This is a genomic window from Pseudomonas sp. RIT409, assembly GCF_003052515.2.
Classification (GTDB): Bacteria; Pseudomonadota; Gammaproteobacteria; order Pseudomonadales; family Pseudomonadaceae; genus Aquipseudomonas.
In genome coordinates this window covers 1-55337 of record NZ_QARE02000002.1, presented here as the reverse complement: position 1 = coordinate 55337, position 55337 = coordinate 1, and the positions used below count along the sequence as shown (strand labels likewise).

The following is a 55337-nucleotide window of genomic DNA, read 5'->3' as shown; positions in this document are numbered from 1 at the left end:
CCAATTCTTTCTGGAAGGCCGGATCGTTCTTCGCCGCTTCGTATTCGCGGTTCAGGTCGAGAATCAACGGCATCAGGGTTTCAGCGACGTAGCGGCCGCCGAAGGCACCGAACATACCCCGGTCGTCCGGGCCAGTGCGGTATTGGGTCTGAGTCTGGGACATGAGAACCTCCAGGTGACGAATGCATTGAGCCGTTAGGCAGTGCGCACACTTTAACCAGCGTCATGGCCGGTGAAAACCGATAAGATTGCCGCAACCTGTCAGAAAAACTCACAGATCATATGAGCCGGGAACTGCCACCTCTCAACGCCCTGCGCGCCTTCGAAGCCGCCGCTCGCTTGAACAGCGTTAGCCTGGCGGCTGAGCACCTGCACGTTACGCATGGGGCTGTCAGCCGTCAGATCAAGGTCCTTGAAGAGCATCTTGGGGTCAGCCTGTTCAGCAAGGAGGGGCGTGGCTTGAAACTCACAGATGCGGGTCTCAAGTTGCGCGAAGTCAGTGGCGAGGCGTTTGACCGGCTGCGCAGCGTCTGCAACGAACTGAGCCACGGCGGCGCCGATGCGCCATTCGTACTGGGGTGTTCTGGGAGCCTGCTGGCGCGCTGGTTCATTCCGAGACTGGGCCGTTTGAACGCGGACTTGCCTGATCTGCGCTTGCACCTGTCCGCGGGTGAAGGTGATCTGGATCCTCGTCGCCCCGGTCTGGATGCCCTGCTTATTTTTGCCGAACCTCCCTGGCCGGCGGACATGCAGGTTTACGAGTTGGCCCGTGAGCGGATAGGCCCGGTACTGAGCCCGCGCTTCGCGAGCTTCGAAGCGCTTCGACACGCACCGGCCGATGCTCTGCTGAGCGAGCCGTTGTTGCGGACACTTTCCCGGCCACAGGCTTGGCCCAGCTGGGCGAGGCATTGGCATATCGACCCTGACGCGCTCACCTACGGTCAGAGTTTCGAGCATTTGTATTATCTGTTGGAGGCGGCCGTTTCGGGCCTTGGGATTGCCATCGCACCGGAGCCGCTGGTGGCGGACGATGTGAAAGCAGGACGCCTCGCTGCGCCATGGGGTTTCAGCGAAACCCCGGCGCAACTGGCGTTATGGGTGCCCAAGCGGGTGGCTGACGGGCGGGCTCGACAGCTGGCCGACTGGCTCAGACGGGAGTTGGCCCGGCCAGGCCAGGCCTGATCAATTGCTGCGCTTGCACAGCAGGTAGGCGGCCAGCAAACCGATCGCGCCCACGGCCACACCGGCGGTGGTCCAAGGGTGCTCCTGAGCGTAGTCCCGGGTGGCAACGCTGGCTTCGCGGGTCTTGACCTTGGCGTCCTCGTAGACATCGCTCAACAGGCTACGCGAATGGCTCAGCGCGCTTTCAGCGTTGGCTTTGAGGGTCTTCAAGGTTTTGCGCGACTCGTCCGAAGCGTCCGATTTCAGGCTTTCCAACGACTTGAGCAAGCTTTCGATTTCAGCTTCCATACTTTGCAACGACGCTTTACGGGATGACGTGAATGCCATGATTGACTCTCCTGCGGTGATGGGTGGCGTGTGATGATTCCGACTACAGGGTTTTCAGAAAGTGCAGTGCGGTTTCGGTGGCGCGTTTTTTCTGAACTTTCCGGCCGCTTCGCCCGCCAGACAGAGACAGCGATTTTTCACTGCTACGCTGCAATCGAGACCACTTGAGGAGTTCTGCCATGTCTGATCACCACACGTACAAGATTCTTGAACTGGTCGGCTCATCGACCACTAGCACCGACGATGCAATTCAGAATGCCATCGCCCAGGCTGCCAAAAGCGTGAAGTTTCTGGAATGGTTCGAAGTGCTGGAGACCCGCGGTCACATCCAGGACGGCAAGGTGGCGCACTTTCAAGTGACCCTCAAAGTGGGTTTCCGCATCGACAACAGCTAATGAACTTTCAAACTGGCTGAATGCCATAATTTGCGCTACACAGACCGTGTCGCTTTTGAGAGCGGCGGGTCTCCTGTATCGGGCCGCCTCCTCAGGCGGCCCTTTTTGCGTCCGAGACGCCTGACCAGGGAGTGTGACCGATGAAGAAGATTCTTTTGGCGGTAGGATTATTGAGCATGGCAGGCACCACCTTTGCGGCGGGCAAGTCGTGCGATGACGTGAAAGCGGATATCGACGCGAAGATCAAGGCGAAGGGCGTTGCGTCCTACACCCTTGAGGCCGTCGACAAAGGCAATGCAGCAGATGGCAAGGTCGTCGGCACTTGCGAAGGCGGTAGTAAGGAAATCGTCTACAAGCGCGGCTGATTGGCCCATCGGAGCCTCTGAAAAACCGACGCCATCCGTGTCGGTTTCTCACGTGCCCTCCCCCCGTCACCCGACCTCATTCGGCTAGCTGTTTACCCGGGTCTTCAGCGTTTCGTCGACGTCGATGATCGTCCCAATACTTCCTCACCAGAGAGGCCCGGCAGAACGCTGAGCGTCCATCGTCGGCAATCCGGGGCCTGGGTACGATCATTCGACTGCCCTATTCACCGAAAAAGCATCCTGACCGTGGGGAGAGGGTTTTGAACCTCAGCCTCGTGCGACCTGCGCCAGAATCTCGTATGAGCGCAAGCGGTCCGCGTGCTCGTACATGTCACAGGTGAAGATCAGTTCATCGGCGTTGGTCTGTTCCAACAGGACGTCGAGTTTGGCGCGGATCTTTTCAGGGCCCCCTACCATGGCCAACCCCAGGAAATCCATCACCGCTTCGCGTTCGTGAGGCAACCACAAGCCATTCATGGTTTCGACGGGAGGCCGCTGCATCAGGCTCTGTCCGCGCATCAGGTTGAGAATGCGCTGATACACAGACGTCACCAGGTACTCGGCCTGCTCATCGGTATCGGCCGCTGCAAGCGGTACACCCAGCATCACGTAAGGCTTGTCGAGCACGGCCGAAGGCTGGAAGTGATTGCGGTAGACGCGGATGGCCTCATGCATGTAACGAGGGGCAAAGTGCGAGGCGAAGGCATACGGCAAGCCCCGTTGCCCCGCGAGCTGTGCGCTGAACAGGCTGGAGCCCAATAACCAGATCGGCACGTTGGTGCCGGTGCCGGGGACGGCGATGACCCGCTGATGAGGCTGGCGCGGCCCGAGGTAGCTCATCAGTTCCGCCACGTCGTCCGGGAAGTCGTCTGCGCTGCCGGAACGCTCACGGCGCAGGGCGCGGGCGGTCATTTGATCCGAACCAGGGGCTCGGCCCAAGCCCAGATCGATACGATCGGGGTACAAGCTTGCCAGGGTGCCGAATTGTTCAGCGATCACCAGTGGCGCGTGGTTAGGAAGCATCACACCGCCGGAACCCACGCGGATGGTCGATGTGCCACCGGCGAGATAGGCCAGCAGCGTGGATGTCGCCGAGCTGGCGATGCCATCCATGTTGTGATGCTCGGCCACCCAGAAGCGGGTGTAACCCCATTTCTCGACGTGTTGCGCCAGGTCCAGCGAGTTGCGCAGCGAGGCCGCCGGGCCTTTGTCTTCGCGCACGGGCACGAGATCGAGGGTAGAAATTTTCACATCAGTCAGGCGTTTCATAGGCTGTGGTGAATCCTCTTGGGAGGCTGAGTCGGGCGCCGAACTAAAAGCGGCGCGAGAACGAAGCCAGCGTTAAGCCTAAATATTTGCGTTAAGGCACTAGGATACGTCCGGATTCTGAGGTTGCAATGGGGTGATGGAAATTTCCTACTAATTTGGTCGGATTTATTCTTGGCCAGGCGAGATAAAGCACAGTTGTCACAACCTTTGAACTAAGAGCCGCCTACACTCCTCAGACTTTTGGTCAATGTGCGAGCCGTTCGCACTTATCACATGAGGAGACACCATGAGCATCGTCAAGAAAGCATCCGCCCATTGGGAAGGTGATCTGAAGTCCGGCATCGGTAGCATCTCCACGGAAACCGGCGTGTTGCGCGAAGCCCCTTACGGTTTCAAGGCGCGTTTCGAAGGCGGCAAAGGCACCAACCCTGAGGAGTTGATCGGCGCGGCCCACGCCGGCTGTTTTTCGATGGCCCTGTCGATGATCCTCGGTAACGCCAACCTCAAGGCCGACAGCATCGACACCCAGGCTGAAGTCACGTTGGATCAGGTCGATGGCGGCTTCGCGATCACCGCTGTGCATCTGATTCTCAAGGCGAAGGTTCCGGGAGCCACTCAGGAACAATTCGATGAATTGACCAAAGCGGCCAAAGAAGGCTGCCCTGTGTCCAAGGTGCTGAATGCCAAGATCACTTTGGACGCTACGCTCCTGAGCTGATCGGGCCGAACGCTTGCCCCCTAATGACCCGCTCGTGCGGGTCATTTGCGTTGCAGAACCCGGCGTGGGTCGCGCGGTCAGATCAAGGTCCCATGCACATCGCGCGGCGTCGAAGGAGTCAAGCATGAAACGCATCGCCATCACCCTGTTTCTCAGCGCACTGACCACCAGCGTGTTCGCCGCTCCCAAGCCTTGCGAAGAGCTCAAGGCCGAGATCGAAGCCAAAGTTCAGGCACAGAACGTCAGCTCGTACACGCTTGAGATCGTCAGCAATGAAGAGGTCCACGATCAGAACATGGTTGTGGGCTCGTGCGACAACGGCACGAGAAAAATCATTTACCAGAAAAACGATCGGTAGACGTTCTGCCAGACGAACATGCGCGGTTGGCCCGGCGATAGCGCTAGGGAATGCAGTAGATTTCCCCTTCATTCGCGAGCACCTTGCGCTGCTCGTCCCGCAGTTGCGCATCGATACTGTTAGCGATGTGGCGGACATCCAGACGGTACCGATGGCCGGCTTCGAAGTGGTCGTAGTCGATCGTGACGTAGCAGGTCAGCTCGTTGTAGATATCCATCGATAACCCCAACCCTCCTGGTGCGTACTCATAGTCGTAGCGCACCTCCAGCGTGTGTTTGCCGGGTGTCACCTGAAAATATCGACCGTCTTCCGTGCGTCTGCCATCAAGCTTATCGGCCATCAACGTCTTGCCTGTGTAGGTATGCAAGTCCACCCAGGCTTGTTGCGGGTCGACGGCAGGCAGCGGCCCCGCGCATCCGGCCAGCAGGCTCAAGGCTATGATCGACAGGGGCAAACGCATGACGGACTCCGCATTCAGGCAGTTGGACGAGGGTGGTTGCGTCAGAGGTCGGGTGTGCGGCATAACGCAGGCTTTATACCCTTCCTGTATTTCGACGTTAAGGCGCGCATGAATCGTTCGATGACCTTGTGGTTCCGGCGCGGCTTGCCGCTGCTGGCGATGTTACTCCTCGGCGGCTGCTCCAGTCTTTCCTATTACAGCCAATTGGCCCAAGGACAGCTTGCGTTGTTGCGCGCGCGCGAGCCGGTCACTCGAGTGGTCAACGACCCCCAGCGTGACCCGACGCTGCGTGCCCGCTTGCATACCGCACAGCAGGCCCGCGATTTTGCCAGCCAGCACCTGCACCTGCCGGATAACCAGAGCTATCGCCTGTATGCGGATATCCATCGGCCTTACGTGGTGTGGAACGTCTTCGCCACCGGCGAGTTTTCGCTCGAGCCCGTAACGCACTGTTTCCCCATCGCCGGTTGTGTCGCTTATCGCGGTTACTACGACCAGAACGCTGCGCGGGGAGAAGCGGCGTTGCAGAAGCTCGAAGGCAAGGACGTCTATGTCAGTGGCGTGGAGGCGTATTCGACACTGGGATGGTTCGACGATCCGATCATGAGCTCAATGATGACGTGGGGCGACGAACGCTTGGCAACGCTGATATTCCATGAACTGGCGCACCAACGGGTCTACGTCAAGGATGACAGCGAGTTCAATGAGTCCTACGCCACTTTCGTCGAAGAGGAGGGCACCCGGCAGTGGCGTGCTGCGCGGGGATTGCCGCCCGAGACGGCGTCTTCCGAGACCCGGCGGCGGGATCAGTTGACGCAGTTGGTGCTCGACACACGCGAGCGCCTGAAACGCCTCTACGCCGAACCCTTGAGTCCCGTCGTCATGCGCCAGCGCAAGGTGGCTGAGTTCGAACGTCTGCGGGCTCGGTATCGCGATTTACGCGATGGCCAATGGGGCGGCGACAAACGATTCGATGCCTGGGTGTACGCACCGATGAATAACGCCAGGTTGTTGCCTATCGGTTTGTACGACCAATGGACCCCCGCCTTCGCCGCGCTCTTCAGGCAGGTGCACGGCGATTGGTCTGCATTTTTTACCGCAGTGGAGCAACTGGGTGAGCTGCCTGCCGATAGGCGAAAGGCGGCGTTGGAGCGGTTGATGAAACCTGCTGGCTAACCCAATCTGTAGGAGCGCGCTTGGTCTAGGCCGCATTCGGACGATGGCGTAGTGTCTGTCACTGCAGATGCCTGAGACAGATCGCCATCGTCCGAATGCGGCGCCAGACCAAGCGCGCTCCTGCTCGTAGCATCTTCAGCGCTTCAAGAACGCCTGATGCAGTGCACTCAACGAGGCGAAATGGTAGGTCGGCGCTTCGGCTAGCAGTTCTTCTCGGCTGCCAAATCCGTACCCTACCGCCACGACGTCCAGCCCGTTGCGCTTGCCGCCGATCAGGTCATGCTTGCGATCACCGATCATCAGCGTTTGCTTCGGATCCAGCGCTTCCTCATCCAGCAGATGTCGGATCAGCTCGACTTTATCGGTGCGCGTGCCGTCCAGTTCGCTGCCGTAGATCACCTTGAAATGACGCGCGGAGTCGAAATGGCGGGCGATTTCGTGAGCGAAGACCCATGGCTTGGACGTCGCGATGAACAGCGTGCGTTCTTGATCTGACAACAGGTCGAGCAGCTCGAAGACGCCATCGAACACCCGATTTTCATACAGCCCGGTCACCTTGAAGCGTTCGCGGTAGAAACCCACGGCTTCCCACGCCTTGGCCTCGTCGAAACCGTAGGCGTGCATGAATTGCTCGAGCAGTGGCGGACCGATGAAGTGCTCCAGCCGGGCAATGTCCGGTTCCGCGATGCCCAGCTTGCTCAAGGCGTATTGGATCGACCGGGTAATGCCTTCGCGAGGGTCAGTCAGGGTGCCGTCCAGGTCGAACAGAATATTCTGGTAATGCATGGTATCTCTCAACAGCGTGAGGAGCGTTCAGCCGCAGCACGCTCCACGGAATGTTTTACCGAAACAGCGCGTGGCGCTTCAGCACGGCTGGTCGAAACCTTCGGCCAGGTGCTGGTCCTTGAGCTTGACGTAGTTGGTTGCGCTGTAGGGGAAGAACGCCAGTTCTTTCTCGGTGAGCGGGCGAACCTGCTTCACCGGCCGCCCCACATACAGAAAACCGCGCTCCAGCCGCTTGCCGGGCGGCACCAGGCTGCCCGCGCCGATGATCACCTCGTCCTCCACCACCGCGCCATCCATGAGGGTGCTCCCCATGCCGATCAGGATACGGTTGCCGATGGTGCAGCCATGCAACATGACCTTATGACCGATGGTCACTTCATTGCCGATGATTAGCGGGAATCCATCTGGGTTGAACGGTCCGGCATGGGTGATGTGCAGCACACTGCCGTCCTGAACGCTGGTGCGCGCACCGATGCGGATGCGGTGCATGTCGCCGCGAATGACCGTGAGCGGCCAGACTGAGCTGTCGGCACCGATTTCAACGTCACCGATGACAACCGCCGAATGATCGACGAAGGCCCGCTCCCCAAGGGTTGGCGTGTGATTCTGGAACGTGCGAATGGCCACAATAGGCTCCCTCTTTGGCACTGATAGCTCGGCTATCCCTGTTAGATAGCTGCGGTGAGCGTCGATTGTAATTAAGATGCTCGGGTGTTTCTCCCAGCCAAGGTGCCAAACCGTGAGCGCGAACAACCCTCTTTTGCAATCGTACGACCTGCCACCTTTCTCGGCGATCCGCGCCGAGCACGTAAAACCCGCCATTGACCAGATTCTCGCCGACAACCGCGCTGCGATTGCCGACATTCTTGCCCAACAAGGTTCGCAGCCCACCTGGGCCGGCCTGGTGCTGGCGATGGACGAATTGAACGACCGCCTGGGTGCCGCGTGGAGCCCCGTCAGCCACCTGAACGCCGTTTGCAACAGCGCCGAGCTGCGCGACGCCTATGAGTCCTGCTTGCCTGCATTGAGCGCTTACTCGACGGAAATGGGTCAGAACCGCGAACTCTTCCAGGCTTTCGAGGCTCTGGCCAACAGCCCCGAAGCGGCCCATTTCGACGTCGCGCAGAAAACCATTCTGGAGCACTCCCTGCGAGATTTTCGCCTGTCGGGCATCGACCTGCCGCCGGAGCAGCAAAAGCGTTATGCCGAAGTGCAGAGCAAGCTGTCGGAGCTGGGAAGCCAATTCTCTAACCAGTTGCTCGACGCCACCCAAGCCTGGACCAAACACGTCACCGACGAAGCGGCGCTGGCGGGTCTGACGGATTCGGCCAAGGCGCAGATGGCCGCTGCAGCCAAGGCCAAAGACCTCGATGGCTACCTGATCACCCTGGAGTTTCCGAGTTACTACGCGGTAATGACCTACGCCCAAGACCGCGCCCTGCGCGAAGAAGTCTATGCCGCGTACTGCACCCGCGCGTCGGATCAAGGCCCGAATGCGGGTAAGAACGATAACGGTCCGGTCATGGAACAGATCCTGGATCTGCGTCAGGAACTGGCAAAATTGTTGGGGTTTGCCAGCTTCTCCGAGCTGAGCCTGGCGACCAAAATGGCCGAATCCAGCGATCAGGTGCTGAGCTTCCTGCGCGATCTGGCCAAGCGCAGCAAGCCGTTTGCCGCTCAAGACCTGCAACAGCTCAAGGCGTATGCTGCTGAGCAAGGCTGCCCGGATCTTCAAAGTTGGGACAGCGGGTTCTATGGCGAAAAATTGCGCGAGCAGCGCTACAGCGTTTCTCAGGAAGCCCTGCGCGCCTACTTCCCGATCGACAAGGTGTTGAGCGGCCTGTTCGCCATCGTGCAAAAACTGTATGGCATCGAAATCGCCGAGCTGAAAGGCTTCGACACATGGCACCCGGACGTTCGCCTGTTCGAAATCAAGGACAACGGCCAGCACGTTGGCCGCTTCTTCTTCGACCTGTATGCACGCGCCAACAAACGTGGCGGTGCGTGGATGGACGGCGCCCGTGATCGTCGTCGCACCTTGGACGGCGCCTTGCAGAGCCCGGTGGCCAACCTGGTGTGCAACTTCACTCCTGCGGTGGCCGGCAAGCCTGCGCTGCTGACTCACGATGAAGTGACCACGCTGTTCCACGAATTCGGTCATGGCCTGCATCATTTGCTGACGAGCGTCGAGCACGCGGGTGCATCGGGCATCAATGGCGTGGCGTGGGATGCGGTCGAGCTGCCTAGCCAATTCATGGAAAACTGGTGCTGGGAACCGGAAGGCGTGGCGTTGATCTCGGGCCATTACGAAACGGGCGAGCCACTTCCTCAGGACCTGCTGGAAAAAATGCTCGCGGCGAAAAACTTCCAGTCGGGGCTGATGATGGTCCGCCAATTGGAATTCTCGCTGTTCGATTTCGAGCTGCACGCCACCCACGGCGATGGCCGCAGTACCCTTCAGGTGCTGGAAGACGTGCGTGATGAGGTATCGGTCATGCGGCCTCCGGCGTACAACCGTTTCCCCAACAGCTTCGCGCACATTTTCGCTGGCGGTTATGCGGCGGGGTACTACAGCTATAAGTGGGCGGAAGTGCTCTCGGCTGATGCGTTTTCGAGATTCGAGGAGGACGGCGTGCTCAATCCCGAGACTGGCCGCGCGTTCCGCGAGGCGATCCTGGCCCGTGGCGGATCGCAGGCACCCATGGTGCTGTTCGTCGACTTCCGCGGACGGGAGCCTTCGATTGACGCACTCTTGCGCCATTCCGGCCTGAGTGAGGACGCGGCAGCATGACCGATACACCGCAGGTGATTACCAAGAAACGCTTCATCGCTGGGGCGGTATGCCCGGCGTGCAGCGAGCCTGACAAGCTGATGATGTGGAGCGAAGACGACGTTCCGCACCGCGAGTGCGTGCATTGCGGGTATTCGGACACGCTCAACGCACAAGGCCAGTCGATCCCCAAGGAGCTGGGGACTCGGGTCAATCAGGAGAAAACCAAACCGGCGAATCTCAAGGTACAAGGGGTGCAGTTCTTCCCCAATCCGAAACTGAAGAAGCCGGTTGATCCGAACTGACCGGCTCTTTCAACTCGCCTCACTCACCTTGAGTGAAACCGGGCAAGGGTTCGTATGTTTCGATCCCTTGCCCGGGCACGGTGGCTTATTTAGCACCACTGATATAACCAAAGGAAATCTTTCCATCGACGCCTTTCTTGTGGTTTGTCACTTGCACATCGGCGTCCTGATAAGAATGGTTGAAGCTGCTTATGATGACAGGCGATGTAATGTCGCGCCGGACAGTGACCACTGTCCTTCCTTCTTTAAAACTCCCCTCGGGATGGCCGGTCAATGAGAATTCGGCGCCCTTTTTAGCTTTGAGAATCTTCGCTGAGCGTATTTCGTCATTGGAGCAGCCGTAGCTGTTGCTTTTCATTTTTATGGTGTAAGCACGATCAAAGGGGATAGTACAGTCCAGGTTTTGGCTGGCATTGTTGCCTTCATACAGCGCAATGCTGGCGTCTGAAAAGTCTAACGGCGTTTGCGTGACTTCAATGCGTGAGACTTTTCCGTTCAACCCATTATTACGAACATACGTTGCCTTGTAGGCATCCGTCGTCCAGTTTTGCTCAAACGAGCCCACTACCACGTGTTCATGAAGACCAATATCACGCGTGACATCAATGATCATGTGATCATCTTCGCGGCTGCCACTGCGACTGTCGAAGAGAGAGAGGCGTGTACCTTTGGCGATCCCCGACAGGGACAGTGATCTGGCTTCATCATTTTCGCAACCGGCAGTCGGCAGTTCGAGGGTTCGCTGGGCGCGCGGAATGACACAGACGGCGTCCTGCCTGGGGTCCGCGTTGTTACCTTCCCACAGATAAATGCCGCCTTGGCTTAGCGCCTTGGTGTAGGCCGAGGTGTCTCCGTTTCGGTAGTTATCGATGGCGATGAAGTTTGGAGTTTTTCCGCAGTTATTAACGCGACGGGTGAGATAAGTCAGGTTGTTGTCATACGCAGCGGAATCGGAAATAGTTTTTGTCGCAGTATGAAACTGATTCATCAGAAACAGACGGCTCCAGGATTTTCCCGTGTTTGCATTGACGCGAGATTCCGTGACCGGAGTGTCATCGTAGCGACTTGGGCACGACCAGTTATGTGCCGCTTCAATGTTTGAGGCGGCTGCACCCAGCGTGGACCAGTGATTTTGCGCGACCCAGTCCTTGTCAAACAATACGGTCACGGTCTTGCCGTTGACCGCGTAGTCGCCAGCCAGCGTTCGCTTGTTGGTAAAAAGCATGAGCCGGTTGTTTTGCGCCACGATCTGGCTCATGAGTGGCCAGTTGTCGGTCTTGAAATTTTTAGGGTTGAAGGTCAGTTCCGCGACTTCAGGCACCGAGTTGAACAGCGTCTGCAGATGAGAGCGTTCAACGTAAGATTCCAGGAAAATCGAAATCACTTCGTTGCGGTTCTGCTTCAAAAAGGGAATGAACTCATTCGCCAACTGATTCCTGAAGGAGCCGTAACAGAATGACGCCGTATGGCAAATCCGGATCTGCTCTTCTTCCCGGTAATTGGAATTGTGATAAAGATCGAGCATGAAGCTGCGCACGCCACCCCGCATCTGCTGTGGGAGTCCTTGCATGTTCTGATTGATCTTTTCGTAAGAATTGTGGGTGTTGACCCAGGAGTATTCGTGGAAAGGCTTGTCTGGGTGGGCAAACGGATTGTTTGCCATTGCACTGCTGCCAGCCGTAATAGCGGCAACGGCAATGAGCATTTTTGCGTAATGCATTGCGAATTCCCTTTCGATTTACAGCGCGTCCTGCGCTTTGGATGAGTGTCTGATTCAGACGCCCATACTCTTAACCCAGCACTACGCGCTTTGAAATCGATAAGGCTTTGCAAATTATGAGACACAGACAGATCCGAGCACGTTCGGATCTGTCTGGCGGCTATGGCAATCAGTCCTTCGCCACTTCCATCTCAAGCCCCACGCCCAACTGACGCGACAGGCTTGGCCAGCGCTTCCAGGCGGCTTCGGTGTCCGGGCTGGCCAGCTTTTCCCGGTAGGCCTCAACCGATTCCAGTGAAAAGCTGTCTTCGTTGAGCATCTGATCGATGGCGTGGTGCACCACCTCGTCGAGCTGATTCGCAAACGCTTCGCCGATCAGCTGATGAGCGATGACGCTGGCGACGGTGGTGTTCACCGGAATCAGCGGTTGGGCGAAATGCACGATGTACAGGTCATTCACTTCCTCGACCAGGCGATGCGCCAGGTAGGCTTCGTCCAGCAGGCTGTCGAGCCCTTCATGGCCGTCCATGATGGCCGGGGGGGCGCTGAAGAATTGTTCGGCGATTTTCAGAACCGGCTTGATCTGGCCCTCGATGCCAGCCTGCAGCGCCACGTCATGGGCTGCGTCCAACAGGTCCGGAACCTGTTCGATATAGGCGAGGACGAAGCGCGCCAATACGCCTGGCGCGTCGACATCAGGTACATGGATGGCTGGGTGCAGATGGGGAAGTTGTAACTCGAGTTGGCGCAGAAGCTGGCCAGTCTGGGTCTCGTGTTGCCGTGCTTGGATGATCTGCTCGCGCAATGCGGCGGTCTTCATGAAGGCTCCATGGGTAAATAACAGCGAAGATTATACGGAAGTCATACGTTAGCTGGCTTATTAACGGCACTGAGACGTAATTGTCATAACAGATTCAGGGTTATGTGCGTCTGCTATTAAAAAGCCACTTTATGCCCAGTCAGGCCGTTTTTTTTCGCTAAGCGCCCAAGGTATCGCTGGCTTACAACGGTCTTCCACCCCGGCGCGCCCTCTTGGGGTGTCTATACTCGGTTCTGTGATGAGCTCGCTTGATAGCGTTGGAACGTGAAGCAGGCCTGGCCCCGGTCCTTTGGATTCTTGTGTTGACCGCTCCCTCGCCCGCACAGGCAAACGTCAAACCTTGTGCTCGGCAACGTTTGCGCCTGACAGGATTTCTGGTCAACAAGAAGAACTGAGGGAACCGCAATGATGCGACATCCACACGTCTGGATGGCGCCCCTGCTGTGGTCGGTATTCAGTCCGGTGCACGCTGCCTGGACCACGAATATGGCGCCTGGAGCGACCGAGGTCAGTCATAAAGTCTTCAACCTGCACATGACCATCTTCTGGATCTGTGTCGTGATCGGCGTCATCGTTTTCGGCGCGATGTTCTGGTCGATGATCATCCACCGCCGCTCCACCGGTCAGGTCGCCGCCAGGTTCCACGAAAGCACGCCGGTCGAAATTCTCTGGACGCTGGTACCGTTGCTTATCCTCGTTGTCATGGCAATTCCTGCGACCAAAACACTCATTGAGATGTATGACAGCAGCGAGTCGGGGCTGGACATCCAGATCACCGGCTACCAGTGGAAATGGAATTACAAGTACCTGGGCCAGGACGTCGAATTCTTCAGCAACCTGGCCACGCCACAAGACCAGATCCACAACAAGGACCCCAAAAGCGAGCATTACCTATTGGAGGTCGACCAGCCGCTGGTGGTCCCGGTGGGCGTCAAGATTCGCTTTCTGGTGACCTCGGCCGATGTCATCCACTCCTGGTGGGTGCCCGCCTTTGCGGTGAAGCGGGATGCCATTCCCGGGTTCGTCAACGAGGCCTGGACCCGTATCGAGAAGCCCGGCATTTATCGCGGGCAATGCGCGGAGCTGTGCGGAAAAGATCACGGTTTCATGCCCATTGTGGTCGATGCCAGGCCCCAAGCCGATTACGACACCTGGTTGGCCGAGCGCAAACAGGAGGTCGCCAAACTCAAGGAATTGACCAGCAAAGACTGGACCCTCGAAGCGTTGGTCGCGCAGGGCGACAAGGTCTACCACACCACCTGCGTGGCCTGTCATCAGGCTGAAGGTCAGGGTTTGCCACCCATGTTCCCAGCGCTCAAAGGCTCGAAGACAGTTATGGGTTCGCGAGAAGAGCACCTCAACACGGTGTTCAACGGGCGGCCGGGCACGGCCATGGCGGCGTTCGGCAAACAACTGTCAGAAGTCGACATCGCCGCCGTCGTCACCTATGAGCGCAACGCGTGGGGCAACGACAAGGGCGACATGGTCACACCCAAGGATGTGCTGGCGCTCAAACAGGCGGTGGCCAAATGAACGGCCCCTTCGCTGCGAGTAGACCTATGGTTGCTTCCGTCAATGTTTCGCAGGAGACAGGACATGAGTGCAGTGATTGACGACCCAGGTCAGGCGGACCATGCCCACGGTCCTGCCAAGGGCCTCATGCGATGGCTGCTGACCACCAACCACAAGGACATCGGCACACTGTACCTCTGGTTCAGCTTCTGCATGTTCCTGCTGGGCGGCTCGTTTGCGATGGTGATCAGGGCCGAACTGTTTCAGCCGGGCCTGCAGATTGTCGAACCTGCCTTTTTTAACCAAATGACCACCATGCACGGTTTGGTCATGGTGTTCGGCGCTGTGATGCCGGCATTCGTGGGGCTGGCGAACTGGATGATCCCGTTGATGATCGGCGCGCCGGACATGGCCTTGCCGCGCATGAACAATTTCAGTTTCTGGCTGCTGCCCGCGGCCTTCCTGTTACTGGTTTCGACGCTTTTCACACCCGGTGGCGGCCCTAACTTCGGCTGGACGTTCTACGCGCCGTTGTCTACGACATACGCCCCGGAAAGCGTCACCTACTTCATTTTCGCCATACACCTGATGGGCATCAGTTCGATCATGGGTGCGATCAACGTTATCGCGACCATCCTCAACTTGCGCGCCCCTGGCATGACCCTGATGAAAATGCCGCTGTTCGTCTGGACCTGGTTGATCACCGCCTTTCTGCTGATCGCCGTCATGCCGGTGCTGGCCGGCTGCGTGACCATGATGCTGATGGACATCCACTTCCATACCAGCTTCTTCAGCGCGGCAGGCGGCGGGGATCCCGTGCTGTTCCAGCATGTTTTCTGGTTTTTCGGTCATCCCGAGGTGTACATCATGATCCTGCCGGCCTTCGGCGCGGTCAGTTCGATCATCCCCGCGTTCTCGCGCAAGCCGCTGTTCGGCTACACATCCATGGTTTACGCCACCGCAGCCATTGCGGTGCTGTCGTTCGTCGTCTGGGCGCATCACATGTTCGTGGTGGGCATCCCACTGGTGGGCGAGCTGTTCTTCATGTACGCGACAATGCTGATTGCCGTGCCCACTGGGGTGAAGGTGTTCAATTGGGTCAGTACCCTGTGGCAGGGCGAACTGACCTTCGAGACGCCGATGCTGTTCGCGGTGGCGTTCGTGATCCTGTTCACCATCGGCGGTTTTTCCGGGCTGATGCTGGCGATAGCACCTGCCGACTTTCAGTATCAGGACACCTATTTCGTCGTCGCTCATTTTCACTACGTACTGGTGCCCGGTGCGATCTTCGGCATTTTTGCGTCCGCCTATTACTGGCTGCCGAAGTGGACCGGCCACATGTACGACGAAACCTTGGGCAAGTTGCATTTCTGGCTGTCGTTCGTCGGGATGAACATGGCGTTCTTCCCCATGCATTTCGTGGGGCTGGCCGGCATGCCGCGGCGAGTACCGGACTACAACCTGCAATTCGCCGATTTCAACATGGTTTCGTCGATCGGCGCGTTCACGTTCGGAGCCACGCAGATCTTCTTTCTCTTCATCGTCATCAAAACCATACGGGGCGGGCCCCCTGCCCCAGCCAAGCCTTGGGATGGTGCCGATGGTCTGGAATGGACGGTGCCCTCGCCTGCGCCCTACCACACGTTCGTGACGCCGCCGGAGGTGAAGTAGATGGACGACGCACAGCGCGCCAATCGGCGACTGGTGACCCGCCTCCTGATGCTGGTGGTGGCTATGTTCGCTTTCGGTTTTGCCCTGGTGCCGCTGTATGACGTGATGTGCAAGGCGTTGGGTATCAACGGTAAGACCGGCGATCCCTACCGTGAGACGCAACAGGTCGACGAAAGCCGTCAGGTGCGAGTGCAATTTGTCGCGACCAATCATGCGGACATGGTGTGGGGTTTTTATCCCGTGGCGGCTGAAATCGTGGTGCATCCCGGCGCGGTCAGCGAAATGCGTTTCGTGGCCGAAAACCCCACTGATAGGGTCATGACTGCCCAGGCCGTACCGAGCATCGCGCCGAGCACGGCGGCAGCCTATTTCCACAAGACCGAATGTTTTTGTTTTACCCAGCAAAGGCTGCAACCGGGGGAGCGTATCGAAATGCCGGTGCGCTTCATCGTCGATCGAGAGCTGCCCGGCGACGTCAAGCACCTGACACTGGCCTACACGCTGTTTGATGTCACCGCGCGCTTGCCGCCGTCAGTGGGCCCCGTAGCGGCTCACGGCGGTTAGAACCGAGGAGGTTAGAGATGGCCACTCATGAACACTACTACGTGCCGGCGCAGAGCAAATGGCCGATCATTGCCACCGTCGGCATGCTGGTCACCCTTTACGGCCTGGGCAATTGGCTGGTGGGCTTGAGAGCCGGTCGCGACACCCATGGCGCCCTGATTTTCTGCGTGGGCGTACTGATGATGGCCTACATGATGTTTGGCTGGTTCGGGGCGGTCGTGCGGGAAGGCCGGGCTGGGCTGTACAGCGCTCAGCTGAATCGCTCGTTTCGCTGGGGCATGGGATGGTTCATCTTTTCGGAAGTGATGTTCTTCGTCGCATTCTTCGGGGCACTGTTCTACGTCCGTCACATCAGCTTGCCCGCCTTGGGCGGAGAAGGCACCAAGGCCGTTGCCCATATGCTCTGGCCCACGTTCCAGAACACCTGGCCGTTGCTGCAGACCCCGGACCCCACCCTGTTTCCCCCGCCAAAGGCGGTTATCGATCCCTGGCACCTACCGCTCATCAACACCGTTCTGCTGGTCAGTTCCAGCGTCACCCTGACCCTTGCCCATCATGCGTTGAAGCGTGGGCACCGGAGCGCGCTCAAAGGCTGGCTGGCGCTGACGATCCTTTTGGGCCTCGCGTTTCTCACGCTGCAGGCCTTCGAATACCACGAGGCTTATACAGAGCTGGGTCTGACCCTGGGCTCGGGCATCTATGGTGCCACGTTCTTCATACTGACCGGGTTCCACGGTGCTCACGTGACCATAGGCACGGTCATTCTGTTCGTGATGCTGATGAGGATCGTGCGGGGACATTTTGACGCCCAGCACCAATTCGGCTTTGAAGCGGCGAGTTGGTACTGGCATTTCGTGGATGTGGTGTGGGTGGGTCTGTTCGTCTTCGTCTATGTGCTGTGAGTCACCAGGGAGGGTGCCAGACCAGTTCGCCGCTGAAGTAGCCATAGGCGATCAGCGCCAGAGTGACGCTGGCGCAGATGACCCGAACGGTGAGGGCCTTGAGCAGGCGGGTGGAGGGCGAATCGTCTTTCACCAGGAAGAACAGGCCGCTGAACAGGCTGGCGACCGTCGCGAGCAGCATGAGAACGATGGCCGCTTTGAGCATCGGATGACTCCCAGGAGGGACGCTATGCACAGCAGTATAGGCCGAGCAGTCGTGCCGGACCGGGAGGCGTGATGAAGCGCTTTCGGCCCGGCATCGCACCCACGCTGGCGGTCATCGCGCTGCTGCCGGTGCTGGTGTCCTTGGGCTGCTGGCAGTTGAAACGTGGCGAGGAGAAACGCGTCATGCTGGCCGTCTACGCTGCGCGCCGCACAGCCCCCGTGCTGTCGGCGGCGCAATTGCCAGACACAGTCGACTCTGTTTATCGCCGGGTTCAAGTGCAGGGTCGTTTCGACGGCGAACATAGCCTGTTGCTCGATAACAGCACGCGCGACGGGCAGGCGGGTGTCGAGCTGATTCAGGCGTTCCACGATGAGTCGAGCGGGTTGTGGTTGGCAATCAACCGCGGCTGGCTACCGTGGGCGGACCGCCGCACGCTGCCTGCTTTCGACACGCCAACACAGACGCTGAGGCTGAATGCGTGGGTGTATGTAACCACTGGCTCGCTGTACCAGTTGCATTCCGATCCGCAGAGCGGGTCATGGCCGAAACTGGTGACCGCTCTTGAACCTGCCAGCCTCTGGCAAGACTTGAGGCGCGACGGATTTGCCCATGAGTTGCGCCTTGAACCGGGCCCTGCCGCGTATCGGACCGACTGGCCAGTGGTCGCCATGGGGCCGGAAAAGCATGTGGGGTATGCCGTGCAATGGTTCGCCATGGCCTTCGCGCTGGCGGGGCTTTATCTGTACTTGGGCTTCGGCGCGCCTGACGGGTTGAAGAAGGGGCGGAAGAACAATAAGAAGGAACGACACGATGGCAACAATGACGAGTCCGGCCGGTACGTCTGACTCACGCAACCGGAAAAACCGACGTCGCGGGCGCCTCCAACTGATGCTGGTCCTGTTGGTGGCACTGGGGCCGATGCTGCTTGCCACGGCCATGTACAGGTTGCAGTTCTGGGTTCCGGAGGGGCGCAGCTACCACGGCGAGTTGATCGGCAATGGCGAAAGCCGCAGCGAGCTAGGGGTGCAGTCCGACGAGAAGCGCTGGCAAATGCTCGTTACCGCACCTGATGAGTGCGATGCCGATTGCCAACAGTTGGTCTATCTGGCGCGGCAGGTCCAGATCGGTCTGGGTCGAGACGCATCCCGCGCCACTCATGCGTTGGCTGTCGCACAGCCGCTCGTGGCTGAGTACGACGTTTCACTGGCCCGCGAGTACCCGCAGTTGCATCGCTACGCCCTTGACTTAAAACGGTATCGACGCATGGCGCCCGGTATTGAATTGCCGCAGCTGTGGATCGTCGATCCCCATGGCAACCTCGTGCTGCGCTACGGCGCGGAGGTCGATGGCAGGGATTTACTCAACGATCTGCGGCGACTGCTGAAGCTGTCGAACATTGGCTGAAGGGAGGGCATATGAACCGGCCCGGATTTCGTCTGGCTTTGTGCGCAACGCTGTTGGCACTGCTGGTCGTGCTGCTCGGTGCCTACACGCGACTGACCCACGCCGGGCTCGGCTGCCCGGACTGGCCGGGGTGCTACGGATTTATCAGCGTCCCTTACACAGAAGCGCAGCTTGCCCACGCGGAGTTGCATTACCCGAACGCGCCGGTCGAGGCGCACAAGGGTCGCAACGAGATGTTGCATCGCTATTTCGCGGGCGGCCTGGCGCTGATGATCTTGGTCCTTGGCGCGCAAGGCTGGCATCGGCGGCTGGACGTCGGCCAGCCAGTCGGTCTGCCGCTGTTGCTGGTAGGGGTGGTCTTTGCGCAGGCGGCGTTTGGCATGTGGACGGTGACCCTCAAGTTATGGCCGCAAGTGGTCACAGCCCATCTGTTGGGTGGAATCACGACGCTCAGCCTGCTGTGCCTGCTTACCGCCCGCCTTAGTGGGCGGTTTGCCGCACCGTTACGCCGAGTTGATCCCGGGTTGCGACACTTGGCAGCGGTCGGCCTGGTCCTGGTCGCATCGCAGATCGCGCTGGGCGGTTGGGTCAGCGCCAACTACGCCGCCATGGCCTGCACTGACCTGCCCACTTGTCAGGGCCAGTGGTGGCCCGAAGCAGACTTCGCCAATGGCTTCCACCTGATGCAACACATCGGCCCCAACTATCTCGGCGGCCAGTTGGACAGCACAGCGCGCACGGCCATTCATTTGACCCACCGCATTGGGGCGCTGCTGGTCGCCGTGTCCCTTTCCTGGCTGGCGTGGCGGCTGTATCGCGCCCGACTACGGGGCCTGGCGGGCCTGCTGATGCTAACACTCGGGGTTCAACTGACATTGGGCATCAGCACTGTGGCCTTTCATTTGCCGCCGGGCCTCGCGGTGGCTCACACCGCGGGCGGCGCTGCGTTGATGGCGACCTTGACGTTCATCAATTACCGCTTGCGGCCGGCTTGGGCCACAGCCCGCAAGCAGGCGCCGAATGTCTGGCACCATGCCCATGTTTTGCTGCACCTCGGGCCGCATCGGTGAAGGTGCCGCTCAGGGCCTCGTCCCTGTCCCGGAGATTCGCTTTCGGGTGGCAGACGTGTGTTGTACCGTGGCAACCGTGCATGTCGCCACGGACACCTTCACGTACTCGATCGAGTACTTGCAGAGGTCATCGCGCTGCTTTTCGACCACCACCTGTTGCTGAACTATGACCCGTACCCAAAAAACCGTTTTTATCCTGGTCGCCGTTGTGGCGTTGATTCTCGGCCTGACCGTCAATCGTGTGCTTTCTGGCAAAGGGCCGGGCGATCAGGCGGCGCTGATCGACGCTGGGATTATCCTGCTTCCTCAAAGCCGCTCCCTGCCAGATATGAAACTGGTTGATCAGGACGGCCAGTCCGTCGCGCTGGACTCGCTGAAAGGCAAATGGACATTGCTGTTTTTCGGCTACACCTTCTGCCCGGACATCTGTCCCACCACCCTTGCCCAGTTGCGACAAATCAAGAGCGAGTTGCCCAAGGAGGCCGTGGACCAGCTGCGGGTGGTGCTGGTCAGCGTCGACCCGAATCGCGATACGCCACAGCAGCTGAAGACCTACCTGGGTTATTTCGACAAACAGTTTCAGGGGATGACGGCGCCTGTGGACGCCATCCAGAAACTGGCCAATGCGGTCAGCATCCCATTCATTCCGGCGGATACCACTCAGCCCAATTACACGGTCGACCACAGCGGCAATCTCGCTGTGCTAGGCCCGGACGGGACGCAGCGGGGGTTCATTCGCGCGCCGTTGAACAACCAGAAGCTGGTGGCGCAATTGCCGCGGCTGATGGAGAGGAAGTGACCGCGGCCGGTATGAAGCGCGCCCACACGCGTGGACGCGATCATCTGACAGGAATCAGAACGCCGGGACCACGGCGCCTTTGTACTGGGTCTCGATGAACTGTTTGGTTTCCGGGCTGTGCAGCGCGGCTACCAGTTTCTGGATTGCCGGGGCGTCCTTGTTGTCCTCGCGGGTAACCAGAATATTGGCGTAAGGCGATTCTGCGCCTTCGATGACCAATGCATCCTTGGTCGGGTCGAGTTTGGCCGCCAACGCATAGTTGGTGTTGATCAGGGCCAGGTCCACTTGGGTCAGCACCCGCGGCAGGGTCGCCGCTTCCAGTTCACGGAATTTCAGTGCTTTCGGGTTCTGCTGCACGTCGCTCGGCTTGGCCGTGATGCTGGTCGGATCCTTGAGGGTGATCAGGCCGGCTTTGACCAGCAGCAGAAATGCACGACCTTCGTTGGTTGCATCGTTGGGCAATGCCACGGTCGCACCGTCCGGGAGATCGGCCAGGTTCTTGATCTTGTCGGAGTACGCGCCAAAGGGCTCGACGTGCACCTTGGCCACGCTCACCAGATGTGTGCCCTTGCCTTTGTTGAATTCATCCAGGTAAGGCTGGTGCTGGAAGAAGTTGGCGTCCATGCGCTTCTGGTCGACCTGCACGTTCGGCTGAATGTAGTCATTGAAAACCTTCACGTTCAGCGTCACACCTTCTTTGGCCAGCGCCGGTTTCACGAACTCGAGAATCTCGGCGTGAGGCACGGCGGTGGCGGCGACGGTCAGCGTTTCATCGGCGTGGGCAGACAGCGCGGTGACGGCTGCGAAAACGGCCAACAGTTTCTTCATATCTTGCTCCTTGAAATGCGCGCCCCTTGGCGCGCATGTGCCAGCTCAAGGCTGGCCCAATTCGTTTAGCGATGTGAAAAGTGCGCGACCAGCTTGTCGCCCACGGTTTGCAGAATCTGCACCAATACCAGCAGCAGTACGACCGTCACGAACATCACATCGTTCTGGAAGCGCTGATAACCGTAGCGAATTGCCAGGTCACCAAGCCCGCCTGCCCCGACCGCACCGGCCATGGCAGTGAACGATACCAGCGCGATGGCCGTGACGGTGACGGCGGCCAGGATGCCCGGACGCGCTTCTGGCAGCAGCGCCTTGACGATGATCTGGCGCGTAGTGGCCCCCATTGCCTGAATCGCTTCGATGATCCCGCGATCCACTTCACGCAGAGCGGTTTCCACCAGGCGGGCAAAGAACGGCGTGGCACCCGCGATCAACGGGGGCAAAGTGCCGAGAATCCCCAATGAAGTGCCGGTGATGATTTCCGTCAGCGGCATCATGACGATCAGCAGAATGATGAACGGCAGGGCCCGAAGCATATTCACGATCAGGCCGATGGTCGCGTAAACCGGTTTGTTTTCCAGCAACTGGCGCGGCGACGTGAGGAACATCAACACGCCCAACGGAAGCCCCAGCAGCACAGTAAACGCCAGGGAAATGCCGAGCATGATCAATGTGTCGCCGGTAGCGACCCAGATTTCATACCAGTCGACGTTGGAAAACAGAGTAGCGAGGGTATCCATCAGCGTAGGATCTCCATGTGAACGTCCGCTGCAGTGAAACGCGCGAATGCGGCGTCCATGTCACCGCCGGTGATGGCCAGCGTCAGTTGCCCGTAGGGAGTGTCCTTGATGCGGTCGATTCGTCCGGCCAGGATGCTGTAGTCCACCCCGGTTTCCCGGGCGACGGTGCCCAGCAGTGGCGCGTAAGTCGCATCGCCTTGGAATGTCAGACGCACGATGCGCCCCTGAACATGAGCGAAGTCCGAGTTCTGTTCATTTTCGTCGACCTGCTCGTCTTCCTGCACGAAGCGGCGGGTGGTCGGGTGTTCGGGATGCAAAAACACATCGGCCACGGCCCCCTGCTCGACGATCACCCCCGCGTCCATCACGGCCACTTGGTCACAGACGCGACGAATCACGTCCATCTCATGGGTGATCAACACGATGGTCAACTTCAGCTCGCGATTGATCTCGGCCAGCAATTGCAGCACCGATGCCGTGGTCTGTGGGTCGAGAGCGCTGGTGGCCTCGTCGCACAGCAGGATTTTCGGTTTGGTCGCCAGTGCGCGAGCGATGCCGACGCGCTGCTTCTGGCCGCCGGACAGTTGCGCCGGGTACTTTTTCGCGTGGTCAGACAGGCCCACCCGCGCCAGCAACTCGGCAACGCGCTGGTCTATCTGGCCGCGGTTCATGTCCCCGGCCAGTGTCAGCGGCATGGCGACGTTGTCGGCCACGGTTTTGGACGACAGCAGATTGAAGTGCTGGAAGATCATCCCGACTTGTTGACGGAAGCCGCGCAGGCCGTTGGCGTCCAGCGCGGTGACATCCACGCCATCGACGATGATCTTGCCGCCGCTCGGGGCTTCTAGGCGGTTAATCAGACGCAGCATGGTGCTTTTGCCTGCACCCGAGTGGCCGATCAGACCGAACACCTGGCCGTTTTCGATCTGCAGACTCGTGGGGTGCAGCGCTGGAATTTCCCTGTCGGCGACCCGATAGGTTTTATGGACGTCTTGAAACTCGATCACGTAGCGAACCTTGTGGGGGCGCGTTGGTAGTTCAGCTCGCGAAAAGAGGTGCGATGCACCTGCGAGCTGCGTGGCGATGCCATTTTTGGCCGTCTGTCGCCTTGGCTGGATAAACCGGGCGCGCATTTTAGCCTGCCGGGCCGGGTTTAGGCCCAGCGTTCTTAGCATTTATTTGGCAGATCACCTGCCGAACGGTCATAACGGGAAGCGTCATACCTGTGACTCAACGTTAGACCAAAGGTTGAAAATAAAAGGAACGGCCCTTTTTCTCCTCAGTCATTAGCTAAGCACCGGGATTTGCCCTGTTTTTATCAGGGCAGTCCTGCTTATCAAGCTCGCACCGACCTTTCCCTGCGGAAGACCGAGAAAAGAGCTGCCTGAACCGAGGAGTCTTTGACTGATGGCCACGAAGAAACCCGCACCTGTAAGCAGCACCCCGAAGAGCGAACTGGCAGGGACTGACACCCTTGATCGGGGCAATACCAACACCAAGCTCGACAGCCTCGAGCCGTTTCGCTCCGACGCGACCGGCCAAGCCCTGCGCACCAACCAGGGGGTAAAAGTCTCCGACAACCAAAACACCCTGAAGGCGGGCAATCGCGGACCGTCTCTGCTCGAAGATTTCATCATGCGTGAAAAAATCACGCACTTTGACCATGAGCGCATCCCGGAGCGCATCGTGCACGCCCGCGGCACCGCGGCCCACGGCTATTTTCAGAGTTATGAAAACCACAGCGCATTGAGCAAGGCGCAATTTTTGCGCGACCCGGGCAAGAAAACCCCTGTGTTCGTTCGCTTCTCCACAGTGCAAGGGCCGCGTGGATCAGGCGACACCGTGCGTGATGTGCGGGGTTTCGCCGTGAAGTTCTACACCGATGAAGGCAACTTCGACTTGGTGGGCAACAACATGCCGGTGTTCTTCATTCAGGACGCGATCAAGTTCCCCGACTTCGTACACGCGGTAAAACCCGAGCCTCACAACGAGATCCCCACTGGGGGCTCGGCTCACGATACTTTTTGGGACTTCGTTTCGCTGGTGCCCGAATCAGCGCACATGGTGATCTGGGCGATGTCCGACCGGGCGATCCCGAAAAGCCTGCGTACCATGCAAGGCTTCGGTATCCACACTTTCCGGCTGATCAACACGGAAGGTAAATCCTCATTCGTCAAATTCCACTGGAAGCCCAAATACGGAACCTGCTCGTTGCTGTGGGACGAGGCGCAGAAGCTCGCTGGCAAGGACACCGATTACCATCGCCGCGATTTGTGGGAGTCCATCGAGTCGGGTGACTACCCTGAATGGGAATTGGGTGTGCAGATCGTCGCCGAAGAAGATGAACACAAGTTCGACTTCGACTTGCTCGACCCGACCAAGATCATTCCTGAGGAAATGGTCCCGGTGACGCCTTTGGGCAAAATGGTACTCAACCGCAACCCCGACAATTATTTCGCCGAAACCGAGCAAGTTGCGTTTTGCCCCGGCCACATTGTGCCCGGTATCGATTTCTCCAACGATCCGCTGTTGCAGGGGCGCTTGTTCTCTTACACCGACACGCAAATCAGCCGCTTGGGCGGGCCGAACTTCCATGAGATTCCGATCAACCGTCCGGTTGCGGCCAATCACAACGGCCAGCGCGACGCTCAGCATCGGATGACCATCGACAAGGGCCGTGCGTCCTATGAGCCCAATTCCATTGACGGTGGTTGGCCGAAGGAGACACCGGCCGCGCCCGAAGACGGCGGTTTCGAGAGCTATCAGGAGCGCATCGAGGCGCATAAGGTCCGCGAACGCAGCCCGTCCTTCGCCGATCACTTCTCCCAGGCCACGCTGTTCTTCAACAGCATGAGTGAGCACGAGAAGGAACACATCATCGCCGCATACAGTTTCGAACTGGGCAAGGTCGAGCGCGAGTACATCCGTGCCCGACAAGTGAACGAAATCCTGGCGAACATCGACATGACCCTGGCTTCTCGGGTTGCGGAAAACCTTGGGTTGCCTGCGCCAACCGGCCCAACCGTCAAAGCGCAAAAAACCGGCAAGCCCACCGTGGACAAGTCGCCCCTGTTGAGTCAGGCGAATCTGCTGGCTCCCGACATCGCGTCGCGCAAAGTGGCAATCGTGGTGGCGGACGGGGTAGACGACAAAGCAGTGGCTGCGATGAAGGCCGCGCTAGAAGCGGAAGCGGCCCACGCCAAGGTGTTGGGCCCGACGTCGGCGCCTGTCAAAACGGCAGGCGGGAAAACGCTGGCAGTGGACGCCTCCCTCGAGGGCCTGCCGTCGATCGCCTTCGATGCGGTGTTCATTCCAGGGGGGGCGGCGTCCATCAAGGCGCTGAGCGGTAATGGCGTCGCGCTGCATTATGTTCTCGAGGCCTACAAGCACTTGAAGGCCATTTCCTACGCAGGCGAGGCGAAAGAGCTGATCGACCTGCTGCGTCTTGAAGAAGATGCTGGCCTGCTGGCGGTGTCGGACACTCAGTCGTTCAAGGCGTTCTTCGAGGCCATCCGGCAGCACCGTGTGTGGGCGCGTGAGCCCAAGGCCAAAGCCATTCCGGCTTGATGCCTTGACTGGGGGGCAGTTCACTGCCCCTCGCCGGTTGGTCAATGGCGTCGTCAAAGGGCCATCGACCAATCGGGTGCTTGCGACGACAAGCTCACCCGTAAACGAAAAAAGGCGCTGCCTGTGAGGGCAGCGCCTTTTGCGTTCGAAGCAGGCGGTGTTCAGAGCTTTGCGGGTTTGAGGATGATCTGTGCAGGTTGCGCTTTTTCGATCCCCCGCTGAATCTGCAGCTCGAAATCGGGATTGATCTTGGCAACACGCTTGCTGAGCAAGGTGGCCAACCATGGATAGTCATCGGTGCGCGGCACTTGCACCATCACCTCGCAATTGAACGCCACAACATCTGCAGCGATGTCATTCAACTGCCGACGCAATTGCCTGGAATCCGTGATTTTCAGCGTAACGGCAGTGCTTTCAGTGGTGGGGTCGATGATCTTCGCCGTGCGTTTGGCTTCCGCTGCCCGCAATTCAGCCTCAGCCTTTTCCAGTTCGGCCTTGCGCGCATTGGCGATGGCCCCGTTGACACCGCTCGTCAGCGCGGGTGCCTTGGGCATCAGTGCACGGGCACGGCTCAGCGCCGTGGCAGCGGCATTGACGTCGCCTTTCTGCAGGACGATCTGGCTGCGAGTCAGATAGGCCTCGGCCAGTTTGCGCTGGTACTGCTCCACACGCGGGTCGTCAGGGTCTTTGGCTTGCAACGCAGCGAGCTGGTCTTCAGCGGTGGCCAGCTCGCTACTGGCAATGTTCTGGTCCAACTGCTGGTACGCATCAGGCGCCGACACTTGAGCGGGGGTTTCGACAGGTTTGCTCTGGCAGGCGCCCAACAGGACGGATAATGCAGCAAGCAGCAGATAACGGGATGGGAACGGCTTCATTCCAGCGATTCTCTATTTGCGCAAAAAACGAGCAAGTCTACACATAAAGTGGCTTGCACCGAAAACAACCGATCACGCACCGCGGCGCGGTATCGCATCATTGCACATTGCCGCCATTCAATGATTGCCGAGTATGACTCTCGTTCCAAGGCAAGGTTCTACCGCTTGGGCAAAACGAAACTGAGCAGAAACAATGCCGCAGCGCAGACCACGATGGACGGGCCCGCAGGGGTGTCCTTGAACCATGACAGCGCCAGCCCGCCGCACACGGCGACGATGCCAAGCACGCTGGCCCCCAGAGCCATCTGCTCGGGTGAGCGAGCGTGACGTTGTGCCGCAGCCGCTGGAATGATCAGCAGCGATGTAATCAGCAGAACGCCAACGATCTTCATCGCCACGGCGATCACCACGGCAATCAACAGCATCAGGGTCATGCGCAAGGCCGCCACTGGCAGGCCTTCGACCATTGCCAATTCCTCGTGCACGGTGATCGCCAGCAGCGGACGCCAAAGCGCACAGATCAGCACCAGAACTGCCGCGCTGCCGCCGAGAATCCACCCCAGATCGAGAGGGCTGATCGCCAGCAGATCGCCAAACAGATACCCCATCAAGTCGATGCGAACTTCCCGCATGAAACTCAGCACCACCAGCCCCAGGGACAACGTGCTGGGCGCCAGGATGCCCAACAGCGTGTCGGAGGCCAAGGGTTGGCGTTGTTGAAGCGTCACCAGAAGAATCGCGAGAAGCAAACAGCCGACCGTGACAGCGATGGCCGGGCTGATGTCCAGCAGGAACCCCAGCGCTACCCCCAACAGGGCGGCATGGGACAGGGTGTCGCCGAAATAGGCCATGCGCCGCCAGACCACGAACGAACCCAATGGGCCGGCAACGACGGCCAGAGAGAGGCCTGCGAGCAAGGCAAAGAGTAGAAAATCAGCCATGCTTGCAGTTGTCCCCATGGTCATGATCGTGAGTGTGGCCATGCAACGGGCCGTGTTCATGGGCTGGAGTGGCCTGGCACACCTCTCCATGCAGGTCATGGGCGTGATCGTGATGGTGGTAATAGATCGCCAGGCTGGGCGCGTTCTGGCCGAACAGCTCGACGAATGCCGGATCGTTGCTGACCTGCTCGGGATGTCCCGAACAGCAGACATGGCGATTCAGGCACACCACTTGGTCAGTGGTGCTCATCACCAAGTGCAAATCATGGGACACCATCAGCACGCCGCATTGGTGGCGGTCGCGCAGTTGAGTGATCAAGGCGTAGAGCTCCGCCTGCCCGGCTACGTCTACGCCTTGGACAGGCTCGTCGAGCACCAGCAGTTCCGGTTTGCGCAACAGCGCCCGGGCCAGCAGCACGCGTTGCATCTCGCCCCCCGAAATACCCTGGAGCGGGCTGTCGATGACCCTTTCGGCTCCGACCTCGGCCAGTGCGGCCAGGGCCATGGCCCTGTCGACTCCCGGTACGAGACGCAGGAACCGCAGGACAGAAAGGGGCAGCGTGGCGTCCACGTGCAGTTTTTGCGGCATGTAGCCCACGCGCAACCGGGGCTTGCGCCAGACGTCGCCCGCGTCCGGTTTCAGCAGGCCCAGCACCGCTTTGACGAGTGTGGTCTTGCCGGCACCGTTGGGGCCGATGAGGGTCACGATCTCGCCAGGCCTGACACTCAACTGAATGTTGTCCAGCACGTTTTGGCCGGTGCGGGTGACACTCACGCCTTTCAAGCGAATCAATGCGTCGCTCATCAGGCGGCCTTGCAGCCCGCGCACACGCCCACGACTTCGACGGTCTGAGTTTCCACGGCGAAGCCGACTTCGTTGGCGGCATTGATGATGGCCGCACTGATGGCGCCATGCTGCAACTCGATGGCTGCATGGCATTCGCGGCAGATCAAAAACTGGCCCTGATGCGCGTGAGTGGGATGGTTACAGCCGGCGAACGCGTTGAGCGAGGCAATGCGATGCACCAGGCCGTGCTCCAGCAGGAAATCCAGCGCACGATAGACGGTGGGCGGTGCAGCCCGACGGCCATCCTCTTCACTCAGCACAGCGAGTATGTCGTACGCACCCAGTGGCTTGTGGCTCTGCCAGACCAGTTCGAGGACGCGCCGCCGCAAGGCCGTCAGACGCAGGCCTTTTCCGGCGCACAGTGCATCGGCTTCAGCGAGGGCGCTGTGCACGCAATGAGAGTGATCGTGAGGGCGACTGGCCAAGGGTGTTTTAGACATGGGCGGCGACGGCTTCTGATAGAGACGTTATTATGTTACCCGTTCCTGCCCCTGTGAGTGGTCATCGTGTCCCGACTTTTTTTACTTTTTGTCGTATTCATCACCGGTTTTTCCATCCTTTCCCCCGCCCAGGCCGATGTCCGCGTATTGACCAGTATCAAGCCGCTGCAGCTGATCGCAGCTGCCGTGCAGGACGGTGTCGCCGTGCCCGAGGTGCTTCTTCCACCGGGCGCGTCGCCGCACAATTATGCATTGCGTCCTTCCGACGTACGGCGTGTCCAGGATGTCGATCTGCTGTACTGGATCGGCCCGGACATGGAGACGTTTCTGCCGCGGGTACTGACCAATCGCAGCAAGACGTCGGTTGCCGTGCAGTCGTTGCCGGGGATGCACTTGCGCACGTTCACCGCCAGCAGCTCGCACCACGACGATGACGATGAACACGATCATGACCACCGCCCCGGCAGCATTGATGCGCACCTGTGGCTATCGACGGTCAACGCCCGAGTGATCGCGGCCAGAATGGCGGCGGACCTTGGCAACATCGACCCTGCCAACGCTGCCCGTTACCAAAGCAATCTCAACGCTTTCGATGCGCGATTGGACGCGCTGGATGCCAAGATCAAGCAGCGCGTGGCGGGTATCGCAGGCAAACAGTATTTTGTGTTCCACGAGGCGTTCGATTACTTCGAGGAGGCCTACGGCATCCAGCATGCCGGTGTGTTCGCCGTGAGCCATGATGTGCAACCTGGTGCGCAGCATGTGGCCGCGATGCGCGAGCGGTTGGCTGAATACGGCAAGACCTGCGTGTTCAGCGAGCCCCCGCTGCGACCGAAGCTGGCGGATACCCTCAGTGCGGGTTTGCCGGTGAAGCTGGCTGAATTGGACGCGCTGGGTGGTTACACCCCCGCCACTGCGCAAGGGTACGAGCAATTGCTGACCCGGCTGGCAGACGACTTGGCGGGATGCCTGGAAAACCTATGACCGCGGTCGCTCTAAGCCGTGTGCCGCTCATCGGTTGCACGGGGAGTGAGCTGCCTCACTCACCGTCCTCCTGACGCGGACGTCGCCATCAAGATGGCCGTTTACAGGGCGAATGGCAGGGGAATGTGCGTTTCCTGGCGTTGCTCCAGACGTATGCGAAACTCCCCAGGGTCGTGAATCAGCACGTCCTGGCCCGCGAAGCTCTCCGCGGCGATCAGTCGCGACAACCAGAACCTGACGCAACCGACTCGCAGCATGGTTGGCCACAAGTCGGCTTCTGCTGCCGTGAAGGAACGCAAGGCGGCGTAAGCCCCCAGCAGTGCCCGTGCGCGGGGCGCATCGATGCTGCCATCCTCGAATGAGCACCAGTCGTTTACGGCGATCGCCACGTCGTAGAGCATCGGTGCGGAGCAGGCATTGTAGAAATCGATCACCCCGGTCAGATGCGTGCCTTCGAACAGCGTGTTGTCGCGGAACAGGTCCGCGTGGACGTTGGCACGGGGCAGCGCCATGATCTTTGCCTGCTGGTGGGCGATTTCCTCCACCGAGGCCTTCAGCAGCGCTGCTTCCGTTTCCCCGAGGTGAGAGACAAAGTTGCCACCTTCCTGCAGCATCCACTCCAGACCCCGATCCGTACGGCGCTCGATGGGGTTGTCGCGCGTGGCCAAATGCATGTGGGCAAGCAGTTCGCCAATCTGCGCGCAGTGCTGAGTGTTCGGCTCGGACGGATGCTTACCGGACAGGCGCGGCTGCAGCAAGGCCGGTTTGCCCTTGAGCTGGCGCAGCGCCTGGCCGTCGGTGGTCCGCAGCGCATAAGGGACAGGTAGGTCCGCCTCGTGCAGGACGTCGAGCAACTCGATGAAAAAGGGCATCTCCTGTACGGGGCCGCGCTCGACCAGGGTCAGGACGAATTCGCCTTGTTCCATGCTGATGAAGTAGTTGGTGTTTTCACTTCCGGCTGCAATGCCCTGGAAATCGCGCAGGTGGCCGAGCCCGTACGGGGCGAGAAAGGTTTCCAGCTCAGGCCGAGCCAGGGGAGTAAAAACGGACATATGAACACTGCCAGCAAAAAGTGAATGTAGGGCCTACCAGCTGAATAATACCCATTGGGGAATCAGCATGTCCGGTGGGTCCGAACGGATGAATTGACCGCTTGTGCCATCGGCGCGCACGAGATAGTACGGCTTGCCGTGTTTTGGCGTGATTTTTACCGCATAAACGAAGCCGTTGGCTTTGTACTCCTGAACGAAGGTATCGCCGTCCTTGCGAATGGTCACGTCAGGCTCAGCCGTAGGAGCTTGATCCTCCGCCGCGTGTGCAAAGAGAGGGAAAGCCAGCAACAGAGCGACCAGTAACAAGCGATTTTGCGTACGCATGATAACCTTGCTCCTTTGTCGTCAACGGTCTTCGCATTCTAGCGCCGACCCCGCCGAAAAGGTTGATCCTGCATGAGTCTCGCGCCCCTCGTCCTGGTGGACGGTTCTTCGTACCTGTACCGCGCGTTCCACGCGCTGCCGCCACTCACCACGTCAAAAGGTCTGCCGACCGGCGCGGTCAAGGGCGTGCTGAACATGCTCAAAAGTTTGCGAAAACAGTACCCGGACAGCCCGTTCGCTGTGGTGTTCGACGCCAAGGGCGGCACGTTCCGCGACGAGATGTTCGCTGAATACAAGGCTAATCGCCCGAGCATGCCCGACGACATGCGGGTACAGATCGACTACCTGCACAACTGCGTGAGAGGGCTGGGGTACCCGTTGTTGTGCGTAGACGGCGTCGAGGCCGACGACGTGATCGGCACCCTGGCGCGTAGCAGTGCGGCGGCGGACCGCCCGGTGATCATCTCGACGGGCGACAAGGACATGGCGCAACTGGTCGATGGTCACATCACGCTGGTGAACACCATGACCGGCAGCGTTCTGGACGTCGCAGGTGTCGTCGAAAAGTTTGGTGTCGGCCCCGAGTACATCATCGACTACCTCGCGCTGATGGGGGACAAGGTCGACAACATTCCCGGTGTGCCAGGGGTGGGTGAGAAGACTGCCGCCGGCCTGTTGGTCGGGATCGGCGGCGGTCTCAAAGCGCTCTACGAAAACCTCGACAAGGTCCCTTCCCTGCCGATTCGCGGCGCCAAATCGCTGCCCGCGAAACTCGAAGAGCACAAGGAAATGGCATTCCTGTCGTATCAGCTAGCAACCATCAAGGTCGACGTGCCCCTGGACATCGAGCTGGACGCCCTGCACTGCGGCGAGCCCGACCGTGAAGCCCTTCTGGCGCTCTACACCGAACTCGAGTTCAAGAGCTGGATCAATGACCTGCAACGCGAAGCGAAGCAGGAAGGTGCGCCAATCGCACCCGCACAGGAGCCTGCTCCCGTCATTGAGGCCCAATATGAACTGGTGCTTGAGCAGACGCAGTTCGACGCATGGCTGAAAAAGCTCGACGCGGCCAAGTTGTTCGCCTTCGTCGTGCAAAGCAACGGTACCGATGCTCAACGCGCACAGATCGTAGGGCTTTCCTTCGCAATCAAAACCCACGAAGCGTGTTACATCCCCCTGACCCACGCCTACATGGGGGTGCCTCAGCAACTGGACCGTGACGCAGTGCTCAAGGCCGTCAAACCCATGCTGGAAGACCCCAGCAAGGTAAAGGTCGGCCAGCACGCGAAGTTTGCCATCAATCTATTGGCCAACTGCGCGATCGATGGCGACCCGAATCAGGGCATCAGTGTCCAAGGGGTCAAGTTCGACACCATGCTTGAGTCCTATGTGCTCGATTCCACCGCCACCCGGCACGACCGCGACAGTCTGGTAGCGAAATACCTGGACCACACGCCCGTCAATTTTCAGGACATTGCGGGCAAGGGTGCCAAGCAGTTGAGCTTCGACCAGATAGCCCTGGAGCAAGCGGGCATCTATGCGGCTGAGGAAGTGGACCTGACCCTGCGTCTGCATGAAACCTTGCAGGAAAAACTGGCTCGCACCCCATCGTTGGCGCCTGTCCTCGATGAAATCGAGATGCCGCTGATGCCGGTGCTGGCGCGCATCGAGCGTCAGGGCGCTTTAGTGGATGCCAAACTGCTGGGGACCCAAAGCGTCGAACTGGGCAACAAGATGATCGAACTGGAGCGCGAGGCCTTCGCCATCGCGGGCGAAGAGTTCAACCTCGGTTCGCCAAAGCAGTTGGGCGTGATCCTTTACGAAAAGCTCGGGATGCCAATCATCAGCAAAACGGCCACTGGGCAGCCCTCCACTGCCGAAGCGGTGCTGGCCGAACTGGCCGAGCAAGAATACCCGCTGCCGAAAGTGCTCATGCAGTATCGCTCGATGAGCAAGCTGAAAAGCACTTACACCGACCGCCTGCCCGAGCAGATCAATCCTCGCACCGGCCGCATCCACACCTCATACCATCAAGCGGTGGCGGTCACAGGGCGTTTGTCCTCCAGTGACCCTAACTTGCAGAACATTCCGATTCGTACCGCCGAAGGACGCCGGATTCGCCAGGCGTTCGTCGCACCTCAGGGCTACAAGCTGCTAGCGGCGGACTATTCGCAAATCGAACTGCGGATCATGGCGCATCTGGCCAAGGACGAAGGGCTGCTTCACGCTTTCCGCCACGACCTGGACGTCCACCGCGCGACGGCGGCGGAAGTCTTTGGCGTCGAGCTGGAGAACGTCACCGGTGACATGCGGCGCAGCGCCAAGGCCATCAATTTCGGTCTGATCTACGGCATGAGCGCGTTCGGGCTGGCCAAACAGATCGGGGTGGATCGCAAGCAGTCCCAGGCCTACGTCGACCGTTACTTCGCCCGCTACCCAGGCGTGCTCGACTACATGGAACGCACCCGCACCCAGGCGGCCGAGCAAGGCTTCGTGGAAACCATTTTCGGTCGCCGCCTGTACTTGCCCGACATCAACGCCAAGAATCAGGCCCTGCGCAAAGGCGCCGAACGCATGGCGATCAACGCGCCGATGCAAGGCACGGCGGCCGACATCATCAAGCGCGCGATGGTTGCCGTGAACGGTTGGCTCGACCGTTCAGGCCTGGATGCACGCGTCATTCTGCAGGTGCACGACGAGTTGGTGTTGGAGGTGCGAGAAGATCTGGTCGAGGCGATCAGTCAGGAGATCCGTGTGCACATGAGCGGTGCGGCCAAGCTGGATGTGCCGCTGCTGGTGGAAGTGGGGGTCGGCAGCAACTGGGATGAAGCCCATTAACTGTCAATCCTGATTGATGGCGGCCAGCCCGTGAACCGCGGGCCCCGCGAAGCTGCCAACATTAAATTTCCGCCGTTTTTGAACTTCGGCGGACAAACCCCGGTCAGAGTTCGGGAATGGCTGACGCAGCCATTCATGCTCCTATGTTGTGTTAAGTGTTGGCAGATATCCGGGCCCTTCCCTGAAGGCCTGGACTTGGACCCCGAACTTCCCCTCCCCATATGAAGTCCGGGGTTTTTTTTGCCTGCAATTCAGGCCGCAGGCGCCTTATCTTCCAGTTCCATCCAGTGGGCCAGCACGGTGTACGCCTCTTCCAAGCCCTGGCGCTTGGGCGCGGAGAACAACTGGATGGTCACCTCGTCACCCCACCCTTTTCGAATTTGCGACTGCACCTTGAGCAGCGTGTTCTTCGCCGCGCCGAAGGTCAGCTTGTCAGCTTTGGTCAGCAGAATATGCATCGGCATCCCGCTGGCAATGGCCCAGTCGAGCATGAGCGTGTCGAAGTCGGTCATCGGATGGCGGATGTCCATCATCAGAATCAACCCTTTCAAACTCTCCCGGCTGCCCAGGTAGGCTTCCAGGTGCCGTTGCCAATGCTGCTTGAGCGGGATCGGCACCTTCGCGTAACCGTAACCCGGCAGGTCGACCAGACGACGCTCGTCGTCCAGGCGGAAAAAGTTCAGCAGTTGGGTGCGACCGGGTGTTTTCGAGGTGCGCGCCAGGCTGGCGTGGGTCAGGGTGTTCAGTGCGCTGGATTTGCCAGCGTTCGAGCGTCCGGCGAAAGCGACTTCGTACCCTTCGTCATCCGGGCATTGTTCGACTTTGGCGGCGCTGAGCTGGAACTTGGCCTGTTGGCACAAGCCGAGGATCGGGTTCTTGAGTTGCATGGGATATCCGGTGAGGGCGTAGCGGCAGAGGCGCTGCCACGAGTGTCGATGCCGATTGATGGCCGCAAGTATATAGCGCCAGGCATTTTGTGTGTGCTTTGTCCCCCCGGCAGGGTGACGTTCGCGCAAGTGGGGCTACCATTAGACCTATAACAAACGCTGGGGGAATGAGTAGCCCTGCTATTCATCGCTCACCCCGGCCGCACGGATGAGCCGATGAACAAATTACTGGTGAGTCTGCTGTTGACGTGGGGCGTTTCCCTGACCGCACAGGCTGCTGACATTGCTGTGGGCGACGTGGTGGCCGGTCAGGCGAAAACCGCCGTGTGCGGTGCCTGCCATGGCGCGGATGGCAACAGCATGGCCCCCAACTTCCCGAAACTGGCCGGGCAAGGCCAGCGCTATCTGCTCAAGCAACTGCACGAGATCAAGGACGGCAAGCGTGTGGTGCTGGAGATGACCGGCTTGCTCAACAACCTTAGCGATCAGGATCTTGCAGACATCGCAGCGTATTTCGCCAGCCAGCGAGGCAGCGTCGGAGCGGCGGACCCCAACCTGGTCGCCAGAGGCGAAGCATTGTTTCGCGGCGGAAAGATCGATCAAGGTATGCCCGCTTGCACGGGTTGTCATTCACCGAATGGTGCTGGGAACGCTGCCGCCGGCTTTCCTCACCTGAGCGGCCAGCATGCCGACTACGTGAAAAAGCAACTGACGGCCTTCCGGGAAGGTGAGCGCACCAACGATGGCGACACCATGGTCATGCGCACCATTGCGTCGAAGCTGAGCAACAAGGACATCGACGCGTTGGCCGCCTACATACAGGGCCTTCATTAAGTCTGGATTAAGGTGCGAGGCCCTTTTTGTCGGAAGCCGACAGTCGGAAACAACGAAATACATTTCCTTCTCAACCGGGCGAAAAGGGTCGTAAATGGCTGCTCTTTTTTGACCTCTCAGGCGTTACACTTGCGAACTCGTATCACCTCCCCCGGTCAAAACGCGGCCGTCGAGGTGACTTTTCATGCCCAGGAGTTAAGCATGCGTAATCTGATTCTCAGCGCCGCTCTGGTGATCACCAGTCTGTTCGGTCTGACCGCTCAAGCGGCGGAGCCGATCGAAGCTGGCAAGCAATATGTCCAGTTGAGCAGCGCCGTTCCTGTTTCCGAACCCGGCAAGATCGAAGTCGTCGAGATGTTCTGGTATGGCTGCCCGCACTGCTATGCCTTCGAGCCCACCATCAACCCATGGATTGAAAAGCTCCCGGCCGACGTCCATTTCATCCGCATCCCTGCCATGTTCGGCGGCCCATGGGATGCCCATGGCCAACTGTTCATCACGCTCGACACCATGGGCGTGGAAAAGAAAGTGCACAGCGCCGTCTTCGACGCCATCCAGAAAGGTGGCAAACGCCTGACCGATCCTAACGACATGGCCGATTTCGTTGCGACCCAAGGCGTGGACAAGACCAAGTTCCTCGAGACCTATAATTCGTTCGCTGTGAAGGGCAAGGTTGCCCAATACAAGGAACTGGCCAAGAAGTACGAGATCACTGGCGTTCCAACCATGATCGTCAACGGCAAATACCGTTTCGACCTGGCCAGTGCCGGTGGTCCTGAGCAGACGCTGGAAGTGGCGGATCAACTGATCGCCAAAGAACGCACCACGCTGACCAGCAAGTAAGCACTGCCGCATCATGCGCTGGGGTTCCGAACGCACCGTTGCCCGGCACACGCCGAAGGTCAACGAGCGCCATCTGAAGCAAACCGGCCTGCCCGCCGATGGCAGGCTGCGTTTGCTCAGCTTCAACATTCAGGTGGGCATCAGTACCGAGCGCTACCGGCACTACCTGACGCGCGGCTGGCAACACGTGTTCCCGCACAACGGCCGCGCGGGGAATTTGCAGAAAATCGGTGATCTTCTCGGCGACTATGACTTGGTCGCCTTGCAGGAAGTCGACGGTGGCAGCCTTCGCTCCGGCTACGTCAATCAGGTCGAACATCTGGCCCAGCTCGGGTCGTTTCCTTACTGGCACCAACAGCTCAATCGCAACCTCGGACGCTTTGCCCAGCACAGCAACGGCGTGCTGAGCCGCCTGCGGCCGTGGGATATCGAGGATCACCCCTTGCCCGGCCCTTCGGGGCGCGGTGCGATTCTCGTCCGTTTCGGCGAAGGCGAAGACGCGTTGATTGTCGTCGTCATGCACCTGGCATTGGGCGCGCGGACGCGAACGCGCCAACTCGCCTACATCCGTGAGCTCATCGCAGGCTACAAGCATCAGGTCTTGATGGGCGACATGAACACCCATGCCGCCGATTTGCTTGAAACCTCACCGCTGCGCGACTTGGGCCTGTTAGCACCCCAGATCGAAGCCACTTTTCCGAGTTGGCGCCCTCAGCGCTGCCTGGACCATATCCTCCTCAGCCCCTCCCTGACACTGGAAAAAGTGCAGGTGCTGGCTCAGCCCATTTCCGATCATCTGCCGGTTGCGGTGGAGATTCGCTTGCCTGCCTCATTGATTGGCGATTCCCTGCCGATAACAAGCACATCTCCCCGCGGACCCTCGGAATGAGCGACGAAGCCCAACGCTGGAAAGAGAAATACCTCAAAAGCATCGAGCAGCAAGACAAGCTCGAAAAGCGCTGGAATGCCCGGTTGGACCTGTTGCGACGTGGTTTGGTGCGCAGCAGCCTGGCCGCTGAGGGTGCCGACAAGGCCGTCGATCAGTGCATGAAGGAAATGCGCGAGATCGTGCGCAAGGACGATATGGACGCTGGCCTGGCGGCGTTGATTCCTCGTCTGGAGAAAGCCGTGCTCGATTCAGAGCAGCGCCGGGAGCAACGGATCGAGCAGATGGGCACCGCGCTGACGTCGCTGGTGACGCAACTCCAAGCGTTGCCGTTACCTCGCGAAGTGGCCAAACCGCTCAAGCGTTTCGCCAAGAACGTTGAAGACCGCGTCAGTCAGGCGCGTGAAATCCCCCTGTTGCTGAGCGAACTGAGCGGATTACAAGGCAAGGCGCTGGCCGAAATCGAGCACCCCGAGGCGGTCGGGCGGCCTGGCTTCTTCGAGCGCTTGTTCCGCGGGCGAGAAGAGCCCGAGCCTGGCTTGTCGTCTGAGCCGCCTGCGGCCCCCCTCGTCGCTTCGCCTGCCTCTGCTGGAGCCGCTCACCTAATCGATGTTCAAGACTCGGCACCGCAACTCGATGATCAGACAGGCTCCGCCACCAGGCGGGAACGCGCCGAAGAGGCCCCCGTCGAAGTGTCTGTCGCGGCCGCCCAGTCCGATGGGGCGGAGGGCGGAGCCTTACCAGAAGCTCACGTCGTATCGCCCGTCGACGCCGAGCCTGTCATTACAGAGGTCAAAGAACCCTCTCCCACCCTCGCCCTCAGCTCCGTTGAACAGGGGGAGCCCCCCGTTGCGCAGGCCGACCAGGTGCCCGCCTCTTTCGTGGGCGCCGAGTCCGATGACGCCCTGGCGGCGCCCAGCGTCGAGCCTGCTCCCGAAGACGATGAGCCGGCAAGGGCGAACGGCGAGCAGACGCCCTCCTCAGCGGCGGGTCAGGACGGGCAAAGCGACGAAGATGTCGTCCGGCGCGAAGATGAGCCTGACGAGGGCACGACGACTGAAACTGACGAAGAAGGCCCCTATGCGCTGCCCTCTTCTCCCGAGCCCAGTTACAGTTCGGTCGCCGCGCACATCGAACAGACGCTCCTTGGCCTGCTCGACGACCTGACGCTGCCAGAACATCACCGTCCACAAGCCGAGGCCATGCGTATCCGATTGCAGCATGGCTTGAATTGGTATGAATTGCTGCCGATTCTCGATGATCTCGCCGTGCTGATGCTGGCCATCACCGACAGCGGTCAGCATGAGTTCGAGCGTTATCTGAAGCAACTCAACGAGCGGCTGGAATCCTTTCAGGCCAATCTGCAGGCTGCCAGTGCAGACCATGCCGGCCAGCAGACCGCGTCACGGGAGCTGAATGAGCAACTGCGCGAGCATGTCGGGGATCTGCAAACCAGCGTTCAAGAAGCCGCCGATCTCGACAGCCTGAAGACCATCCTCGAGCGTCGGCTGGAAGGCCTGCTCGGCACCATGGACGAGCATCAACGGCAGCGCGATCAGCGCGAACAAGAGGTCGCCTCGCGTCTCCAGTCGCTGGCCAGTCGGGTCGCCACCATGGAGCAAGAGGCACTGGGTTTTCGGGCCCACCTCGAGGAGCAGCGACAAAAGGCGCTGATCGACACGCTGACGGCATTGCCTAATCGCGCAGCCTGGAACGAGCGGCTGGAGCAGGCGGTCGCGCAGCAGCCCAGAGACTCAAGCCTGCTGCTGGGAATTCTTGACCTCGATCACTTCAAGCGGATCAACGATGGCTATGGTCATCTGGCAGGCGACAGGGTGCTGAAAATTGTCGCCACCGAGTTGAAAAAGAAACTGCGGGGGGCGGACTTCATCGCGCGGTTCGGTGGCGAGGAGTTTGTCCTGCTGTTGCCTCACACCTCGATGGCCGATGGGCTTGCCCTGCTGGAGCGCCTGCGTCAGACCGTCGAACGGTGTCCGTTTCATTTCAAGGGCGAACCGGTCACCATCACGGTCTCGATGGGGGTCACTCCTTTCCGTCCCGGTGAGCGCAGCGACGCCGTGCTCAAGCGGGCGGACCAGGCGCTGTACCGTGCCAAGGATCTGGGTCGGAATCGCATCGAGCAGGGTTGACGACGCGCGCTGCGCAGCTGGACCCGTTTGCCTGTGCGCCCCTTGAGGGGGTGCGCACTTTTTGGGTGTTGCGCCGGCATTACGTTACACTGTTGCATTATTCGCCTCAGCGATCTGCCTTTTTATGAAGTCTTTCTGCACCCTTTGCATGGCTCTGCTGCTTGCTGCCTGTTCCAGCGGGCCGAAGCTCGACACCAGCCACCCTTCCGTCAATTTCGACAGTCGCGCGCAATTCGTCGTGGTGCATTACACCTCTGCGTCGCTTGAACGCTCGTTGGCGCTGCTGACCCATGGGGAGGTCAGTGCCCATTATCTGATCGGCGACGGTTCTGCCACGGTGTACAAGCTGGTCGATGAAAATCAGCGAGCCTGGCATGCGGGTGAAAGCGAGTGGGAAGGTCGAACCTGGCTGAACTCCAGCAGTATCGGCATCGAGATCGTCAATCCGGGCTACAAAGACACGCCCACCGGTCGACTGTGGTATCCCTACAGCGAAGCGCAGATCAAGGCGCTGATCGCGCTGCTCAAAGACATCGTCAAACGGAACAAAATCGAACCGCGCCATGTGATCGGTCACAGCGACATCGCCCCGCTGCGCAAGCTCGACCCCGGTCCGCTGTTTCCGTGGAAGCGCCTCGCCCAGGAAGGCCTGGGCGTCTGGCCGGACGAGCAACTCGTTGCCCGGCAGCAAGCTCAGATGATGGGTGTACTTCCGAGTGCGACCTGGTTCCAGCAGCAGTTGGCGTTAGCGGGCTATTCAACTCCTCAGACGGGTGAGTGGGACATCGCGACGCGCCATGTTCTGGCGGCGTTCCAGATGCATTATCGCCCGCAGAAGTTCGATGGCGAGCCCGATACCCAAAGTGCGGCTATTCTTCAGGTATTGAACCTCAGGCATTAAATTTCCCGTGGCATCGGTATTCGGCGGGCTATTTGCGCGCTTGTTGCTATACCTCATTGGTATTCACTTGGATATCGGCCGATGTTCACGGCGTCAACGCAGTTGCGCTCTATCTTTTCCCGCCCTTCGTTCCTGGCATTGCTGGCCGCGTTGTTGAGCGCTGTTGTGCTGCTGGCGGGGAGTTTCGGGCTGGCAATGCACCAGGCGCGCCAGGAGGAAAGTGCGCAAATGAACGCTCAGGGCGAGCGCTTTCTGGCCCGCCTGGAGCAATTGTTCGGGCAATTGCGAACCGGCCTCGATCAGCTTGAGGCACAACCGTTGCGCGGGTGCAGCCCGGAAATGATCGAGCTGCTGCGTCAGGTCAACTCTCGCTATCGCTTCATTTATGAAGTGGCTTACGTCGATGGTGCGCAATTCTGCTCCAGTTGGACCCGTCAAAGCATGATCGGCAAAACCCGCGCCCCGGACATTCGGGGGCCAACCTACGATTATTGGCTCAACACTTCGACCCAACCCGACGATAATCTGGCTTCGTTGATGCTCGGGCGGGGAGAGTTTCGCGTCTCGACGTCCCGTGGCCATTTGACCGACGTGGTCGACCTCCCCGCAGGAGGCAGTCTGGTAGTGGTTCTGGATCAAGGCGCCAAGGCCGTTCCCGTGCTTGGCCCTGCGCAGCTCTGGCCCCCCACCCCGGACTGGACGCCCACCTCTGCCGAGACTCTCCTCACCACGCAGGACAAGCTGATCTACCGGATGCCCACGCAGAGTCCGGAGTATCAACTGGTCCTGATCACGCCGCGCAACGGCCTTCAGCAGAAGGTAACAGGTGCCTGGTGGCTGCTCGTGCCGGCCAGTCTTCTGGTATCGCTCTGCGTCGGGATTCTGGTCTTCCAGTTGGTCCGCCAGCGACAATCCTTGGGTGGCGAGCTGCAAGGGGCTTTGCGTCGCGGCGAGTTGAAAGTGCTGTACCAGCCCATTTTCGACCTCAACACCCGGCTGTGCGTAGGTGCCGAGGCTTTGGTGCGCTGGCGACGACCTGACGGCACGCTGACCAGCCCCGACCTATTCATTCCTCTCGCCGAAAATACCGGACAGATCCGCCAGATCACTGACTTCGTGTTGCAGCAGTCGCTTGAGCAGCTCGGGCAGTTGTTGCGTGCCAACCCCCATATCTACGTCTCGGTCAATCTGGCTGCCTGCGATGTCATGGCGCCCCGCATTGGCAGGGTCACGGCAAAGCTGCTGGCGCTGCATCGAGTATCGCCGCGGCAGATCGCCTTCGAGGTGACCGAGCGAGGGTTGGTGGACGTGGTGGTCGCACGCAACCATCTCCAAGCGCTGCGCGAGCGTGGCCATCAGGTCCTGATCGACGATTTTGGTACGGGTTATTGCAGCCTCGCCTATCTGCAAACCCTGCCCGTCGACTGCCTGAAAATCGACAAAGCGTTCATTGATGCCCTGGGGCATGACGCGGCCAGCAGCGGCGTCGCACCGCACATCATTCGCATGGCCCATGCGCTGGATTTGCGGGTCATTGCCGAGGGCATCGAGTTCGAATCACAGGCGTTGCTGCTCAAGAGCGAAGGGGTGGTTTACGGTCAGGGCTGGCTATTTGCTCGGCCCCTGAGCGCTGCCAAGTTCACTGAGCTGGTGACAGGGGGACGTCGCAATGCGTCGCGCCGCGCGGATGATGTGGCGTGAGGGGATCGGCCATCCGGTACAGTCGTTTTAAGGGCCGGGTCGCTACAACGGCAGCGCCATATAGAACTGCGTTCCCTGGCCCGGACGTGAGTAGACGCCCATGCGCCCCCCGTGCAGTTGCACGATTTCCTTGCACAGAGCCAGCCCCAGGCCGGCGCCGCCTTTTTTGCGCCCTACCTGAACAAACGGCTCGAATATCCGCGCCTGCTGACCGTATGCGATGCCTTCGCCGTTGTCTTCGACGCTGATGATCAGCCGCTCGCCATGGCGCCTCGCCTGCAGTCGGATCAACCCGGACTGGGGCGTGTGACGCAGCGCATTGTCCAGCAAGTTATCCAGCACGCGCTCCAATTGCGCTTTGTCGGCCTGCAGGCGAGGGAGGGGCTCCTGCGTTTCCAGTTCCACCTGCACGTCCTGCTTTTGTGCCGAGTCCGCAAAGCGCTGGCGCGCCTCATGCAGCAGCTCACCGACATCACAGGGGGCTAGCGTGAGCTTCTGCAGACCATTCTGATAGCGGGAGAAATTCAGCAGATCGTTGATCAGTTGCATCAAGCGCTGCATTTCCTCGTTGACCGTTTTCAGCAGGTCGGTTTCGCGAGAGTCGGGGTCAAAATGCACGCGCTCCTGCAATAGACCGAACGCCATGTGCATGCCCGTGACCGGAGTGCGCAGCTCGTGTGAGGCGCGCAGAACGAACTCGCTGCGCACGCGCTCGAACGCGCGTTGCTCGGTGACATCGTGCAGCACCATCACGGCGCCGAGGATGTGGCCTTTGGTGTGGCTGACGGGTGTGAGGCTGTAGGTCAGCAGGCGGGTTTCGCCGTCGATCTCGATCGACAGGTCCTCCGGCGCCCTTTCAAGGGTTCCGCCGCGCAGCACCAGATATAACTGTTCATCCAATTCAGGACGTTGCAACGCTTCGCCCAATCCCTGCCCGAGACGTCCCTCCTCCCAACCCAGCTGTCGCTGGGCAACAGGGTTCAGGTGCTCCAGCCGCCCTTGCCGGTCAATCATCAAGAGCCCGTCGTCGATGCTGTCGAGCACCGCTTGCAGCCGTTGTTGGCCCGCCAGCAGCTCATCGACATTCGTCACCTGATGTTGGCGCAGGGCTTCTGCCATGATGCCGAAACGCCGGGTCAGCAGATTCATCTCCGCAGCCGATGAGATGGGCAGTGTCACCTCGAAATTGCCTTGACCGATCTTGTCCGCTGCCTTGGCCAGCGCCTCGATGGGCGCGCCGAACCGTCGGGCGATACCGTGAGCGGTGATGAACCCGATCACCAGCACTGCCAGCCCGACCAACCCCAGCAGTGCGGCCACCCAGAGCGCTCGCGAGCGCGACGCGCTTTCAGCCTGGCTGATGTTGGCCAACGCTTGGCGATGGGCGTCGAGCAGCCCGTTGCGCAATGTGTTGAAGGTGTTCGTGACCGCCTTGTCATCACTCATGGCATTGGCAGGGTCGCTGGACGATTTCAAGGCCTGCAGAAAGTCGGCGTAATCCTCTCGCGCCTTGTCGAAGCCGCTGTGGGTTCCAGCCTGCTGGTCATGCTCGATGCCTTGCCCAAGCAGGTCTTCGAACTGAGCCTGATAGTGGTTGAGCACCGTCAGGTCGGGTTTGTCCTTGAGCAACATGACCAGTTGGTCGCCCAGGTTCTGCCTTAATTTGAGGCCGATATCCAGCGTGATGAAGTTGTGGCGGATCAGCTCTTCCTGAGATCGGGCCATTTGCATGACGCTGACCAGACCGAGCAAAAGCCCCAGCAACGCGACAGTGATCAGCGCGGAAATGCTAAGGAACAGTCGCGTTCGCAACTTCATCGTCAACTTCATGAGTAAAGGATCACAGGTTGTACTGTTTGCGTTTGCGATACAGCGTCGAGGCATCGATCCCGAGGGTACGAGCGGCCTGATCGAGCGTATCGCTCGTGGCCAGTACCGCGCCAATGTGTGCCTTTTCCAGCTCATCCAGGCTCAGCGGGGCGCCGACGCGTGGCGCATTATTGGTCGGTTGATCGCCCATGCCCAGATGACTGATTTCCACTTTTTCCTGTGGGCAGATGATGCTCGCCCGTTCGATGACGTTACGCAGCTCGCGGATGTTGCCTGGCCATCGGTAATTGACCAGCGCTGTACGAGCTTCTTCACTGAATCCCCGCGCGGGGCGGCCGTAGTCCTTGACGAAGCGCGCCAGAAACCGGTCTGCCAGGGTGAGAATATCCTCGCCCCGTTCGCGCAGGGGCGGCAGGTGCAGCGTGATGACGTTAAGGCGATACAGCAGGTCCTCGCGGAACCGCCCTTCGCGGACCATATCTTCCAGGTTCAGGTTGGTGGCGGCCAGAATGCGGACGTCGGCCCGGCGGGTCACGGGGTCGCCGACGCGTTCGTATTCCTTGTCTTGAATGAAGCGCAGCAGCTTGGGTTGCAACGTCAGGGGGAAGTCGCCGATTTCATCGAGGAACAACGTTCCGCCATCTGCCTGGTTCACCCGGCCCAACGTACTCTCGCTGGCCCCGGTGAACGCGCCGCGACTGTGCCCGAACAACTCGCTTTCCATCAGCTCTGCAGTGAGCGATGGGCAGTTGATGGTGACGCAAGCCTTTTTCGCTCGCTTACTCCAACCATGAATGGCACGCGCCAGCTCCCCTTTACCGGTTCCGGATTCGCCAAGAATGAGGATGTTGGCGTCGGTGCTGGCCACTTGGCGTGCGGTCTCCAGAATCGCCATCATCGACGGGCTGTGGGAATCCAGGCCGTCTTTGGGTTTGCGCACCTCGCCTTCCAGCGCTTCGAGGCGAGCCGAAAGCTGGCGAACCTCCAACTGCTTGGCGGTCGCCAGGCGCAGTTGATCCGGGCTGCACGGCTTGACCAGATAATCCGCGGCCCCGGCTTGAATCGCGTCGACTGCGGTGTCCACCGCTGAATGGGCGGTGACGATCACCACACGCATCCAAGGCGCTTGAATGCGCATTTGTGCCAGCACATCCAGACCATTGTCTTCCCCCAGACGCAGATCCAGAAAACACACGTCGAACACCTGCCGCTGCAACAGCGCTTCGGCCTGGGCCGCGCTGTTGGCGGTGGCGACGCTATAGCCTTCATCTTCCAGGCAATACCGAAACGTGCGAAGGATGGCGGATTCATCATCCACGAGCAGAATACGGCCCTGATTCTCAGTGGCTGCTTCCATTTTTCCTACGCTCCTAAGTGAATTGTCTTGGTTAGTCCCGGAAAGATCGGGCAAGTTGCATGGTTCATTCTGATTGATTCGGCGTGTTGCATGGTAGCGATATGCCAAAAAAACACCTCTTGCGGCGTTGCAGGACCTTCGAGGTCGAGATGCCCGGCAGAACGTCTGGCGCAATGAAAAGTCTTCAGTAGCACTTTTGCCACTGACTGGAGATTTGTCATGTATCCGTTCAAGCGCGTCGCACTGGCCGTAACCGCCGCCGGTTTGCTGGGGCTCACCCCTCTCTTGGCGCATGCCGCGCAAAGCGATTTGCAAGCGCAGCTGACCCAGGCCCGGCAGGAGGGATCAATCTGGACGGCGTTTGCGCTGAACCGCCACCTCAGCCCGTTCAATATCGGGGTGAAAGTCGAACAAGGTACGGCCACCTTGACCGGTAAGGTCGAGAATCAAGTGGATAAGGACCTGGCTGCGCAAATTGCCGGCGACACTCAAGGTATCGACAACGTCGACAATCAACTGCAGATCGACCCGCAGGTCGCTGCCGAGCCTGGCACCAAGGCCAACATGGCTCAGCGCTTCGACGATGCCACGCTGGTCGCAACGATCAAATCGAAGCTGCTGTGGAACAGCGTGACGGAAGGGCTGAACATCGAGGTGGCCGCGGCGCAAGGCGTTGTGACGCTTAAAGGCCAGGCGAGAGATGCCGACGCCAAGCTGCTCGCGGGGAGCCTGGCCAGCAATACCGAGGGCGTGACGGACGTGAACAACCTGATCAGCGTCAGCGCGCGCGACACCCAAGCCATCAAAGAACAAAACGAGGCGCAAGCCGACAGCGTTCGCGAAGAGTTCAGCGATGCCTGGATCACCAGTAAGGTCAAAGCCAGCCTCGTTTATAGCCGCACGCTCGACGGCCTGAACATCAAAGTCGAGACAAAGGCGGGCGTAGTGCGTCTTGACGGTGTGGTCCCCAATTACGCCGAAAAAGAGTTGGCGGTGGACATCGCCCGTAATATCCGCGGCGTGAAGGGTGTGGATGCGGACACACTGCGAGTGACGGCACGCAGTGCAGGTTGAATGCGACGTCCCTGATCACGCAGACGCTCCGTTCCTCTGGGTCGTGCATTACGCACGATCCCAAACCTTCGATCGTGCACCTTGCGTGCCCGATGGTTGATGAGAAGTTTAATAACCTATTGATTTATAACGTATTTACCTGGCATTGAAATCTGGCACACAGGCTGCAATACCTCCGCTAACAAGGTCTTTATCAACGACCGACAAGATTTTCCGGAGCTGAATCAATGAACACTCAACGCCTTGCCGCCCTGCGTATCTCCCCTCTGCATATTCAGCAGAGCTTGTTCGCCAGCTTGGCGTTGCTCATCACCCTGATCATTGTTCAACAGTTCGCTCACTGGACTCAAAAGCAGGACGTCGCTCCACATTCAACGCTCTCCGTTCACAGCGCGCCATTCGCCAAGGCGAGCGCGCTCAAAGCGACAGATGTGGGATTGAGCTTCCAGTCGGTTGAAGGCACTGCGGCGTCCGTTGATCAAGCGCCGCGCCAACAGAGTTGGGTTTTCTGACCGCTGCGGCGGTGAGGGCACGACCTGCCACGAGGACCACGCCGGTCACCTCGCGGTAGTCAGAAATCAAAAACAGTAAGGAGAGTCACCATGTTGAGCTGGGCTATCACATTTCTGATCATCGCCATCATTGCAGCTGTATTGGGCTTCGGTGGTATCGCAGGCACCGCAACGGGTATCGCGAAGATTCTCTTTATCGTGTTCCTGGTGATGTTCGTCGTGTCGTTCTTCTTCGGTCGCCGCGGTCGGGGCTGACCGCATGGGTGGCAGACACTTCCATGCACTGACGCTGGCGCTGCTGACAAGCGCCAGCGCTACGGTGATGGCCGCAAATGACGGCCAGGCCAGGGTCAATGAGCTTCTCAGCTCCGACCCTGAGTATCGGCAAACGTGGTCGAGCGTTGTGAAAAAGGAAGAGCGCTTGCCCGATTGGGTGATCAATCTGTCCGGCTCATCCGACCAGATGAATGCCGTAACGGAGGATGGGGACAAGTATCTCGTCGGTCCCCTTTGCGAAACCCAGGATACCTGTATCCAGAAGCGGCTTATCGTCGCCTTCAGCCTGGATAAGTCGCACGCATACGCAATGTTGGTAGAGGTCCCGGCGGGGCTGCCTGCCGACAAGTCCCCTACACGGCATGCCGATTACCGGTTTCTCGGCAAGCCCGACGAGGGGATGCAGGGTCTTTTACGGGAACAGCTGAAGAAAGACCCGAACTGGTACTGATTCAGATGACGGGAGATCGGACCATGAAGGGTCTCCCTGAACACCGCGCAGCCCGAGGAGGGTTTGCGCGTGACCAAGGGGCCGGGACGTTCTGACCAAAGGAGTGGTTGCAGCGACCCAAGTACACAGGGAGTGTTCTCACGCGTGGGCCGGGTCAGGAAGCCGCAACGCAAGTCCATTGTCGGATCAAATCTGATCATGGGCTTGCGACGCGCAAATTGTTTTTAATTCGCTCAATTCGATTCGGGCGCTAAATGACCTTGAGTCGAGAGGCGGCCGTGCGCCGTTCAGGCGTTGACCGCTCCGGTGACCTGACCGTACATCGAGAAAAATTTCCCCATCCGCGGGAAGAATCAGGCCTCCACCCCTACCTCCTCACTCTTCGCTGAGCGAATGTTCAGTAACGCTACAGGCGACATTTTAGCCACTTCTCAGCACAAAAAGCCCCGCTGGCGGTTGCCCCGCGAGACGTCGCTTTCGCTAACTCATTGATTTTTCTAATGCCGATGCTGCATGGGTCAGTCACTTACGGCATTAGACGTCGGTCCAGTGGATGGGAATAGTTGCGCCCTTTTTCCGCCTGCTGAGCGCATGGACGCTCTTTGCAGAGACCTTCTGGACAGGGCGGGGTGTCCGCAGTGCGCAGAGCTTCGTGCAAGCCACTGTGGCGTCATGAACTGTCCATGCCAACCGCAACAAAGGTAATGACATGAAGAAGGCAAAACTGAGCCTGGCCTGGCAGATTCTGATCGGTCTGGTGCTGGGCATTCTCCTAGGCGCCCTGCTCAACCATTTCAGCGCCGACAAGGCCTGGTGGATCAGCAATATCCTTCAACCTGCCGGGGATATCTTCATCCGTCTGATCAAAATGATCGTCATCCCGATCGTCATCTCCTCGCTCGTGGTGGGTATTGCGGGGGTGGGCGATGCAAAAAAGCTGGGCCGCATCGGCCTCAAGACGATCATTTACTTCGAAGTGGTCACCACCCTGGCCATCGTGGTCGGATTGGTGCTGGCCAATCTCTTTCATCCCGGCACTGGCATCGACATGAGCACGCTGGGCACTGTGGATATCTCCCAGTACGAGAAAACCACGGCGGAAGTGCAGCATGATCATGCGTTCATTGCGACGATTCTGAATCTGATCCCGTCCAATATTTTCGCCGCCATCAGCCGCGGCGACATGCTGCCGATCATTTTCTTCTCGGTGTTTTTCGGCCTCGGGCTGTCCAGCCTGAACGCTGAGGTTCGCGAGCCATTGGTCAAAGTGTTCCAAGGCGTTTCCGAGACGATGTTCAAGGTCACACACATGATCATGAACTACGCCCCCATCGGCGTATTCGCGCTGATCGCCGTGACGGTTGCCAACTTCGGCTTCGCTTCGCTGCTGCCTTTGGCGAAACTGGTCATTCTGGTTTACGTGGCCATCGCCTTTTTTGCATTCGTGGTGCTGGGGCTGGTCGCCCGCCTGTTCGGTTTCTCGGTGGTCAAGCTCATGCGTATCTTCAAGGATGAGCTGGTGCTGGCGTATTCCACGGCGAGTTCCGAAACGGTACTGCCGCGTGTGATCGAGAAGATGGAAGCCTATGGCGCTCCCAAAGCCATCAGCAGCTTCGTGGTGCCGACAGGCTATTCATTCAATCTCGACGGATCGACCCTCTACCAGAGCATTGCTGCGCTGTTCATCGCTCAGCTATACGGTATCGATCTGTCGATCGGCCAGCAGTTGATGCTGGTCTTGACCCTGATGGTCACCTCCAAGGGCATTGCTGGCGTACCGGGTGTCTCATTCGTCGTGCTGCTGGCGACCCTGGGCAGTGTAGGCATTCCATTGGAAGGCCTGGCGTTCATTGCCGGTGTCGACCGCATCATGGACATGGCGCGCACCGCACTCAACGTGATCGGCAACGCCCTGGCAGTGCTGGTGATCGCCCGTTGGGAAGGCATGTATGACGACGCCAAGGGCCAGCGCTACTGGAACTCCCTGCCCCATTGGCGCAGCAAGGAGGCCTCGCCGACGCGTCAGTCGGTCGTCGAGTGACCCGTCTCGCTTGAAGTCAGACCCCGGCGTGTCCGGGGTTTGTTGTTTCGTCCTGCGCCGCTATCATCCCCGCATCGTGTGAGGGGGTGTACTGATGCTCAATGGCCTGTGGCTTGGCTTTTTCGTGGTCGCGGCAGTTTCCGCGCTGGCGCAGTGGCTGGTGGGCGGCAATGCCGGGGTGTTTGCTGCGATGGTCGAAAGCATTTTCGCCATGGCCAAGCTGTCAGTGGAAGTCATGGTGCTGCTGTTCGGTACGCTGACGTTGTGGTTGGGCTTTCTCAACATCGCTGAAAAGGCCGGAATCGTCGACTGGCTCGGCAAAGCACTTGCGCCGCTGTTCCACCGCCTGATGCCTGAAGTCCCTCGCGGGCACCCCGCGTTGGGGCTGATCACGCTCAATTTTGCGGCCAACGCCTTGGGTTTGGACAACGCCGCCACGCCCATAGGCCTGAAAGCCATGCGCTCGCTGCAGGAGCTCAACCCCAGCCAAACGATTGCCAGCAATGCGCAGATCCTGTTTTTGGTGCTCAACGCTTCATCGCTGACCTTGTTGCCTGTGACGATTTTCATGTACCGCGCGCAACAAGGTGCGGTCGATCCGACCATGGTTTTCCTGCCGATCCTCCTGGCCACGAGTGCTTCCACGCTGGTGGGCCTGTTGTCGGTAGCGTTCATGCAGCGTCTGCGGTTATGGGACCCTGTGGTGCTCGCCTATCTGGTCCCCGGCGCGCTGCTGCTTGGCGGATTCATGGCCATCCTCGCCGGGCTGTCCGCGGCGGCGCTGTCGAGCCTGTCGTCCATTCTGGGTAACGTCACACTGTTCGGCATCATCATGGTTTTTCTGCTGGTGGGTGCGCTGCGCAGGGTCAAGGTGTACGAGACTTTTGTCGAGGGCGCCAAAGAAGGCTTCGATGTGGCGAAGAACCTGCTGCCGTACCTGGTGGCGATGCTCTGCGCTGTCGGTGTTTTGCGGGCTTCGGGCGCTCTGGACCTGATCCTTGAGGGGATTCGCCACGCCATCCAATGGGCGGGCCTGGACACCCGATTCGTCGACGCATTGCCCACGGCGCTGGTCAAGCCGTTTTCCGGCAGTGCCGCTCGAGCGATGCTGATCGAGACCATGAAAACTCAGGGCGTCGACAGCTTCCCTGCTTTGGTGGCTGCGACCATTCAGGGAAGCACCGAAACCACATTCTATGTGTTAGCCGTTTATTTTGGGGCCGTAGGCATTCAGCGCGCGCGTCATGCGGTCGGGTGCGCGCTGCTGGCCGAGTTATCAGGCGTGATCGCCGCCATTGCGGTGTGTTATTGGTTCTTCGGCTCGGCGGTGTAATGCTTCTGGCCCTGCTCGACGGTCCACTGCATCACTTGGGCGGTCAGCGCATCGCTGGCTTGACCGAAGCTGGCCACAACGGCTGAGACCTGCTTGTCGGCCACGGGTTGGTGGACCTCGAAACGGCGGCTGGCGATGATCCGCTGGCGGTCGTCCGCCAGCCGCGCGTCGAGACGAATCACCACTTCAATGGCCTGCCCCCGGTACTCGCTCTGAAACGCCTGTAGCTCGCCCCCCAGCTCGAAATCCGCCTGCAGATTGCTGTCGTCGGTGCTGATCGACTGCACACGACCATCACGGTAAAAAGCGTCAGCCAACCGGTTACGCAGCAGCGCTGGCGCAGGATCACTCCAGCGCGCACCTTTGTAGCTACTCAGCACGTCCCCCTGTGGAATGACTGCAATGCGCGCGCTGTCCAGGGTTTCGCTGGCCTTGGGCCGCGCCACGCGTAACGACCAGGCCACCGGCGTCGTCGCTTTGCTGGCGGCCAAGGTGGTGGGTAGGCGATAGACATCGGAAGGCTCTTGCTTGGGCAGAATCGAACAGGCGGCTATGGCCATCAGTGCGCTTGTCAGCAATGAGCGGGTGAGGAACTGACGTGCAAGCCTCATGGCTCGAACTCCTTATTCTTGTCGCTACCGAGCAGGTAGCCGCTGGGGTTGGCGTTCAAGCCGCGGGAAATGGTCTTGAGCGACGCCAGTGTTTCACGCAGTTCGCGGATCGCCGGGCCCAACTCGCTCAGGCCTTGCAGCCCACCGTCGACCGAGTCTTTGTTGGCTCTGATCAGCCGGTTGATCGTGTCGGTACTTTCCTGCAACGACACCATGGCCGCCTGGCCGGTGGCGATCGCCTGCTTGCCGTCCACCGTGAACAGCACGTTGGCGTTGCGCATCGCTGTTGAGGTCTGGTCGAGGGTGCTGCTGGCCTGTTTGCTCAACGCCAACAGCTGCTTGAGCGTCTGACGAATGTCGTCGCGCTGTTCGGCGATCACCGCAGTGGTCTGCTCCAGGTGACCCAAGGTATTGCTCAAGGCCACTACGTTTTTGGACGACAGCAGTTCATTGGCGTTGTGAAGCAGCGAGTTGATCCCGGTCAGCAGATCGTTGCTGTCGTTGAGCAGCCGCGAGATAGGTGAAGGCGATGCGATGATTTCCGGCAGGCTGCCATCATCGCTTTTGAGCGGCTGGCTCTGAGGCGTGCCGCCACTGAGTTGGATGATCGATGTGCCCGTAATCCCGGCCAGGGCCAGTTTGGCGAAAGTGTCGCGTTTGATCGGGGTCTCGCCGGCGACGCGAATCTGGGCCAGCACCCGGCGTGGGTCCTGTGGGTCGAGGCGAAGGTTGACGACATCCCCGACCTTGATGCCGTTGTATTGAACAGGGCTGCCACGGGACAGCCCCGTCACCGCCTCGTTGAACACCACTTGGTAGTCCTTGAATGCGGTGTCGATGCTGGACTTCGCCAGCCACAGGCCGAACAGTAACGCGGCGGCGACCGCGATCACCGTGAACAGGCCGATCAAGACGTGATGGGCGCGGGTTTCCATCATGAGACCTCGTGAGGGTGAGTAGCTGCAGCGTAGGCCGAGCGGCCACGCGGGCCATGAAAGTATTCGTGAATCCAGTCGTCCTTGTAGGCCGAGACCTTGTCGATGCTGTCGGCCACCAAAACACGCTTTCGCGCGAGCACGGCGACGCGATCGGTGATCGTGTAAAGCGTGTCCAGATCGTGGGTCACCATGAACACACTCAGGCCGAGCGCGTCGCGCAGGGTCAGGATCAGTTGATCGAACGCCCCGGCGCCAATCGGGTCGAGGCCCGCCGTGGGTTCATCGAGAAACAGAATGTCCGGGTCCAGCGCCAGCGCTCGAGCCAGTGCTGCGCGCTTGATCATCCCGCCGGAAAGCGAGGCGGGGTATTTGTGGGCCGCCGACAACGGAAGCCCGGAAAGCGCCATTTTGATTCCGGCCAGGTGCTCCGCCTCTTCTCGGCTCAAACCGGCATGTTCGATCAAGGGCAGCGCCACGTTTTCCGTGATCGTCAGCGAGGAGAACAAAGCCCCCTTCTGAAACAGCACACCAAAACGCCGTTCGACCAATGAGCGCTCTTTATCTGGCAGATTCAGCAGGTCCTTCCCGAGCACCTGAACATTGCCCTCTGCAGGCCTTTGCAAGCCGACGATGCTACGCAACAGAACAGACTTGCCGCTCCCCGAACCGCCGACCACCGCGAGAATTTCGCCACGATACAGGTCCAGGTCGAGGTTGTGATGCACGACCTGGGGACCGAAGCGGTTGCACAGGCCTCGAACCTGAATCACTGTTTCATTGGGTTGAACGCAACGTCGGGTCACCAGCCCATCTCCATGAAGAACATCGCAGCCAACGCGTCCAGCACAATGACCACGAAAATCGATTGCACCACGGCCGATGTGGTGTGCGCGCCCACCGATTCGGCGCTGCCTTCCACTTTGAAGCCTTCCAGGCAGCCGATGGCGGCAATGAAGAACGCGAAGATCGGCGCTTTGACGATGCCTACCAGAAAATGCTGCACACCGATGTCCGCTTGCATCAACGACAGAAACATCGCGGGTGAAATGCCAAGGGACAGCGCGCATACCACCCCGCCTCCGATGATGCCGCACATCATGGCCAGAAACGTCAGGACCGGCAGTGAGATCAGCAGCGCCAGTACGCGGGGAAGTACCAGCATTTCTGTAGGGCTCATTCCCAGCGTGCGCAAGGCATCCAGTTCCTCGTTGGCTTTCATTGAGCCGATCTGTGCCGTGAAGGCGCTGGCAGTACGGCCTGCGAGCAGGATGGCGGTCAACAACACGGCAAACTCACGCAAAAAAGAAAAGCCAATCAGGTCGACGGTAAAGATCGTTGCGCCGAAGGCCTTGAGCACCGTAGCGCCGAGAAACGCGACAACCGCGCCCACCATGAATGTGAGCAGCGCGACGATGGGCGCCGCGTCCAGACCGATCTGTTCGATGTGAGCGATGACGGATGTGGTACGCCAGCGCCTTGGGCGCAGCATCGTGGCGACGAAGCTTTGCAGGATGAGCCCTATGAAGCCCAGCAATTGCAGGGTGTCGTTCCATACCACTTCAACCGCGCGTCCGATCCGCGCCAGCAATTGCGTACCGACCGGCACCTCTGGGTCTTTCACGGGCTGGCAGTAGTCGCACAGCGCACTCTGAATGGTTTGCATCAACGCACGGCTGGATTCCGGCAGATTCGGCGCCTGCACGGCCAGCAGTCTCAGTCGCTGGGCACCGAGTAATTCCACCAGCAGCGATGCCCCGGCCGTATCCAAGGCGCCCAGCCCATCCATGTCGACCTGCGTGGCAGGGCTGAACGCAGCGCTCAGCGCATCGGTCTGGCGCTTGAGGTCGTGATAATGGGCGAGCGTCCAGTCTCCGGCAATCCACATTTGTGCAGGATGTGTCGAAGTGTCCAGTCGGACACTGCCGCACGCATTCGGCGAGCGGTTGGCGAGGCTCATCGTTGGGGTCATGGGCACGAGCTTAGTTGGTTTTTGCCGGGTCAGATGAACCCTCTGCTGGCGCATCTTCATCATTGTGCCCTGCGCCGGATGAGTCCGTTTCCTCTGCGCCGGGCTTGAGACCCGCAGGCTTGATCTTCTTGCGCGTAACAGCAGGCTGATCCGTATCGGTCACTTCAAAGCGCAACACGCCGATCATTTGGCCATCCTCCGTCATCACACGCACCTGCCACTTACCGAGCACATCCGGTGGGAAATTCTGTTTGTGGGTCCACGCGCGGTAGCCTTCCTTACGTCCACCGTGAATGTCTAGTGCAATTCGATCCACCTCTTCGCCGTTGTGGCGCCACACGTGATAGATCCGCTCGTCCAGACCGCGCGGCGCATTGATCGACGTATAGGCGTAGAGCCCGCTGCTGCGCAACTGGTTGACGCCGATTTCCTGAACGCTTTCGCCTGGGCTGCGATTCTGGTTGTCGAACTGTGTGCTGACGGCCACCTCCGTCATCCACAGGGTGGCCGGTGGTACCCAGGAGCGCAG

Annotated in this window: 57 protein-coding genes (1 of these 57 running past the window's edge); 31 read left to right on the top strand and 26 right to left on the bottom strand. The window is 59.6% G+C overall.

Going from position 1 to position 55337, the window contains the following annotated elements; translation table 11 throughout:
• Window positions 1–163: the beginning of a tryptophan synthase subunit beta gene (trpB, locus tag DBP26_RS02800; RefSeq protein WP_108236361.1), read on the bottom strand. 1064 nt of this gene lie to the left of the window's left edge; 163 of the gene's 1227 nt are visible here — the first part of the coding sequence; it begins with the start codon at window positions 161–163; its stop codon lies off the left edge, out of view.
• Window positions 164–282: 119 nt separating this feature from the next.
• Between trpB and DBP26_RS02795 the strand changes: the two genes are divergently transcribed.
• Window positions 283–1182, top strand: coding sequence for a LysR family transcriptional regulator (locus DBP26_RS02795; RefSeq protein WP_108236362.1), 900 nt, complete (start codon window positions 283–285; stop codon window positions 1180–1182).
• On the opposite strand, the gene DBP26_RS02790 is transcribed toward DBP26_RS02795, so the two are convergent.
• Window positions 1183–1509 (bottom strand): DUF883 family protein, encoded by a 327-nt coding sequence (locus tag DBP26_RS02790; protein ID WP_108236363.1) that lies wholly within the window; start codon window positions 1507–1509, stop codon window positions 1183–1185.
• 179 nt (window positions 1510–1688) lie between these two features.
• Here DBP26_RS02790 and DBP26_RS02785 point away from each other — a divergent pair, with 179 nt between their 5' ends.
• Together DBP26_RS02785 and DBP26_RS02780 are read left to right on the top strand one after the other, a co-directional pair.
• Window positions 1689–1904 carry a dodecin gene (locus DBP26_RS02785; RefSeq protein WP_108236364.1) on the top strand — a complete coding sequence of 72 codons (216 nt, stop codon included), beginning with the start codon at window positions 1689–1691 and terminating at the stop codon, window positions 1902–1904.
• 140 nt (window positions 1905–2044) lie between these two features.
• Window positions 2045–2269 (top strand): DUF1161 domain-containing protein, encoded by a 225-nt coding sequence (locus DBP26_RS02780; protein ID WP_108236365.1) that lies wholly within the window; start codon window positions 2045–2047, stop codon window positions 2267–2269.
• 267 nt (window positions 2270–2536) lie between these two features.
• Here the strand turns inward: DBP26_RS02780 and DBP26_RS02775 are convergent, their stop codons facing one another.
• A complete protein-coding gene (locus tag DBP26_RS02775; RefSeq protein WP_108236366.1) occupies window positions 2537–3538 on the bottom strand; it encodes an LLM class flavin-dependent oxidoreductase in 1002 nt (333 codons plus the stop codon).
• A gap of 286 nt (window positions 3539–3824) precedes the next feature.
• Between DBP26_RS02775 and DBP26_RS02770 the strand changes: the two genes are divergently transcribed.
• On the top strand, window positions 3825–4256 hold the full coding sequence (locus tag DBP26_RS02770; RefSeq protein ID WP_108236367.1) for an OsmC family protein: 432 nt from the start codon (window positions 3825–3827) through the stop codon (window positions 4254–4256).
• 124 nt (window positions 4257–4380) lie between these two features.
• Window positions 4381–4614, top strand: a complete 234-nt coding sequence (locus tag DBP26_RS02765) for a DUF1161 domain-containing protein (protein ID WP_108236368.1) — start codon at window positions 4381–4383, stop codon at window positions 4612–4614.
• A gap of 43 nt (window positions 4615–4657) precedes the next feature.
• Here the strand turns inward: DBP26_RS02765 and DBP26_RS02760 are convergent, their stop codons facing one another.
• Entirely contained in the window at window positions 4658–5074 is a 417-nt protein-coding gene (locus DBP26_RS02760; protein WP_108236369.1) for a hypothetical protein, read from the bottom strand.
• Window positions 5075–5194: 120 nt separating this feature from the next.
• Here DBP26_RS02760 and DBP26_RS02755 point away from each other — a divergent pair, with 120 nt between their 5' ends.
• A complete protein-coding gene (locus tag DBP26_RS02755) occupies window positions 5195–6250 on the top strand; it encodes an aminopeptidase (protein WP_256601163.1) in 1056 nt (351 codons plus the stop codon).
• Window positions 6251–6385: 135 nt separating this feature from the next.
• Here the strand turns inward: DBP26_RS02755 and DBP26_RS02750 are convergent, their stop codons facing one another.
• Both DBP26_RS02750 and DBP26_RS02745 read right to left on the bottom strand, forming a co-directional pair.
• Window positions 6386–7036: an HAD family hydrolase gene (locus DBP26_RS02750; RefSeq protein ID WP_108236371.1), complete on the bottom strand. Its 651-nt coding sequence runs from the start codon at window positions 7034–7036 to the stop codon at window positions 6386–6388.
• Between the two features lie 78 nt (window positions 7037–7114).
• Window positions 7115–7663, bottom strand: coding sequence for a gamma carbonic anhydrase family protein (locus DBP26_RS02745; RefSeq protein WP_108236372.1), 549 nt, complete (start codon window positions 7661–7663; stop codon window positions 7115–7117).
• Window positions 7664–7775: 112 nt separating this feature from the next.
• On the opposite strand from DBP26_RS02745, the gene prlC reads away from it, so the two are divergent.
• Window positions 7776–9827, top strand: coding sequence for an oligopeptidase A (gene prlC, locus DBP26_RS02740; RefSeq protein ID WP_108236373.1), 2052 nt, complete (start codon window positions 7776–7778; stop codon window positions 9825–9827).
• Entirely contained in the window at window positions 9824–10111 is a 288-nt protein-coding gene (locus DBP26_RS02735) for a YheV family putative zinc ribbon protein (protein ID WP_108236374.1), read from the top strand. Before prlC ends, DBP26_RS02735 begins: the two co-directional genes overlap by 4 nt.
• Window positions 10112–10196: 85 nt before the next feature.
• Here DBP26_RS02735 and DBP26_RS02730 read toward each other — a convergent pair whose 3' ends face one another.
• Both DBP26_RS02730 and DBP26_RS02725 read right to left on the bottom strand, forming a co-directional pair.
• Window positions 10197–11831: a hypothetical protein gene (locus DBP26_RS02730; protein ID WP_108236375.1), complete on the bottom strand. Its 1635-nt coding sequence runs from the start codon at window positions 11829–11831 to the stop codon at window positions 10197–10199.
• A gap of 169 nt (window positions 11832–12000) precedes the next feature.
• Window positions 12001–12651, bottom strand: coding sequence for a hypothetical protein (locus DBP26_RS02725; RefSeq protein ID WP_108236376.1), 651 nt, complete (start codon window positions 12649–12651; stop codon window positions 12001–12003).
• 405 nt (window positions 12652–13056) lie between these two features.
• On the opposite strand from DBP26_RS02725, the gene coxB reads away from it, so the two are divergent.
• The 4 genes from coxB (at window position 13057) to DBP26_RS02705 (ending at window position 17300) form a co-directional block, all read left to right on the top strand.
• Window positions 13057–14184 carry a cytochrome c oxidase subunit II gene (coxB, locus tag DBP26_RS02720; protein WP_108236377.1) on the top strand — a complete coding sequence of 376 codons (1128 nt, stop codon included), beginning with the start codon at window positions 13057–13059 and terminating at the stop codon, window positions 14182–14184.
• 63 nt (window positions 14185–14247) lie between these two features.
• Window positions 14248–15834, top strand: coding sequence for a cytochrome c oxidase subunit I (gene ctaD, locus DBP26_RS02715; protein ID WP_108236378.1), 1587 nt, complete (start codon window positions 14248–14250; stop codon window positions 15832–15834).
• Window positions 15835–16398, top strand: coding sequence for a cytochrome c oxidase assembly protein (locus DBP26_RS02710; RefSeq protein ID WP_108236379.1), 564 nt, complete (start codon window positions 15835–15837; stop codon window positions 16396–16398).
• A 17-nt stretch (window positions 16399–16415) separates the two neighbouring features.
• Entirely contained in the window at window positions 16416–17300 is an 885-nt protein-coding gene (locus DBP26_RS02705) for a cytochrome c oxidase subunit 3 (protein ID WP_108236380.1), read from the top strand.
• A 1-nt stretch (window position 17301) separates the two neighbouring features.
• Here DBP26_RS02705 and DBP26_RS02700 read toward each other — a convergent pair whose 3' ends face one another.
• A complete protein-coding gene (locus DBP26_RS02700; protein ID WP_108236381.1) occupies window positions 17302–17505 on the bottom strand; it encodes a twin transmembrane helix small protein in 204 nt (67 codons plus the stop codon).
• A gap of 71 nt (window positions 17506–17576) precedes the next feature.
• Here DBP26_RS02700 and DBP26_RS02695 point away from each other — a divergent pair, with 71 nt between their 5' ends.
• The 4 genes from DBP26_RS02695 (at window position 17577) to DBP26_RS02680 (ending at window position 20778) form a co-directional block, all read left to right on the top strand.
• Entirely contained in the window at window positions 17577–18350 is a 774-nt protein-coding gene (locus tag DBP26_RS02695; protein ID WP_108236382.1) for an SURF1 family protein, read from the top strand.
• Window positions 18316–18909 (top strand): hypothetical protein, encoded by a 594-nt coding sequence (locus DBP26_RS02690; protein WP_108236383.1) that lies wholly within the window; start codon window positions 18316–18318, stop codon window positions 18907–18909. The genes DBP26_RS02695 and DBP26_RS02690 overlap by 35 nt, the downstream gene beginning before the upstream one ends.
• Window positions 18910–18920: 11 nt before the next feature.
• Window positions 18921–19979, top strand: a complete 1059-nt coding sequence (locus tag DBP26_RS02685; protein ID WP_108236384.1) for a COX15/CtaA family protein — start codon at window positions 18921–18923, stop codon at window positions 19977–19979.
• Window positions 19980–20145: 166 nt separating this feature from the next.
• On the top strand, window positions 20146–20778 hold the full coding sequence (locus tag DBP26_RS02680; RefSeq protein WP_108236385.1) for an SCO family protein: 633 nt from the start codon (window positions 20146–20148) through the stop codon (window positions 20776–20778).
• 54 nt (window positions 20779–20832) lie between these two features.
• Here DBP26_RS02680 and DBP26_RS02675 read toward each other — a convergent pair whose 3' ends face one another.
• From DBP26_RS02675 to DBP26_RS02665, 3 genes are all read right to left on the bottom strand, one after another.
• Window positions 20833–21606, bottom strand: coding sequence for a MetQ/NlpA family ABC transporter substrate-binding protein (locus DBP26_RS02675; RefSeq protein WP_108236386.1), 774 nt, complete (start codon window positions 21604–21606; stop codon window positions 20833–20835).
• A 65-nt stretch (window positions 21607–21671) separates the two neighbouring features.
• A complete protein-coding gene (locus tag DBP26_RS02670; RefSeq protein WP_108236387.1) occupies window positions 21672–22346 on the bottom strand; it encodes a methionine ABC transporter permease in 675 nt (224 codons plus the stop codon).
• Entirely contained in the window at window positions 22346–23353 is a 1008-nt protein-coding gene (locus DBP26_RS02665; protein WP_108236388.1) for a methionine ABC transporter ATP-binding protein, read from the bottom strand. The genes DBP26_RS02670 and DBP26_RS02665 overlap by 1 nt, the downstream gene beginning before the upstream one ends.
• 400 nt (window positions 23354–23753) lie before the next feature.
• Here DBP26_RS02665 and katE point away from each other — a divergent pair, with 400 nt between their 5' ends.
• Window positions 23754–25913: a catalase HPII gene (katE, locus tag DBP26_RS02660; protein ID WP_108236389.1), complete on the top strand. Its 2160-nt coding sequence runs from the start codon at window positions 23754–23756 to the stop codon at window positions 25911–25913.
• Window positions 25914–26074: 161 nt separating this feature from the next.
• Here the strand turns inward: katE and DBP26_RS02655 are convergent, their stop codons facing one another.
• The 4 genes from DBP26_RS02655 to DBP26_RS02640 all read right to left on the bottom strand — a co-directional run bounded on the left by DBP26_RS02655 (window position 26075) and on the right by DBP26_RS02640 (window position 29016).
• Entirely contained in the window at window positions 26075–26788 is a 714-nt protein-coding gene (locus tag DBP26_RS02655; protein WP_108236390.1) for a PA5502 family lipoprotein, read from the bottom strand.
• A gap of 158 nt (window positions 26789–26946) precedes the next feature.
• Window positions 26947–27729, bottom strand: coding sequence for a zinc ABC transporter permease subunit ZnuB (znuB, locus tag DBP26_RS02650; protein WP_108236391.1), 783 nt, complete (start codon window positions 27727–27729; stop codon window positions 26947–26949).
• Window positions 27722–28534, bottom strand: coding sequence for a zinc ABC transporter ATP-binding protein ZnuC (gene znuC / locus DBP26_RS02645; protein ID WP_108236440.1), 813 nt, complete (start codon window positions 28532–28534; stop codon window positions 27722–27724). The genes znuB and znuC overlap by 8 nt, the downstream gene beginning before the upstream one ends.
• Window positions 28534–29016 carry a Fur family transcriptional regulator gene (locus DBP26_RS02640; protein ID WP_108236392.1) on the bottom strand — a complete coding sequence of 161 codons (483 nt, stop codon included), beginning with the start codon at window positions 29014–29016 and terminating at the stop codon, window positions 28534–28536. The genes znuC and DBP26_RS02640 overlap by 1 nt, the downstream gene beginning before the upstream one ends.
• Window positions 29017–29073: 57 nt before the next feature.
• Between DBP26_RS02640 and DBP26_RS02635 the strand changes: the two genes are divergently transcribed.
• Window positions 29074–30000 carry a zinc ABC transporter substrate-binding protein ZnuA gene (locus DBP26_RS02635; RefSeq protein WP_108236393.1) on the top strand — a complete coding sequence of 309 codons (927 nt, stop codon included), beginning with the start codon at window positions 29074–29076 and terminating at the stop codon, window positions 29998–30000.
• Between the two features lie 101 nt (window positions 30001–30101).
• On the opposite strand, the gene DBP26_RS02630 is transcribed toward DBP26_RS02635, so the two are convergent.
• Both DBP26_RS02630 and DBP26_RS02625 read right to left on the bottom strand, forming a co-directional pair.
• Window positions 30102–31052: a homoserine kinase gene (locus DBP26_RS02630; protein WP_108236394.1), complete on the bottom strand. Its 951-nt coding sequence runs from the start codon at window positions 31050–31052 to the stop codon at window positions 30102–30104.
• A gap of 33 nt (window positions 31053–31085) precedes the next feature.
• Window positions 31086–31376, bottom strand: a complete 291-nt coding sequence (locus tag DBP26_RS02625) for a DUF2782 domain-containing protein (RefSeq protein ID WP_108236395.1) — start codon at window positions 31374–31376, stop codon at window positions 31086–31088.
• 72 nt (window positions 31377–31448) lie between these two features.
• On the opposite strand from DBP26_RS02625, the gene polA reads away from it, so the two are divergent.
• Window positions 31449–34214: a DNA polymerase I gene (gene polA, locus DBP26_RS02620; RefSeq protein WP_108236396.1), complete on the top strand. Its 2766-nt coding sequence runs from the start codon at window positions 31449–31451 to the stop codon at window positions 34212–34214.
• Between the two features lie 251 nt (window positions 34215–34465).
• Here polA and yihA read toward each other — a convergent pair whose 3' ends face one another.
• The gene (gene yihA / locus DBP26_RS02615) at window positions 34466–35101 is read right to left on the bottom strand and encodes a ribosome biogenesis GTP-binding protein YihA/YsxC (protein ID WP_108236397.1); all 636 of its coding nucleotides are present in this window, start codon (window positions 35099–35101) and stop codon (window positions 34466–34468) included.
• 216 nt (window positions 35102–35317) lie between these two features.
• On the opposite strand from yihA, the gene DBP26_RS02610 reads away from it, so the two are divergent.
• The 6 genes from DBP26_RS02610 (at window position 35318) to DBP26_RS02585 (ending at window position 42416) form a co-directional block, all read left to right on the top strand.
• Complete coding sequence (locus DBP26_RS02610; RefSeq protein WP_108236398.1) at window positions 35318–35935, top strand: c-type cytochrome; 618 nt, start codon at window positions 35318–35320, stop codon at window positions 35933–35935.
• A gap of 201 nt (window positions 35936–36136) precedes the next feature.
• Window positions 36137–36778: a thiol:disulfide interchange protein DsbA/DsbL gene (locus DBP26_RS02605; protein ID WP_108236399.1), complete on the top strand. Its 642-nt coding sequence runs from the start codon at window positions 36137–36139 to the stop codon at window positions 36776–36778.
• Between the two features lie 10 nt (window positions 36779–36788).
• The gene (locus tag DBP26_RS02600) at window positions 36789–37667 is read left to right on the top strand and encodes an endonuclease/exonuclease/phosphatase family protein (RefSeq protein ID WP_108236400.1); all 879 of its coding nucleotides are present in this window, start codon (window positions 36789–36791) and stop codon (window positions 37665–37667) included.
• Window positions 37664–39814, top strand: a complete 2151-nt coding sequence (locus DBP26_RS02595) for a diguanylate cyclase (protein WP_108576118.1) — start codon at window positions 37664–37666, stop codon at window positions 39812–39814. The genes DBP26_RS02600 and DBP26_RS02595 overlap by 4 nt, the downstream gene beginning before the upstream one ends.
• Before the next feature lie 124 nt (window positions 39815–39938).
• On the top strand, window positions 39939–40715 hold the full coding sequence (locus DBP26_RS02590) for an N-acetylmuramoyl-L-alanine amidase (protein ID WP_108236402.1): 777 nt from the start codon (window positions 39939–39941) through the stop codon (window positions 40713–40715).
• A gap of 81 nt (window positions 40716–40796) precedes the next feature.
• Window positions 40797–42416 (top strand): EAL domain-containing protein, encoded by a 1620-nt coding sequence (locus DBP26_RS02585; protein ID WP_108236403.1) that lies wholly within the window; start codon window positions 40797–40799, stop codon window positions 42414–42416.
• Window positions 42417–42458: 42 nt separating this feature from the next.
• Here DBP26_RS02585 and DBP26_RS02580 read toward each other — a convergent pair whose 3' ends face one another.
• On the bottom strand, window positions 42459–44246 hold the full coding sequence (locus tag DBP26_RS02580; protein ID WP_108236404.1) for a KinB sensor domain-containing domain: 1788 nt from the start codon (window positions 44244–44246) through the stop codon (window positions 42459–42461).
• Window positions 44247–44256: 10 nt separating this feature from the next.
• Window positions 44257–45603 (bottom strand): sigma-54-dependent response regulator transcription factor AlgB, encoded by a 1347-nt coding sequence (gene algB / locus DBP26_RS02575; protein ID WP_108236405.1) that lies wholly within the window; start codon window positions 45601–45603, stop codon window positions 44257–44259.
• A 219-nt stretch (window positions 45604–45822) separates the two neighbouring features.
• Here algB and DBP26_RS02570 point away from each other — a divergent pair, with 219 nt between their 5' ends.
• The 6 genes from DBP26_RS02570 to DBP26_RS02545 all read left to right on the top strand — a co-directional run bounded on the left by DBP26_RS02570 (window position 45823) and on the right by DBP26_RS02545 (window position 51290).
• On the top strand, window positions 45823–46677 hold the full coding sequence (locus DBP26_RS02570; protein WP_108236406.1) for a BON domain-containing protein: 855 nt from the start codon (window positions 45823–45825) through the stop codon (window positions 46675–46677).
• Window positions 46678–46904: 227 nt separating this feature from the next.
• Complete coding sequence (locus tag DBP26_RS02565; protein ID WP_108236407.1) at window positions 46905–47189, top strand: hypothetical protein; 285 nt, start codon at window positions 46905–46907, stop codon at window positions 47187–47189.
• A 90-nt stretch (window positions 47190–47279) separates the two neighbouring features.
• Complete coding sequence (locus DBP26_RS02560) at window positions 47280–47444, top strand: DUF1328 domain-containing protein (RefSeq protein WP_108236408.1); 165 nt, start codon at window positions 47280–47282, stop codon at window positions 47442–47444.
• 67 nt (window positions 47445–47511) lie between these two features.
• The gene (locus DBP26_RS02555) at window positions 47512–47916 is read left to right on the top strand and encodes an inhibitor of vertebrate lysozyme family protein (RefSeq protein ID WP_256601188.1); all 405 of its coding nucleotides are present in this window, start codon (window positions 47512–47514) and stop codon (window positions 47914–47916) included.
• A 709-nt stretch (window positions 47917–48625) separates the two neighbouring features.
• On the top strand, window positions 48626–49957 hold the full coding sequence (gene gltP / locus DBP26_RS02550; RefSeq protein WP_108236410.1) for a glutamate/aspartate:proton symporter GltP: 1332 nt from the start codon (window positions 48626–48628) through the stop codon (window positions 49955–49957).
• Between the two features lie 94 nt (window positions 49958–50051).
• Window positions 50052–51290 (top strand): spore maturation protein, encoded by a 1239-nt coding sequence (locus tag DBP26_RS02545; RefSeq protein ID WP_108236411.1) that lies wholly within the window; start codon window positions 50052–50054, stop codon window positions 51288–51290.
• On the opposite strand, the gene DBP26_RS02540 is transcribed toward DBP26_RS02545, so the two are convergent.
• The 5 genes from DBP26_RS02540 to DBP26_RS02520 form a co-directional block, all read right to left on the bottom strand.
• Window positions 51263–51901, bottom strand: coding sequence for an ABC-type transport auxiliary lipoprotein family protein (locus DBP26_RS02540; RefSeq protein ID WP_108236412.1), 639 nt, complete (start codon window positions 51899–51901; stop codon window positions 51263–51265). The two genes, DBP26_RS02545 and DBP26_RS02540, sit on opposite strands and share 28 nt — an antisense overlap.
• Window positions 51898–52836, bottom strand: a complete 939-nt coding sequence (locus DBP26_RS02535; RefSeq protein WP_108236413.1) for an MlaD family protein — start codon at window positions 52834–52836, stop codon at window positions 51898–51900. The genes DBP26_RS02540 and DBP26_RS02535 overlap by 4 nt, the downstream gene beginning before the upstream one ends.
• The gene (locus tag DBP26_RS02530; RefSeq protein WP_108236414.1) at window positions 52836–53642 is read right to left on the bottom strand and encodes an ATP-binding cassette domain-containing protein; all 807 of its coding nucleotides are present in this window, start codon (window positions 53640–53642) and stop codon (window positions 52836–52838) included. Before DBP26_RS02530 ends, DBP26_RS02535 begins: the two co-directional genes overlap by 1 nt.
• Window positions 53639–54796, bottom strand: a complete 1158-nt coding sequence (locus DBP26_RS02525) for an ABC transporter permease (RefSeq protein ID WP_108236415.1) — start codon at window positions 54794–54796, stop codon at window positions 53639–53641. The genes DBP26_RS02530 and DBP26_RS02525 overlap by 4 nt, the downstream gene beginning before the upstream one ends.
• A 22-nt stretch (window positions 54797–54818) precedes the next feature.
• The coding region (locus DBP26_RS02520; protein ID WP_146752950.1) for a DUF2914 domain-containing protein at window positions 54819–55337 on the bottom strand (519 nt) is incomplete at its 5' end.

Excerpts from the sequence above, each read along its gene's own strand:
- DBP26_RS02795 (WP_108236362.1), top strand. The coding sequence starts at position 283 with ATGAGCCGGGAACTGCCACCTCTCAACGCCCTGCGCGCCTTCGAAGCC.
- DBP26_RS02790 (WP_108236363.1), bottom strand. The coding sequence starts at position 1,509 with ATGGCATTCACGTCATCCCGTAAAGCGTCGTTGCAAAGTATGGAAGCT.
- DBP26_RS02785 (WP_108236364.1), top strand. The coding sequence starts at position 1,689 with ATGTCTGATCACCACACGTACAAGATTCTTGAACTGGTCGGCTCATCG.
- DBP26_RS02780 (WP_108236365.1), top strand. The coding sequence starts at position 2,045 with ATGAAGAAGATTCTTTTGGCGGTAGGATTATTGAGCATGGCAGGCACC.
- DBP26_RS02775 (WP_108236366.1), bottom strand. The coding sequence starts at position 3,538 with ATGAAACGCCTGACTGATGTGAAAATTTCTACCCTCGATCTCGTGCCC.
- DBP26_RS02770 (WP_108236367.1), top strand. The coding sequence starts at position 3,825 with ATGAGCATCGTCAAGAAAGCATCCGCCCATTGGGAAGGTGATCTGAAG.
- DBP26_RS02765 (WP_108236368.1), top strand. The coding sequence starts at position 4,381 with ATGAAACGCATCGCCATCACCCTGTTTCTCAGCGCACTGACCACCAGC.
- DBP26_RS02760 (WP_108236369.1), bottom strand. The coding sequence starts at position 5,074 with ATGCGTTTGCCCCTGTCGATCATAGCCTTGAGCCTGCTGGCCGGATGC.
- DBP26_RS02755 (WP_256601163.1), top strand. The coding sequence starts at position 5,195 with ATGACCTTGTGGTTCCGGCGCGGCTTGCCGCTGCTGGCGATGTTACTC.
- DBP26_RS02750 (WP_108236371.1), bottom strand. The coding sequence starts at position 7,036 with ATGCATTACCAGAATATTCTGTTCGACCTGGACGGCACCCTGACTGAC.
- DBP26_RS02735 (WP_108236374.1), top strand. The coding sequence starts at position 9,824 with ATGACCGATACACCGCAGGTGATTACCAAGAAACGCTTCATCGCTGGG.
- DBP26_RS02730 (WP_108236375.1), bottom strand. The coding sequence starts at position 11,831 with ATGCATTACGCAAAAATGCTCATTGCCGTTGCCGCTATTACGGCTGGC.
- DBP26_RS02725 (WP_108236376.1), bottom strand. The coding sequence starts at position 12,651 with ATGAAGACCGCCGCATTGCGCGAGCAGATCATCCAAGCACGGCAACAC.
- coxB (WP_108236377.1), top strand. The coding sequence starts at position 13,057 with ATGATGCGACATCCACACGTCTGGATGGCGCCCCTGCTGTGGTCGGTA.
- ctaD (WP_108236378.1), top strand. The coding sequence starts at position 14,248 with ATGAGTGCAGTGATTGACGACCCAGGTCAGGCGGACCATGCCCACGGT.
- DBP26_RS02710 (WP_108236379.1), top strand. The coding sequence starts at position 15,835 with ATGGACGACGCACAGCGCGCCAATCGGCGACTGGTGACCCGCCTCCTG.
- DBP26_RS02705 (WP_108236380.1), top strand. The coding sequence starts at position 16,416 with ATGGCCACTCATGAACACTACTACGTGCCGGCGCAGAGCAAATGGCCG.
- DBP26_RS02700 (WP_108236381.1), bottom strand. The coding sequence starts at position 17,505 with ATGCTCAAAGCGGCCATCGTTCTCATGCTGCTCGCGACGGTCGCCAGC.
- DBP26_RS02695 (WP_108236382.1), top strand. The coding sequence starts at position 17,577 with ATGAAGCGCTTTCGGCCCGGCATCGCACCCACGCTGGCGGTCATCGCG.
- DBP26_RS02690 (WP_108236383.1), top strand. The coding sequence starts at position 18,316 with ATGGCAACAATGACGAGTCCGGCCGGTACGTCTGACTCACGCAACCGG.
- DBP26_RS02685 (WP_108236384.1), top strand. The coding sequence starts at position 18,921 with ATGAACCGGCCCGGATTTCGTCTGGCTTTGTGCGCAACGCTGTTGGCA.
- DBP26_RS02680 (WP_108236385.1), top strand. The coding sequence starts at position 20,146 with ATGACCCGTACCCAAAAAACCGTTTTTATCCTGGTCGCCGTTGTGGCG.
- DBP26_RS02675 (WP_108236386.1), bottom strand. The coding sequence starts at position 21,606 with ATGAAGAAACTGTTGGCCGTTTTCGCAGCCGTCACCGCGCTGTCTGCC.
- DBP26_RS02670 (WP_108236387.1), bottom strand. The coding sequence starts at position 22,346 with ATGGATACCCTCGCTACTCTGTTTTCCAACGTCGACTGGTATGAAATC.
- katE (WP_108236389.1), top strand. The coding sequence starts at position 23,754 with ATGGCCACGAAGAAACCCGCACCTGTAAGCAGCACCCCGAAGAGCGAA.
- DBP26_RS02655 (WP_108236390.1), bottom strand. The coding sequence starts at position 26,788 with ATGAAGCCGTTCCCATCCCGTTATCTGCTGCTTGCTGCATTATCCGTC.
- znuB (WP_108236391.1), bottom strand. The coding sequence starts at position 27,729 with ATGGCTGATTTTCTACTCTTTGCCTTGCTCGCAGGCCTCTCTCTGGCC.
- znuC (WP_108236440.1), bottom strand. The coding sequence starts at position 28,534 with ATGAGCGACGCATTGATTCGCTTGAAAGGCGTGAGTGTCACCCGCACC.
- DBP26_RS02640 (WP_108236392.1), bottom strand. The coding sequence starts at position 29,016 with ATGTCTAAAACACCCTTGGCCAGTCGCCCTCACGATCACTCTCATTGC.
- DBP26_RS02630 (WP_108236394.1), bottom strand. The coding sequence starts at position 31,052 with ATGTCCGTTTTTACTCCCCTGGCTCGGCCTGAGCTGGAAACCTTTCTC.
- DBP26_RS02625 (WP_108236395.1), bottom strand. The coding sequence starts at position 31,376 with ATGCGTACGCAAAATCGCTTGTTACTGGTCGCTCTGTTGCTGGCTTTC.
- polA (WP_108236396.1), top strand. The coding sequence starts at position 31,449 with ATGAGTCTCGCGCCCCTCGTCCTGGTGGACGGTTCTTCGTACCTGTAC.
- yihA (WP_108236397.1), bottom strand. The coding sequence starts at position 35,101 with ATGCAACTCAAGAACCCGATCCTCGGCTTGTGCCAACAGGCCAAGTTC.
- DBP26_RS02610 (WP_108236398.1), top strand. The coding sequence starts at position 35,318 with ATGAACAAATTACTGGTGAGTCTGCTGTTGACGTGGGGCGTTTCCCTG.
- DBP26_RS02605 (WP_108236399.1), top strand. The coding sequence starts at position 36,137 with ATGCGTAATCTGATTCTCAGCGCCGCTCTGGTGATCACCAGTCTGTTC.
- DBP26_RS02595 (WP_108576118.1), top strand. The coding sequence starts at position 37,664 with ATGAGCGACGAAGCCCAACGCTGGAAAGAGAAATACCTCAAAAGCATC.
- DBP26_RS02590 (WP_108236402.1), top strand. The coding sequence starts at position 39,939 with ATGAAGTCTTTCTGCACCCTTTGCATGGCTCTGCTGCTTGCTGCCTGT.
- DBP26_RS02585 (WP_108236403.1), top strand. The coding sequence starts at position 40,797 with ATGTTCACGGCGTCAACGCAGTTGCGCTCTATCTTTTCCCGCCCTTCG.
- DBP26_RS02580 (WP_108236404.1), bottom strand. The coding sequence starts at position 44,246 with ATGAAGTTGACGATGAAGTTGCGAACGCGACTGTTCCTTAGCATTTCC.
- algB (WP_108236405.1), bottom strand. The coding sequence starts at position 45,603 with ATGGAAGCAGCCACTGAGAATCAGGGCCGTATTCTGCTCGTGGATGAT.
- DBP26_RS02570 (WP_108236406.1), top strand. The coding sequence starts at position 45,823 with ATGTATCCGTTCAAGCGCGTCGCACTGGCCGTAACCGCCGCCGGTTTG.
- DBP26_RS02565 (WP_108236407.1), top strand. The coding sequence starts at position 46,905 with ATGAACACTCAACGCCTTGCCGCCCTGCGTATCTCCCCTCTGCATATT.
- DBP26_RS02560 (WP_108236408.1), top strand. The coding sequence starts at position 47,280 with ATGTTGAGCTGGGCTATCACATTTCTGATCATCGCCATCATTGCAGCT.
- DBP26_RS02555 (WP_256601188.1), top strand. The coding sequence starts at position 47,512 with ATGGCCGCAAATGACGGCCAGGCCAGGGTCAATGAGCTTCTCAGCTCC.
- gltP (WP_108236410.1), top strand. The coding sequence starts at position 48,626 with ATGAAGAAGGCAAAACTGAGCCTGGCCTGGCAGATTCTGATCGGTCTG.
- DBP26_RS02545 (WP_108236411.1), top strand. The coding sequence starts at position 50,052 with ATGCTCAATGGCCTGTGGCTTGGCTTTTTCGTGGTCGCGGCAGTTTCC.
- DBP26_RS02540 (WP_108236412.1), bottom strand. The coding sequence starts at position 51,901 with ATGAGGCTTGCACGTCAGTTCCTCACCCGCTCATTGCTGACAAGCGCA.
- DBP26_RS02535 (WP_108236413.1), bottom strand. The coding sequence starts at position 52,836 with ATGGAAACCCGCGCCCATCACGTCTTGATCGGCCTGTTCACGGTGATC.
- DBP26_RS02525 (WP_108236415.1), bottom strand. The coding sequence starts at position 54,796 with ATGAGCCTCGCCAACCGCTCGCCGAATGCGTGCGGCAGTGTCCGACTG.